Origin of the sequence: Staphylococcus sp. GDY8P94P, assembly GCF_017892255.1 — a bacterium.
Taxonomy (GTDB): Bacteria; Bacillota; Bacilli; order Staphylococcales; family Staphylococcaceae; genus Staphylococcus; species Staphylococcus cohnii.
This window is the reverse complement of sequence record NZ_JAESKU010000014.1, coordinates 57,672-108,358: the sequence shown is the minus strand read 5'-3', so window position 1 is coordinate 108,358 and position 50,687 is coordinate 57,672. Positions and strand designations below refer to the sequence as shown.

Annotated in this window: 51 protein-coding genes (1 of these 51 only partly in view); 11 read left to right on the top strand and 40 right to left on the bottom strand. The window is 31.6% G+C overall.

Annotated elements, in window-relative coordinates:
* Positions 1-673: 673 nt before the first annotated feature.
* The 3 genes from perR to KA926_RS09310 all read right to left on the bottom strand — a co-directional run bounded on the left by perR (position 674) and on the right by KA926_RS09310 (position 2,642).
* Positions 674-1,135, bottom strand: coding sequence for a peroxide-responsive transcriptional repressor PerR (gene perR / locus KA926_RS09320; RefSeq protein WP_019469639.1), 462 nt, complete (start codon positions 1,133-1,135; stop codon positions 674-676).
* A gap of 94 nt (positions 1,136-1,229) precedes the next feature.
* Positions 1,230-2,180, bottom strand: coding sequence for an NAD(P)-dependent oxidoreductase (locus KA926_RS09315; RefSeq protein ID WP_107386635.1), 951 nt, complete (start codon positions 2,178-2,180; stop codon positions 1,230-1,232).
* A gap of 6 nt (positions 2,181-2,186) precedes the next feature.
* Positions 2,187-2,642 carry a peroxiredoxin gene (locus tag KA926_RS09310; RefSeq protein WP_064264313.1) on the bottom strand — a complete coding sequence of 152 codons (456 nt, stop codon included), beginning with the start codon at positions 2,640-2,642 and terminating at the stop codon, positions 2,187-2,189.
* An 81-nt stretch (positions 2,643-2,723) separates the two neighbouring features.
* Here KA926_RS09310 and KA926_RS09305 point away from each other — a divergent pair, with 81 nt between their 5' ends.
* Positions 2,724-4,013, top strand: coding sequence for a glutamate-1-semialdehyde 2,1-aminomutase (locus tag KA926_RS09305; RefSeq protein WP_210144174.1), 1,290 nt, complete (start codon positions 2,724-2,726; stop codon positions 4,011-4,013).
* Positions 4,014-4,088: 75 nt separating this feature from the next.
* Positions 4,089-5,183: an FUSC family protein gene (locus KA926_RS09300; protein ID WP_064264309.1), complete on the top strand. Its 1,095-nt coding sequence runs from the start codon at positions 4,089-4,091 to the stop codon at positions 5,181-5,183.
* 133 nt (positions 5,184-5,316) lie between these two features.
* Here KA926_RS09300 and KA926_RS09295 read toward each other — a convergent pair whose 3' ends face one another.
* The 3 genes from KA926_RS09295 to mutY form a co-directional block, all read right to left on the bottom strand.
* Complete coding sequence (locus tag KA926_RS09295; RefSeq protein ID WP_064264307.1) at positions 5,317-7,053, bottom strand: ABC transporter ATP-binding protein; 1,737 nt, start codon at positions 7,051-7,053, stop codon at positions 5,317-5,319.
* A 196-nt stretch (positions 7,054-7,249) separates the two neighbouring features.
* Entirely contained in the window at positions 7,250-7,792 is a 543-nt protein-coding gene (gene ntdP, locus KA926_RS09290; protein WP_019469633.1) for a nucleoside tri-diphosphate phosphatase, read from the bottom strand.
* A gap of 66 nt (positions 7,793-7,858) precedes the next feature.
* Positions 7,859-8,905 (bottom strand): A/G-specific adenine glycosylase, encoded by a 1,047-nt coding sequence (gene mutY / locus KA926_RS09285; protein ID WP_107384526.1) that lies wholly within the window; start codon positions 8,903-8,905, stop codon positions 7,859-7,861.
* 123 nt (positions 8,906-9,028) lie between these two features.
* Between mutY and KA926_RS09280 the strand changes: the two genes are divergently transcribed.
* A complete protein-coding gene (locus KA926_RS09280; protein WP_107384527.1) occupies positions 9,029-10,006 on the top strand; it encodes a metal-dependent hydrolase in 978 nt (325 codons plus the stop codon).
* Between the two features lie 91 nt (positions 10,007-10,097).
* Here KA926_RS09280 and KA926_RS09275 read toward each other — a convergent pair whose 3' ends face one another.
* From KA926_RS09275 to KA926_RS09245, 7 genes are all read right to left on the bottom strand, one after another.
* Complete coding sequence (locus tag KA926_RS09275; protein WP_064264301.1) at positions 10,098-10,958, bottom strand: hypothetical protein; 861 nt, start codon at positions 10,956-10,958, stop codon at positions 10,098-10,100.
* Positions 10,959-10,967: 9 nt separating this feature from the next.
* A complete protein-coding gene (locus KA926_RS09270) occupies positions 10,968-12,500 on the bottom strand; it encodes an ATP-binding cassette domain-containing protein (RefSeq protein WP_210144172.1) in 1,533 nt (510 codons plus the stop codon).
* A gap of 15 nt (positions 12,501-12,515) precedes the next feature.
* A complete protein-coding gene (locus KA926_RS09265) occupies positions 12,516-12,830 on the bottom strand; it encodes a YfhH family protein (RefSeq protein WP_119535908.1) in 315 nt (104 codons plus the stop codon).
* Positions 12,808-13,626, bottom strand: a complete 819-nt coding sequence (gene recX, locus KA926_RS09260; RefSeq protein WP_210144171.1) for a recombination regulator RecX — start codon at positions 13,624-13,626, stop codon at positions 12,808-12,810. Before recX ends, KA926_RS09265 begins: the two co-directional genes overlap by 23 nt.
* 357 nt (positions 13,627-13,983) lie before the next feature.
* The gene (sgtB, locus tag KA926_RS09255) at positions 13,984-14,796 is read right to left on the bottom strand and encodes a monofunctional peptidoglycan glycosyltransferase SgtB (RefSeq protein WP_064264292.1); all 813 of its coding nucleotides are present in this window, start codon (positions 14,794-14,796) and stop codon (positions 13,984-13,986) included.
* A 309-nt stretch (positions 14,797-15,105) separates the two neighbouring features.
* A complete protein-coding gene (locus tag KA926_RS09250; RefSeq protein WP_107384530.1) occupies positions 15,106-15,624 on the bottom strand; it encodes a type 1 glutamine amidotransferase domain-containing protein in 519 nt (172 codons plus the stop codon).
* Between the two features lie 89 nt (positions 15,625-15,713).
* Complete coding sequence (locus KA926_RS09245) at positions 15,714-15,884, bottom strand: SE1561 family protein (RefSeq protein ID WP_019469624.1); 171 nt, start codon at positions 15,882-15,884, stop codon at positions 15,714-15,716.
* Positions 15,885-16,060: 176 nt separating this feature from the next.
* On the opposite strand from KA926_RS09245, the gene yfkAB reads away from it, so the two are divergent.
* The gene (gene yfkAB, locus KA926_RS09240) at positions 16,061-17,221 is read left to right on the top strand and encodes a radical SAM/CxCxxxxC motif protein YfkAB (protein ID WP_107386308.1); all 1,161 of its coding nucleotides are present in this window, start codon (positions 16,061-16,063) and stop codon (positions 17,219-17,221) included.
* A gap of 121 nt (positions 17,222-17,342) precedes the next feature.
* Here yfkAB and KA926_RS09235 read toward each other — a convergent pair whose 3' ends face one another.
* From KA926_RS09235 to KA926_RS09225, 3 genes are all read right to left on the bottom strand, one after another.
* Positions 17,343-17,864: an acyl-CoA thioesterase gene (locus KA926_RS09235; protein ID WP_064264286.1), complete on the bottom strand. Its 522-nt coding sequence runs from the start codon at positions 17,862-17,864 to the stop codon at positions 17,343-17,345.
* Between the two features lie 157 nt (positions 17,865-18,021).
* The gene (locus KA926_RS09230) at positions 18,022-19,260 is read right to left on the bottom strand and encodes an aminopeptidase (protein WP_119536008.1); all 1,239 of its coding nucleotides are present in this window, start codon (positions 19,258-19,260) and stop codon (positions 18,022-18,024) included.
* A gap of 14 nt (positions 19,261-19,274) precedes the next feature.
* Entirely contained in the window at positions 19,275-19,478 is a 204-nt protein-coding gene (locus tag KA926_RS09225) for a DUF1128 family protein (RefSeq protein WP_064264282.1), read from the bottom strand.
* A gap of 132 nt (positions 19,479-19,610) precedes the next feature.
* Between KA926_RS09225 and KA926_RS09220 the strand changes: the two genes are divergently transcribed.
* From KA926_RS09220 to KA926_RS09210, 3 genes are all read left to right on the top strand, one after another.
* Positions 19,611-20,075, top strand: a complete 465-nt coding sequence (locus tag KA926_RS09220) for a low molecular weight protein-tyrosine-phosphatase (RefSeq protein ID WP_064264281.1) — start codon at positions 19,611-19,613, stop codon at positions 20,073-20,075.
* A 7-nt stretch (positions 20,076-20,082) separates the two neighbouring features.
* Complete coding sequence (locus KA926_RS09215) at positions 20,083-20,367, top strand: YtxH domain-containing protein (protein WP_019469618.1); 285 nt, start codon at positions 20,083-20,085, stop codon at positions 20,365-20,367.
* A 310-nt stretch (positions 20,368-20,677) separates the two neighbouring features.
* On the top strand, positions 20,678-21,757 hold the full coding sequence (locus KA926_RS09210) for a YihY/virulence factor BrkB family protein (RefSeq protein WP_107521367.1): 1,080 nt from the start codon (positions 20,678-20,680) through the stop codon (positions 21,755-21,757).
* Positions 21,758-21,844: 87 nt separating this feature from the next.
* Here KA926_RS09210 and vraR read toward each other — a convergent pair whose 3' ends face one another.
* From vraR to map, 5 genes are all read right to left on the bottom strand, one after another.
* Positions 21,845-22,474 (bottom strand): response regulator transcription factor VraR, encoded by a 630-nt coding sequence (gene vraR, locus KA926_RS09205; protein WP_019469616.1) that lies wholly within the window; start codon positions 22,472-22,474, stop codon positions 21,845-21,847.
* Positions 22,464-23,507 (bottom strand): sensor histidine kinase VraS, encoded by a 1,044-nt coding sequence (vraS, locus tag KA926_RS09200; protein ID WP_119536047.1) that lies wholly within the window; start codon positions 23,505-23,507, stop codon positions 22,464-22,466. The genes vraR and vraS overlap by 11 nt, the downstream gene beginning before the upstream one ends.
* Positions 23,504-24,205, bottom strand: coding sequence for a cell wall-active antibiotics response protein VraT (vraT, locus tag KA926_RS09195; RefSeq protein WP_019469614.1), 702 nt, complete (start codon positions 24,203-24,205; stop codon positions 23,504-23,506). The genes vraS and vraT overlap by 4 nt, the downstream gene beginning before the upstream one ends.
* Before the next feature lie 16 nt (positions 24,206-24,221).
* Positions 24,222-24,608, bottom strand: a complete 387-nt coding sequence (locus KA926_RS09190; protein ID WP_019469613.1) for a hypothetical protein — start codon at positions 24,606-24,608, stop codon at positions 24,222-24,224.
* Between the two features lie 104 nt (positions 24,609-24,712).
* Positions 24,713-25,465 (bottom strand): type I methionyl aminopeptidase, encoded by a 753-nt coding sequence (gene map / locus KA926_RS09185; protein ID WP_064264275.1) that lies wholly within the window; start codon positions 25,463-25,465, stop codon positions 24,713-24,715.
* Between the two features lie 176 nt (positions 25,466-25,641).
* On the opposite strand from map, the gene KA926_RS09180 reads away from it, so the two are divergent.
* Entirely contained in the window at positions 25,642-26,628 is a 987-nt protein-coding gene (locus KA926_RS09180; RefSeq protein ID WP_064264273.1) for an FUSC family protein, read from the top strand.
* Positions 26,629-26,720: 92 nt separating this feature from the next.
* On the opposite strand, the gene gatD is transcribed toward KA926_RS09180, so the two are convergent.
* The gene (gene gatD / locus KA926_RS09175; RefSeq protein ID WP_064264271.1) at positions 26,721-27,443 is read right to left on the bottom strand and encodes a lipid II isoglutaminyl synthase subunit GatD; all 723 of its coding nucleotides are present in this window, start codon (positions 27,441-27,443) and stop codon (positions 26,721-26,723) included.
* The gene (murT, locus tag KA926_RS09170; protein ID WP_210144169.1) at positions 27,440-28,759 is read right to left on the bottom strand and encodes a lipid II isoglutaminyl synthase subunit MurT; all 1,320 of its coding nucleotides are present in this window, start codon (positions 28,757-28,759) and stop codon (positions 27,440-27,442) included. Before murT ends, gatD begins: the two co-directional genes overlap by 4 nt.
* Positions 28,760-28,928: 169 nt before the next feature.
* On the opposite strand from murT, the gene KA926_RS09165 reads away from it, so the two are divergent.
* Both KA926_RS09165 and KA926_RS09160 read left to right on the top strand, forming a co-directional pair.
* Entirely contained in the window at positions 28,929-29,435 is a 507-nt protein-coding gene (locus KA926_RS09165; RefSeq protein WP_119535563.1) for a ferritin, read from the top strand.
* Positions 29,436-29,638: 203 nt separating this feature from the next.
* Complete coding sequence (locus KA926_RS09160) at positions 29,639-30,193, top strand: 3'-5' exonuclease (protein WP_107384522.1); 555 nt, start codon at positions 29,639-29,641, stop codon at positions 30,191-30,193.
* Positions 30,194-30,231: 38 nt separating this feature from the next.
* On the opposite strand, the gene dinB is transcribed toward KA926_RS09160, so the two are convergent.
* From dinB to gatC, 7 genes are all read right to left on the bottom strand, one after another.
* On the bottom strand, positions 30,232-31,302 hold the full coding sequence (gene dinB / locus KA926_RS09155) for a DNA polymerase IV (RefSeq protein ID WP_064264263.1): 1,071 nt from the start codon (positions 31,300-31,302) through the stop codon (positions 30,232-30,234).
* A gap of 198 nt (positions 31,303-31,500) precedes the next feature.
* The gene (locus KA926_RS09150; RefSeq protein WP_119535562.1) at positions 31,501-32,055 is read right to left on the bottom strand and encodes a DUF3267 domain-containing protein; all 555 of its coding nucleotides are present in this window, start codon (positions 32,053-32,055) and stop codon (positions 31,501-31,503) included.
* A 205-nt stretch (positions 32,056-32,260) separates the two neighbouring features.
* Entirely contained in the window at positions 32,261-33,622 is a 1,362-nt protein-coding gene (gene rlmD / locus KA926_RS09145; protein WP_119535561.1) for a 23S rRNA (uracil(1939)-C(5))-methyltransferase RlmD, read from the bottom strand.
* A 138-nt stretch (positions 33,623-33,760) separates the two neighbouring features.
* Complete coding sequence (locus tag KA926_RS09140; RefSeq protein ID WP_064264257.1) at positions 33,761-34,678, bottom strand: diacylglycerol kinase; 918 nt, start codon at positions 34,676-34,678, stop codon at positions 33,761-33,763.
* Positions 34,679-35,124: 446 nt separating this feature from the next.
* Complete coding sequence (gene gatB, locus KA926_RS09135) at positions 35,125-36,552, bottom strand: Asp-tRNA(Asn)/Glu-tRNA(Gln) amidotransferase subunit GatB (RefSeq protein ID WP_064264255.1); 1,428 nt, start codon at positions 36,550-36,552, stop codon at positions 35,125-35,127.
* A gap of 12 nt (positions 36,553-36,564) precedes the next feature.
* The gene (gene gatA, locus KA926_RS09130; RefSeq protein WP_064264252.1) at positions 36,565-38,022 is read right to left on the bottom strand and encodes an Asp-tRNA(Asn)/Glu-tRNA(Gln) amidotransferase subunit GatA; all 1,458 of its coding nucleotides are present in this window, start codon (positions 38,020-38,022) and stop codon (positions 36,565-36,567) included.
* Position 38,023: 1 nt separating this feature from the next.
* Positions 38,024-38,326 (bottom strand): Asp-tRNA(Asn)/Glu-tRNA(Gln) amidotransferase subunit GatC, encoded by a 303-nt coding sequence (gatC, locus tag KA926_RS09125; protein WP_019469599.1) that lies wholly within the window; start codon positions 38,324-38,326, stop codon positions 38,024-38,026.
* A 382-nt stretch (positions 38,327-38,708) separates the two neighbouring features.
* Between gatC and putP the strand changes: the two genes are divergently transcribed.
* A complete protein-coding gene (gene putP, locus KA926_RS09120; RefSeq protein WP_064264250.1) occupies positions 38,709-40,244 on the top strand; it encodes a sodium/proline symporter PutP in 1,536 nt (511 codons plus the stop codon).
* Positions 40,245-40,342: 98 nt separating this feature from the next.
* Here putP and KA926_RS09115 read toward each other — a convergent pair whose 3' ends face one another.
* The 10 genes from KA926_RS09115 to KA926_RS09070 all read right to left on the bottom strand — a co-directional run.
* Complete coding sequence (locus tag KA926_RS09115) at positions 40,343-41,554, bottom strand: CamS family sex pheromone protein (protein WP_064264248.1); 1,212 nt, start codon at positions 41,552-41,554, stop codon at positions 40,343-40,345.
* 12 nt (positions 41,555-41,566) lie between these two features.
* On the bottom strand, positions 41,567-43,570 hold the full coding sequence (gene ligA / locus KA926_RS09110; protein ID WP_210144167.1) for an NAD-dependent DNA ligase LigA: 2,004 nt from the start codon (positions 43,568-43,570) through the stop codon (positions 41,567-41,569).
* Positions 43,571-43,573: 3 nt separating this feature from the next.
* Entirely contained in the window at positions 43,574-45,778 is a 2,205-nt protein-coding gene (gene pcrA / locus KA926_RS09105; protein ID WP_210144165.1) for a DNA helicase PcrA, read from the bottom strand.
* The gene (pcrB, locus tag KA926_RS09100) at positions 45,775-46,467 is read right to left on the bottom strand and encodes a heptaprenylglyceryl phosphate synthase (protein WP_064264242.1); all 693 of its coding nucleotides are present in this window, start codon (positions 46,465-46,467) and stop codon (positions 45,775-45,777) included. The genes pcrA and pcrB overlap by 4 nt, the downstream gene beginning before the upstream one ends.
* A 286-nt stretch (positions 46,468-46,753) precedes the next feature.
* Positions 46,754-47,056, bottom strand: coding sequence for a YerC/YecD family TrpR-related protein (locus KA926_RS09095; RefSeq protein ID WP_019469593.1), 303 nt, complete (start codon positions 47,054-47,056; stop codon positions 46,754-46,756).
* Positions 47,057-47,141: 85 nt separating this feature from the next.
* Complete coding sequence (gene purB / locus KA926_RS09090) at positions 47,142-48,437, bottom strand: adenylosuccinate lyase (RefSeq protein ID WP_064264238.1); 1,296 nt, start codon at positions 48,435-48,437, stop codon at positions 47,142-47,144.
* 345 nt (positions 48,438-48,782) lie between these two features.
* Positions 48,783-48,968 (bottom strand): NETI motif-containing protein, encoded by a 186-nt coding sequence (locus KA926_RS09085; RefSeq protein ID WP_064264236.1) that lies wholly within the window; start codon positions 48,966-48,968, stop codon positions 48,783-48,785.
* The gene (locus KA926_RS09080; RefSeq protein WP_019469590.1) at positions 48,965-49,543 is read right to left on the bottom strand and encodes a DUF2179 domain-containing protein; all 579 of its coding nucleotides are present in this window, start codon (positions 49,541-49,543) and stop codon (positions 48,965-48,967) included. Before KA926_RS09080 ends, KA926_RS09085 begins: the two co-directional genes overlap by 4 nt.
* 69 nt (positions 49,544-49,612) lie before the next feature.
* The gene (nadE, locus tag KA926_RS09075; RefSeq protein WP_119535558.1) at positions 49,613-50,449 is read right to left on the bottom strand and encodes an ammonia-dependent NAD(+) synthetase; all 837 of its coding nucleotides are present in this window, start codon (positions 50,447-50,449) and stop codon (positions 49,613-49,615) included.
* On the bottom strand, positions 50,442-50,687 hold the 3' portion of the coding sequence (locus KA926_RS09070) for a nicotinate phosphoribosyltransferase (RefSeq protein WP_107385058.1). The gene runs 1,224 nt beyond the window's last position; 246 of the gene's 1,470 nt are visible here — the last part of the coding sequence; its start codon lies off the right edge, out of view; the stop codon is at positions 50,442-50,444. The genes nadE and KA926_RS09070 overlap by 8 nt, the downstream gene beginning before the upstream one ends.

Here is a 50,687-nt window from a genome sequence, read left to right as displayed (position 1 = left end):
GCACGCCGCCAGCGTTCATCCTGAGCCAGGATCAAACTCTCCATAAAAAATATGATGTTTGATTAGCTCATAAAATACTAATTTGTGTTATCAATAACACGTTGTTTTGATTCAACATTTAATGTTGAAATCGGAATTAACGTTGACATATTGCAATTCAGTTTTCAATGTTCATTGATGTGTTACAAGAATTAATTGTAACATTAAGTTTTTGTTAAGTCAATAATAAATTTTTGTTTGTTATTATTAAGTTTGTTTCGTTTGTTAACTCAACATTTAATATTGTATAACCATTCAATAATTTTAACAAGTGTCAAATTTACACTTTGTATTATTTTTGGTTGGTTTGTTTTTTTAAGTCATCTTGTTTTGACGACTTTTATATAATATCAAGATTAATCTCACACGTCAATTCAATTCTAATAACTTTTTAGTTAAATTTTACCTTTGTAATAACTAATTATTTATTATATGTATTTATATGTTAAAACGTATAATAATATTTGTATTTTGTGTCTATTCCTTCTATACATTGCAAACAAATATCATCTTATGTGTTTTTACTTTTATTAATCTATATTTATCTCTTAGTAATACAAAGTGCCGCATTTATAAAATGATTATAAATGCGGCACTTTGAATCTTAATAACTTTTATATTTGTTCAATTGTAATTACTGCTGTAATTTTTCTTTATCTTTACATTCTTTACATAGACCATAAATTTCCATACGATGATGCGTTACATCAAAATTCGTTACGTGTTGAGCTAATTGTTCAACTTCATCTAGTTGTGGATAATGAAAATCTACAATCTTTCCACAATTTTCACATATAACATGGTAATGATTATGTGTATTAAAATCGAAGCGACTTGAAGCATCTCCATAAGGCAATTCTTTAACGATGCCAATTCCTTTAAATACACGTAAATTATTATATATCGTTGCAACACTTATATTTGGAAAATCGGGTGAAAGTGCTTGATAAATCTCATCAGCAGTGGGATGTGTTTCAGAGACAATTAAAAACTTCAATATCGCCTGTCTTTGTGGGGTTATTCTTATCCCATTATCTCTTAAAGACGCAATCGAATCTTCTAATTGATGTTCAACTGTTTCCATCTCTGCACTCATGTCCCTCACCATCTTTCTATTTAATAATTATTATTACTTAATATTAATATAACTGTTGCATCATTGAATTGTCAATAAACAAAGACCATTTCAATCAATATCCTGTTTTTGGATCAACTTCATTCTCAATTAAAGCATTCTTATTGAGAAAATGGTTGAGATTGCGTTTAAATATCTCAGTTACTTCTTGTTTATTTTCTATACCATTACCTGTGATATGTGCTGTAATTGTAATGTTATTTATATCATATAATTGATTACTTGGTTTAAGTGGCTCATTTTCAAACACATCTAAATAAGCTTGTCGTATGATGTTTTCTCTCATAACATTTGCTATTACATTTTCCTCAACTATTGTTCCTCTTCCTACATTAATAAATAAAGCAGAGTCTTTCATCTTTTCAAAATGTTCTTTTTGAAGTAAATGTATCGTTTGTTGCGTTTCAGGTAACGTATTTACAACAATATCCGCTTCTTCCAATGCTTGTGATAAATGATTAATAGTATAGGTTTTTGAGAAGCCATCTACTGGGTGACCAGTTGTATTCACACCTTGTACAATCATGTCCATCGCGTTCGCAATAGTTGCTGTTTTTTGAGCTATGCTTCCTGTTCCTAAAAATAAAAGCTTTTCACCGCTCACTCTGTTACCAGTTAACTTTGAGTCATAATTTTTATTTGTTTGATTAATAAATGAAACTTTCATTTTCTTATAGTCATCTAATATAAAAGCCATAATAAATTCAGACATTTGTTTTGCATGAACACCACGGCCATTCGTCAACAATATATTATGATTATTGATATAATCTAAAGGAAGGTTATTCACACCGGTAGCATACCAAGCCAACCATTTTAAATTTGGACATTCCTTCAAGAAGTCTTCATCTAATTTACCATCATATCCAAACAGTATATCTAAATCTTTTTTATCATGGTCATTAATTTCAGAAACACCATGTGTAAATATAAAATTGACGTTTGGAAAAGCTTCAACTAAATCATTTTCCAACTCTCCCATTTTTTTTAAACTGACTGCCTTCATCTTTACTCACCCCAGTATTGCTTTTAATTCGTCCATTTGTGATTTTACTTTCACTTTTTCTATGACATCGATTATAATGCCCTCTTCATCTATAACGAACGTAGTTCTTACGATTCCCATAGTTTCTTTTCCAAAATTTTTCTTTAATTGGTATACACCCACTTCTGTGGATAATTGATAATCTTCATCGACCAATAAGTCAAAATTTAAATTATGCTTATTGCTAAAGTTTTGATGTTTTTTCTTTGTATCTCCGCTAATTCCGTAAACTTTTGTTTTAAGTTCATTAAAATATGATAAATTGTCTCTAAAATCACAGGCTTCTGTTGTGCATGTTGGCGTGTTATCTCTTGGATAAAAATAGAGCACTGCTTTATATCCTTTTAATGTGTCATTAGAAATAATATCACCATTTTGGTTTTCAAGTTTAAATTCTGGAAATTGATCTCCTTTTTTCAACAAATAACTCACCCTATTTCTTTTTACTAATAATTATATGATACGATAATAAACGAAAATATTAAATAAAAGAGGTTGATATTAATGAAATTTACAGAAAGTGAAAGACTTCAAAATTACTCAAATGAATATATATTGGGAGGCGTTAACTCACCCTCTCGTTCGTATAAAGCTGTAGGTGGTGGCGCTCCAGTAATGATGAAATCAGGAGAAGGTGCTTATTTATTTGATGTAGATGGTAATAAATATATCGATTATTTACAAGCTTATGGCCCAATAATTACTGGTCATGCTCATCCTCATATAACTAAAGCTATTCAAGAACAAGCTGCACTTGGCGTATTATATGGAACGCCAACAGAACTTGAAATAAATTTCGCTAAGAAATTACGTAGCGCTATCCCTTCATTAGAAAAGATTCGCTTCGTTAACTCTGGAACAGAAGCCGTAATGACAACAATACGAGTGGCACGTGCGTATACTAAAAGAAATAAGATAATTAAATTTTCTGGCCAATATCACGGTCACTCAGATTTAGTATTAGTTGCAGCTGGGAGTGGTCCTTCTCAATTAGGGTCACCTGACTCAGCCGGCGTTCCTCAAAGTGTAGCTCAAGAAGTCATCACGGTACCTTACAATGATATAGAGTCTTATAAAGAAGCAATTGATTATTGGGGAGATGATATTGCAGCAGTATTAGTCGAACCTATCGTTGGTAATTTTGGTATGGTCAAACCTAAATCTGGATTTTTAGAACAAGTAAATGAAATTACCCATAATAATGGAAGTTTAGTAATTTATGATGAGGTTATTACCGCATTTCGTTTCCATTTTGGCGGTACCCAAGATTTATATCAAGTTTATCCAGATTTAACAGCTTTCGGTAAAATAGTAGGTGGCGGGCTACCTATTGGTGGTTATGGAGGCAAACAAGGCATTATGGAACAAGTTGCTCCTCTAGGCCCTGCATATCAAGCTGGAACGATGGCTGGTAATCCATTATCTATGAAAGCAGGCATCGCATTATTAGAAGTATTGGAACAAGATGGTATCTACGAACATTTAGATAGCCTAGGTCAACAATTAGAAGATGGTTTGAATAAATTAATTCAAAAACATAATATAACTGCTACAGTCAATAGAGTTTATGGTGCATTAACACTTTATTTTACAAATGAAATTGTCACACATTATGATCAAGTTGAAAATTCAGATAGTGATGCTTTTGCACAATTCTTTAAACTCATGTTACATCAAGGCATTAATCTTGCTCCTTCAAAATTTGAAGCTTGGTTTTTAACAACTGAACATACTAAAGATGATATTGATAAAACATTAGAAGCTGTAGATTACGCTTTTAGTCAAATGAAATAAACTTGAATTTTATAGGGAATCGTTGTATAACAAGTATAAACATAATTTTATTAAATATATGAAGGAGCGGTACATTTGAAATTAGGAGCACGCATTCTGAAGACAGGTATAGCTATTATACTTGCTTTGTTTATCGCTTCTCTGTTCCCTGATGAAGCAGGATTAAAGGCAATCGCTGCTGTCAGTGCGGTAATCGCGATGCAACCAAGTGTTTTTCGTTCCATTAAAACAATTTCTGAAAGAGCAATTGGTAACCTGATCGGTGCTATACTCGCAGTAGTTATGGTTACTGTTTTTGGTAATAATCCAGTGATCATGGGGGTTACTGTTATATTATTAATTGCTATTTTATTCCGTTTTAACTTGGAGCATGTAGCTACACTTGCAAGTATAACTGCATTAATTATTATGGGAACACATACTGGTAACTTTTATATTTCTGCATTTTACAGATTTGTCCTTGTTATGGTAGGTGTAATTAGTTCTTCTGCAGTTAATCTTTTATTCTTACCCCCTAAATTCGAGTCTAAAATTTATTATAATTCATTAAACATTTGTTCAGATATCTTTGTATGGTTCAAACTTGTGTTAAATGATACATCTGAATATCATCATATAAAAGAAGATAGAGGACTAATAAGCAAACGAATTACGAAATTAGAGCAAATATTTGAATACTATGAGGAAGAACGACCTTGGACAAAAAAACAAATTTATGCACAAAATAGAAAAAAAATTCTATTTAAACAAGTCGTGCGTAGTACACGGCAAGCATACGATGTTTTAAAACGAATGAATCGTTATCAAAACGATCTTCATAATTTAAATAATGAGTTGTTACTTCAAATAAAATTAGAAATAGATTTGCTCATTGCTTATCACGAACAAATTTTCATCAGTATTTCAAAAAAAGCGCGATATGATATAAGTCATTTTGATAGTCAGATTGAAAACCCACAAAAAAAGGATTTAATGGATGCTTTTCAACGAGAAATCATTAAAGATCCATACCAAACAACATATTCGTTTACAAATATAATGCAGATTATTTCAGCTATTGAAGAATATCGTTATACTATAGAACATTTGGATCGCTTAGTTATCAGTTTCTTCTCATATCACTCTAATGATAGTGAAATCGAAATTGAAGAAGAAGATTTTGATTTATAAAACCATCAATATTTGAACTAAAAAGACCAGAGACAATATAAAATGTCTCTGGTCTTTTTAGATCTTTTATTCAATTTAAAATTATTCTTACACATTAACTGCACTTAAACAATCAAAATTCAGCAAATCGCTTTTATAGATTTTGAATGCTATAAAGATGTTCATAAGCACCTTTTTTCGCTAGTAATTCTTGATGTGTTCCGCTTTCTACTACCTCACCATTTTCTATAACAACAATTTTATCTGCATGAGTAATTGTAGATAATCTATGTGCCACAATTAACGTTGTACGATCTTTACTTAAAATATTTAATGCATCCTGAATTATAGATTCACTTTCTAAATCTAATGCACTTGTTGCTTCATCTAGTATAATTATCGGTGGATTATTTAAGAAAATCCGCGCGATAGATATGCGTTGTTTCTGACCTCCAGAAAGTTTGACGCCTCTTTCACCCACTTCTGTATCATATCCATCTGTTAATTCCATAATGAAATCATGTGCGTTTGCCATTTTTGCAGCTGCAATGACTTCTTCATCTGTTGCATCGGGTCTACCTAATAAAATATTTTCTTTAATTGTATCTGAGAATAGTACGTTATCTTGTTGGACTAATCCGATTTGATGTCTGAGACTACCCGTTAAATAGGATTTTATATTGGTACCATCAATTTTGATTTCGCCATCTGTAACATCATAAAATCTTGGTATAAGATTGATAAGTGTCGATTTACCTCCACCACTCATACCGACAAATGCTACTGTTTCTCCTTGTTCGATATCCAAATTAATATGGTTTAATATCGTAGATTCATCTGCATTATATTGAAAACTCACATTATTTATTTCAATACGTCCTTCTTTAATTTCTAACGGTAAGGCACCTTTTTTATTTTTAATATCATAACCTTCATCCATTAGCTGGAACACACGGTCCATTGAAGCAAAACTTTGAGTTAACGTAGTAAATGAAGAAACCAATCTACGTAATGGACCAAATAATTGCTCAAGATAACCCACGAATGCAGCGAGTGTACCTACTGTAATGGAACCGTTGATAGCTAATACTGCACCAGAACCTATTACAATTAAAGGGCCTAAATCCGTCACTGTATTAATTGCAGAAAACGAATAAGCATTCCATCTTGTATGTGTAAATGCGCGTTGTAAGAAATTACTATTATGCTTATCAAAGTTAACCGCTTCGTTATCTTCTATCGCAAAACTTTTAATGACTGACATGCCCTGTACTCGTTCATGTAAAAAACCTTGAACTTCAGCCAAAGCTTGTGATCTTTTTCGTGTTAAATTTCTTAAACGTCCAAAGAAGAAATAGACAGTCAGAATATAAACTGGGAATACAATAATTGCAGCCAGTGTTAATTTCACATCTAATACAAACATAATTGATAAGGCTATGATAATTGTTATGCAATCAAGCCAAATATTCATAAGTCCTGTTAAAATGAAATCTTTTGTCTGTTCAACATCATTAATTACTCTTGAAATAACTTGCCCAGCTTGGTTATTAGCATAAAATCTTGCACTTAGTGCTTGTAAATGATTATATAGACGTTTACGAATATCATATAATATTTTATTACTTGTCCACTGAGCTAAATATTGTCTTAAAAATTCTATAGGTGGTCTTACGATTACAAAAATAAATAAGGCTATTCCTAACGCAATTCCCAATCTAGTAAATTTTTCTTCTACCGAAATTGCACCATTATTGATAATGTCATCAATAACGTATTTAATTAATAACGGAATCAGCATTGGAATACCAAATTTTAATATACCTACAAGAATTGTGGCAATGATCCGCCATTTATATGGTTTTACGAATTGTATATATCTGCGAATCATACAAACTATACCTCCTTGCTTATTTCAGCAAATGAAACAGCCTTCGCTGAAATTCAACGAGGCTGTTAATACAATTATCTACAATCAGATGATTTAGTTAAGCATTTGCTATGAATTTTTATTCTATACAATTAACTTGTATCATATATACCTACATAACTATATCGAATATAACTATCAAATACATTAAATATGCTTAATAATCTCTAATTTTTTTGAATCTTTCACGCCAAACTTTAATAAAGTCTGGTGCAAATGGACCTTTTTTCTGTTCAATCCATTGTTGAAGAATATCTACATTTCTTCGTAAAATCACATCAATATCAGATGAATAATTCATTTGGCGCATATGTTGCTCATATTCGTCCTCATCTAATAAATGATATTTACCATTGGGATAAACTTTAATATCTAAATCGTAATCTATATATTTTAGAGCTTCCTCATCACATACAAATGGTGAAGATAAATTACAATAATAATAAACACCATCTTCTCTAAACATACAAATAACATTAAACCAATATTCGGAATGGAAGTATACAATTGCAGGTTCTCTTGTAATCCATGTGCGATTATCACTTTCTGTTACCAATGTATGGTCATTACCACCAATGACAACATGATCCGTACCTTTTAAAATAGTTGTTTCAGACCAAACACGGTGTATATTTCCATCGTGTTTATAACTTTGAATTTTTATCGTCTGACCCTCTTTAGGTATGGACTCTTTAACCATGCTCCACACCACCTTTTCTGATTTCACATATTGAATTATAACATAATTAACGATGACAGAACGACCTTAAATATTTGTTAGCAAAAAATTATATATTTTTGACATACTTACTGGGAAGTTATATTCATCTTTATCATTAACACGCATCCACACCATGTTGTCGGTTAATGTAATATCTTGTTGTCTAACGTAACTTTGAGATAAATACACATCAATATCCCAAGTTAAATGTGTGAATTGATGTTTTAATGAATAAACAGGTTTAGTTTGAAATTGAATTTCTGTAGATAACTGTGTATTAATATTTTCATTACTTTCCGCTTCATACATAGGAAATTCCCACATATTATTCAAAAGTTTTTGAGTTCTTTTTTCAATTAATAAATCGCCATTTTCGTTACTCACGATATATACATTTTGTTTGATATGTTTTTTCTTCACTTTCGTAGTTTTTACAGGTAACTGTTCAACTGTTCCTTGTTCAAAAGCTTCACAATGTTCTTGGACAGGACAAAACATACATAACGCGTTTTTAGGTGTACAAATTAATGCACCTAGTTCCATCATAGCTTGATTAAAAGTACCTGAATCTTCTTGTACATAAATTTCCAATTCTTTTTCAAATGCTTTTCTTGTGGTTTGTAATTTGGTATCACGATGATCATTGTTTAATCTTGACCAAACTCTAAACACGTTACCATCTACTGTTGCTAACGGAAGATTGAAAGCAATACTCATGACTGCTGCTTGCGTATATGGACCCACACCTTTAAGTTCTCCAAAGCGCTCAGGGTCATTGGGGACTTCACCATTATAATTCATTGCTACATCTTTTATCGCAGTATGAAAGTTACGTGCACGACTATAATAACCAAGCCCTTCCCAATATTTAAGCACTTCATCTTCATGTGCATTACTTAAATCCGTTATTGTTGGAAACCTATTTACAAATTTATGATAATAATCGATAACTGTCTTCACTTGGGTTTGTTGTAACATTACTTCACTCAACCAAATATAGTATGGATTTTTAGTTTCTCTCCAAGGCATTTGTCTCTGATTTTTCTCAAACCATTTTACGAGATTATTTTTAAATTGCGATTCATTATACATGTTATACATCTCTTTCTCTATGTGATTCTAAAACTTTTTTTCTTCATTTTAGTATGTTAATTTTATTATTTAGTATATTAGATTATAATAGAAATAATATTGAAATGAAATGAGAGGATACTTATGGATACAGGTACGCATATTGTCATGGGTATTGGATTAACCGCTTTGGCAACACAAGATCCTGCAATGACTGGCTCATTTGCAGCAACAGCAACTACTCTAATCATTGGTTCACTGATACCAGATGGTGATACAGTTTTAAAACTTAAAGATAATGCTACTTATATATCAAATCATAGAGGTATAACACATTCAATACCTTTTACGATTTTGTGGCCATTACTTATAACTTTATTTATTTTTACATTTTTCAAAAATATTGATGCTAGCCATATCTGGTTATGGGCTCAGCTTGCAGTTTTTCTTCATGTCTTTGTAGATATATTTAATTCTTATGGAACTCAGGCGCTCAGACCCATCACTAATAAATGGATTCAACTCAGTGTAATCAATACGTTTGATCCAATCATATTCATCCTTTGGTGTGTCGGCATTATACTTTGGATATTGGGCTTACATCCTTACATTTCATTCTTTCCTATTTTTGCTATTCTTGTTGTTTATTATATTATTCGTTTTAGAATGCAAGCCATCATTAAACAACAAGCGCTTAAACAGATAAAGCAAGAACATAATCCTGTTAAAGTTTTTGTTGCGCCTACCATACGATTTATGGAATGGCGCGTAGCTATTCAAACAGAAAATCACGATTATGTTGGACGAAGTTATGGTAGAAACATCGTTTTCAGTGATAAATCAGAACGTCATTCTTTTCCTAGTAATGATTTAATGCAGTTTGTTGAAGATGATAAAAATATTAAAACTTTCCTTAACTTCTCATCTATTTATCGTTGGCAAGCTAGAAAATTAGATGATGATACGACAGAAATTAGATTGATTGATTTACGCTATCTCAAGAATGGACACTATTCATTTGTAGCAATCGCACATTTAGATGAGTTTATGAATATTGATCATTCTTATATTGGTTGGGTGTTTAGTGAAGATAAACTACAAAGAAAATTATTTGCTAAATGATATTTTATTGATAATAACAAAGGCTGGGACACATGATTGTGTCTCAGCCTTTAATATTATATTGAAGATACATAATTAAAATATAATATCACTATTTATGATTTGTGTTTGTATCTTGAGCAGTTACGTTTTCGTTATGATTTGTCTCGTTTTTTAATTTAGTATCAGACGTTTTTTCTACTTGGCCATTTCTAAATCTGAATTTTTGATACGCAGTCATTCGATACATAGCAAATATAACTGCACAAACTGTAGCCATTAAAAATATAAAATATAAATGGTACGGTATATTATTTAAACTTAATGCGCCTAAAACAACTGACTGTGAAATTCCCTCTATGAGATAAAACAACGGATTTAACATTAAAATATGTGAAATTACAGTTGAATTACTGGACGGGATAAACACAATCGGTACGATAAAGAACATGATTACTGATAATATATAAAATATGATATTTACATTATTTTTGGTAATAGTCAGTAAACCAAATACCGTAGAGATAGTTACAACAAAAATAATTGACATAACGACAAAATATATTGTCGATGGGATAGAACTTTCTATGTTAACTGGTGTCATTATGATAATCATCATTAATGCAATAAACATCAATAAATTAGAAATAATAGCTATCATAATAGTTTGGAAAATGGGATTTAAATTAAAAACTTTCGCAGTAAAATACTCTTTTTTAAACAATTGGTAACTTTGATAAATAGCTACCCAAATAAATGAAAAACTTATTAATGCTGCTAACCTAAAATAGCCACGTGCTTGTTTTATTTCTTCTGTACCATTCACATTAAATATAAACATTAACAAACATAATAATAGGATGCTACTAATAAATGGTATAACAAACCATTTCCATTGCCCCTTTAACCGATGATACAAATGTTTACTTAAAAATGGTGCATTCTTATAAAAATTAATTAGATTATCTATCATTTACTACACCTACAATTCAATATATATCCATTTATCATTTTTAAAATCTGCCATGAAATAACCATCACCTGATTTAGTAATCCAGAAGTTATTATCAATATTAAATTTATCTTTTAACTTCGCTTTATCTTTCATCGGAATTGTAAATCCAGAGAGTTTATTTTGATCATTAAATATCATAGCAATCGGTTGTTGAACGATAGGAACAATAAAACGATCATTTTTCCCTTCTTCTGGAACTAGCGAATCAGTCACAGTACCATGTTTTTTATGTAAGTGACTATTAAAAAATTCGTAATAATTACTGTAATTTTTACTCATAAATGGCGCGAGTGTATCACCACTATGTTCTTCAAATAAACCAGCTGGATCAAAATAACGTATATCTTTTTTACCAACTTTATAAGACTGATTATCGACACTAACGCGATAATTTTTAGTATTTTCACCTGTTATTGTAAGCAAAGCATATTTGCTTGGACTTAAATCTTTACCATTCTTAAAATTATCTAATTTAACTGAATCATCTAATACAATTCCGTATGATAGTTTATCTTCATAAGGATTTTTTGGTTGATTCTGAATAAAAGCCTGGTCCTCGTTTTGTCCAATTTCAATTTTTCCAATATCATTAAACATTAGTACCGCTGTTAAAACCATCCCTAAGATACAAATAGTAATAAATGTCCAGAACCTGACTAATACAATCGGGGGTTTGACGTGATTATACCTTTCAATACGTTTGAAATTATATGTTAATTCTGGCGTACGTGCTCTGCTCTTTTTCCAATCCAAATCAAAGTTTTGTTTTTCTTCTTTACTTTCTAAAGATACTCTATCTTTCTCATGATCATTAAAGACAGGAATGACTTGGTTAATAGAACCTTCCATTCTAAGTTGGCCATGCGAAACCCATGCTATATAATTACTTGCTTTACTAACTCTTTCAACATTGTCATCTATCATAACAACAGTTAAATTATTATTTATGTATTCGTCTGATAGTTCAATTGCTTTTTCAAAATATTCATCTGTTAAATTTTGCAGTATTTTATTAAAAATGATAATACTTGCTTTAGATGTTCTGGCAAGTGAAAAAAGTATACGTGCATATGTTTCATCTGATAATTCACATATAGGTGTATCACTTTGTTCTTCGACATGTGCATATTTTAAGATTTGTTCGACTTTATGCGTATTTACTTTGTATGGGAATAGCGTAACTGCATTTGATATGTAATCATTAACTGATATATTTTGTGAATATTTATCGTCTATATCTGCATAAAACAAATCTGTTTTACGCACAATTCTACCCTTATCAGGTTTGATTTCACCACTTAATATCCGACCTACAAGAGATTTTGAAGACTCAGGTTCACCGATAATTCCAAGTGATTCACCTTGATAGATATGTAGGTTAATATTATTTAACTCTATGTTATCTGCACCATAACCAAAAGGTTGATACCACTTTTTTGATTTTTTATTTCTATAGTAATGTGTTACATTAAGTAACTTTAAAATAATTGAACTACCCATGCTATCTTCATCCTTCTACAGTTTTAATAATGCTAAGGGTAAACCTTCTTCTGGCTCTGAACTATTGATTCTGAATCCCCACGCAAATATTCCTTTAAGTCGCTCTACTTTAAAATAACTTCCAGTACCATCATTTAATTTATAAATTTTTCCAAGTTCTACTTTATTTCTATCTACTAAATAACTTTCCGCTATGATTGCTTTACTTGCATATACGTCATACTCATTATAAATGCCATTCATTTCTGCTTTGCGCATTTGTTCTTTATATCCTTGAATTTCATGACGTAATTCTATTTCGCTCATTTCACTCAATTTCTTCTGTTCCATCTTCAATACCACTCTCTTCTAGTTTAGCTTTTATTTTATCATATTGATAACCTTTTCTCATAAGTGTTTCAATTGTTTTATTGACCAATTTTCTACCTGTATATTTTTTTGAAGTTTTAATATACGCTTTTTCTAAATCATCTTGCAATAACATATCTAATGTTTCTTCTGATTGTGAAAAATCTAACTCTTCCATAACGATATTAATCGTTTCAAATGTGTAACCTTTTTGCATTAAAGATTGTTTCAGCTTTTCTTTACGCTTTATTTGTGGTCCCTTTTTTTGTTTCAATATTTTATTTGCTAATTTTATGACCTTATCTAAAGGTTGCTCATCATCATATAAAAGCGCATATTCTTCAATGATATTTTGTTCTATACCAGCTTCACGTAGTTTTTGTTTGAAAATTTCAGGCCCTTTATCTGTAGTTAAAATCATCGTATTTTTTAAACTATTAGCATAATCTTTATGATCTATTAAATTTTGTTTATGGCAATAATCTAATACATTTGCAATAACACTTTCTGAAATATCTTTTTTTGCCAGATGTTGTGATACTTCGTGATCAGTTCTTTTTCTGTATGATAAATATTGAATCGCTATATTAATTGCTTGTCTATATTGCTCATAATTTTGAATTTTTTCCATATCTGATGCTTCAACGATTTGTCCTTTTTTAAGGTTGAAATATACAAAAGTATCAATATCAATACCCATCTCAAATTCATCATCTAAATATAGATTAAAACGGTCTTTATTATTTTTTTGAACTTCTATTTTTGTGATTTTCGGCATTATCTTCACTCCACTTATAAGAATAACTTATATTGATTATGAATGGAATTATAGTGATTTTTATTTGCAAACTACAACTTCACTATGATTATGTACAAATTATAACATGGTTTGTAGCATAATCCTTTCACGAAATAGCATACCTAATCTGCATATATCGATATATTTTATAGTGCTTTACATACTTAAAAATTCTCCTAACCTCAATTGCAGTTAACATATATTATATCTTTTAAAATTTTTAATGATATTAAAAACTCCCTCCAAGTAATCATTTTTCACATGACTTCTTGGAAAGGAGTTTGTCATTGGCGACTCATTTTATACAACTATTGATACTTAGTGATATAACTTTAATCATACACCTAATTCTAATAATGCATTTTTGTATTGCTCATCTGTAATAAATTCTTGTTGTTTCATTTTTTCTAAATCAATTTTTACTCGATTTATAAAATTATCGGACATATCATCGATATTATAAACACTAGGTGCATTAATTTTACTTGCTAAAATCGCACTTTGCAAAACTGAAATTTGTGGTAACTCCTGATTATTTTTATCTGTCGTCACCCCGAAGTAATAATTTGCAGCTGATTCTACTGAGTAATTATCACTACCGTAATAAATGTTATTCATATAAAAGCTGAGTATTTCATCTTTACTATATGATTTTTCAACACGATGAGCTACAAATAATTCCTTAACTTTACGCGTGATTGATTGTTCGTTATCATAAAAATAATTTTTCACTACCTGCTGTGTGATTGTACTTCCACCTTGTACACTTTTATCACTTAATGTTGAAAATAGTGCTCGTGATGTTCCCTTTATATCAAATCCATGATGCTTATAATAACGCTCATCTTCCATAGCTATAAATGCACCTTTAGTATAATCTGGCATGTTTGACACAGATACAAACGATTCTTTATTTTCTATTTTTTTTAATTCATCAACATCTGCACGAGTACTCAAAGCATACATTATAGCAATAAATATACCTAAAACAATTATAATTGGAATAAGTAGTTTAAAGAAAAGCCCTTTTCCTTTTTTACGTTTTTGTGATTTTGTTACTGGTTGAAAATAAGTATTATATTGAGGTTCGTTTACAGTATCGGTTTGAGATTTTTTAGTTGTTTGCTTATAACGATCGCTTCTTTTCATGCGGTAGCTCCTTTATATTGCTCTCATATCATTATAAGTGAGTTTATCAATAGTTGGAATTTTTATCTATAGTAAATCATAAAAATCAGTCCAAGGGTGTATATGTATCTCCTATCAAGGCATTATAATAAGCGATTTAACCAAATCTATTTCCAAATCTCGCTTTAAATTTTAAAATTTCTATAACAAGCAAAAAGAAGTTGCCTCTATTTTATAATGAACCACTTTTGTATCATAAAAGTAAATTCATCAAAAATAGAGACAACCTCTTTTTTTAAAATATCAATGATTCAATTAGCGTTTAATTCCTTAAGCGTTTAATTGATCTACAATTGCTTTATTAAAGTCATCTAAATCATCAGGTGTACGACTAGTTACAATATTATTATCAACGACTACTGATTCATCAACTACTTGTGCACCTGCATTCGCTAAATCTTTACGAACATTTAATACTGCAGTTAATGTTCTACCTGCTAAGTCATCAGTATCTATTAAAATTTGTGGTCCATGGCAAATTGCAAACGTTGGAACATCATTTTTGGTAAAGTATTTAGCAAATGTACCGTATCTGCCTTCAGAATCACCACGTAGATGATCAGGTGAGAAACCACCTGGAATTAATAATCCATCATAATCTTCTGGTTTTGCATCAGCAATACTTACGTCCACAGAAACTTTTTCACCATGTTTCCCAACAACTTCACTATTGGCTTCATCACCAATAACAACAGTTTCGTGTCCAGCTTCTTCAATTGCTTCTTTAGGACTTGTTAATTCTACATCTTCAAATTCATTAGTTACAATAATTGCTACTTTTTTAGCCATGAATTATCACCTTTCCATATTTATGTTATATACTCTGTATAGACGAAACTAGCGTTTTTTAAACATAAAAAATTTTAATACCCCGAAATTTAATCTGATGATTTCGAAACTGATTTAACTTTTTCTTCTAATTGATCTAATAAACCAATCCATTCATCTATGTCTTCTACTTTAACTTCGTTAGGGTTTACATGATCGATATCATTCATAAATTTTTCTAGTCTCTTTTTTATTTGATCTATTGTTTGATTGTCATCCATTGTATTAGTAACTCCTTTTTTTCAGATATTATTATACTAACATGGATTTGACAAATTTTGCCAAAGTCTTAATAATTATAAACTGAAATAATTTAACTAAATTAGAATAATTTCTATATGTTTAACCATTTCATATATTTAAACCTAAACCAAGCTTTAATAAAAGGATGTTTAAAATGACATATCAAAAATCTTTATTGTCTAGTATTAAAAAACCTATTTCTATATTTAATGATCCATGGGAAACCTATAATGATATTCAAGAACATAATGCATTAACTTTGAGTAACATTGAATTCACCACGACAAATCTATGCAATATGCGCTGTAGTCATTGCGCGGTAGGATACACTCTTCAAACTGCAGACCCTTCCCCTTTGCCAATGGACTTAATTTATCGCCGTTTGGATGAAATCCCAAATTTAAAAACGATGTCCATCACTGGTGGTGAACCTATGTTTTCAAAGAAATCCATTAAAAATGTTGTGAAACCACTATTGAAATACGCATATGATCGCGGAATTTATGTTCAAATGAATTCAAACTTAACGTTACCTATCGACAGATATTTAGATATTGCTGAATATATTGATGTAATGCATATTTCACATAATTGGGGAACAATTGATGAATTTACAGAAGTTGGATTTGGAGCAATGGAAAAACAACCACCACTGAAAGCGAAATTACGACTTTATGATCAAATGTTATCAAACGCTCGAACACTTTCTGAACAAGGTATGTTCATTTCTGCTGAAACAATGTTAAACAAAAGTACAAGGCCCTATTTGAATAAAATACATAATGAAATTGTTAATGATATGAAATGTCAAAGACATGAAATTCATCCGATGTATCCTTCTGACTTTGCTAGTCAATTAGAAGTGCTATCATTAACTGAAATAAAAGAAGCAATTCATCATTTATTAGATATTCGACACCCAGATATATGGATGCTTTTTGGAACATTGCCTATTTACCCATGTATAACCAATGAAGATGATCAAGCATTGTTACATAGATTAAGAAATTCCAAAAATATTACGATGCGAAATGACCCAGATGGTAGAAATAGGTTAAACGTGAATGTGTTTTCTGGAAACATTATAGTGACTGATTTTGGTGATGAAAATGGCGCTTTATCAAATATTAAAAATGATAAACTCACGGATGTTTTTAATGCATGGTTAAAGACACCTTTAGCACAATCACTTAACTGCCATTGTCCTAAATTTAATTGCTTAGGACCAAATGTTCTAGTAAAAAATATGTATTACCCTGATACAAATTTCAAACAAAATGAAATAGATATGCATCGCTTGTATCCTATGCATTAATCGTATCTACTGAGCTTAAAGTTTCAATTAACAAGGGAATGTCTATTTTTCGAATATGATGAATATCCATAATCAAAACCAGGATTTCAATCACCATATTCGGAATAGACATTCCCTAACTTTATTCTATATGTTGCACACTGGCTAAAAACTCAATTGTTTCTTTACTTTCTTGTCTTCTTTCTTTACGGCGTTTAACCCTCGCTAATGCTGTTTCGTGAAACCAGTTTTCAGTTTTTGTTTCTGGATACACTTGTGGCACATGTGTTGGCTTGCCATCATTATCCAGGGCAACAAATGTCAAAAAACTTAGTGCTGCTAGGTGCCTTTCATCTTTCAAAACATCCTCAATTGTAATTTGTACGCATACTTCCATTGATGATGTACCTGCATATGACACCATTGCTTCATATGACACTATATCCCCGGTTTTGATTGGCTTTAAAAAATCAACAGAGTCTGTAGATGCTGTAACAACTTGTGTGTTACTATGCTTCATTGCTGTAATAGCTGCTATTTCATCAATGTTAGCCATCAACATTCCGCCGAACATCGTATGATGATGATTAGTATCTTGTGGAAATACTTGTCTTGCTTTAACACTTCTAGATTCAGACATCGATTTCATTTTTGTAGTTCCCATAATATATTCCTTCCCTTTTTTAAACTTAAACAAATATAAATTAGGAGTGGGACAGAAATCTAATTTTATTAAAAAGATTTCGTCGTCCCACCCCGATAATGATGACTATAGTTGAAATAAGTATATCATGATCAAATTTTTCTACATTTTCAAATGATTAGTTAGCCCAATTACCATTTTCAAAAATCAGTTCTTGCTCACCACTTGTAGTGATACCATAAATCGTTAAATCAGAACTACCAATCATAAAGTCGACATGAATCAGTGAATCATTTAATCCATGTGCTAATTTTTCTTCAGTAGTCATTGTTGTGCCACCCTCAATATTAAAACCATAAGCTGAACCTAATGCAATATGACATGAGGCATTTTCATCAAATAAAGTGTTGTAAAAAATTGTGTTACGATTTGAAATTGGTGAATCATCTGGTACTAAAGCAACCTCACCTAAATGTTTGGCACCTTCGTCTGTATTTAATAAATCACGTAGCACTTCTTCACCTTGTTCAGCTTTAAAATCTACTACCTCACCATCTTTAAACGTAAGTGTAAAACCATCAATAATATTACCGTTATGGCTTAATGGCAATTTATTGGTCACATATCCATTCACTTTCAAACGATGCGGTGCTGTGAATACTTCTTCTGTTGGGATATTAGCAACAAATGCTTGACCTTCATCTGTATAACTTGTTGCATCTTCCCAAATATGACCTTCTGGAAGACCAATTTCCAAATCAGTTCCTTCAGAGATATAATGTAATGACTTATAGTTTTTACGTTGTAGTTTATCTGCATGCTTACTTAAATTAGCAATATGCTTTTCCCAATTTGTCACTGGATCGTTTCCGTCTACACGTACAATATCTAGCACTTCATCAATAAATTTTTCATATGCTTCTTCTACAGTTAATTCTGGATATACACGTGCTGCCCAAGCTTTAGACGGAAAGGCAGCTACACACCAAGGGAATTGATTTTTCTGACTTGCTTCCATATAACCTTTATATGCTGTAGCGTATTGTCTTTGGAAAGTGGCTAATTTATCACTATCTATACCATTTAATAGATCTGGATCCTGAGTAATTAGTGCGAGATTAGCTGCACCACGGTTAACATAATCCATACGTTTAGCAACTTCGTAAGCTTTAACTTCATTATTTTCAAAATGATCAACTGTTTCATTTTCAAATTTAAGTCGTGCTAAGCGATCATCACTATACTCTACTTTCACATCTGAAGCACCTCTTTTATATGCTGCTTCAACTATGTAATGCGTTAATTCTAAAGCATCTACGCTTGAACGGATAAATACTGGTTGACCTTCTTGTATGTTCATGCCAATGCCAGCTAATAATTCAGCGTACTGTTTCAATTTATGTTGTAATTGCCCCATATTTAAACTCTCCCTTATTTACGAATTTGTCCAAGTGCATCTGCAATTGCCGAAGCTTCACTTGGCGTAAATGAGGCTTTGGACGTTACATAATCATATACCTCTTTTACTTCTTGTTCATCAGCAGATTTATATTTTTCGGGATCGATTAAACTTTGATTCACTAGATTTAAACGATCACGAATTTCTTCAATCATTTCTTCATTATTTTTAGTCACTACTCTCACCTCTTTTTACTTTATTTTATCAAATTTGCTAACCTTGTAAAACTTTTATCACAATTCCTCTTTAGAAATGATTAATAAACCATTAAAATGGGAAATAGGATTATATAATTTGGAGGTCAATATATGATTACAGTTGCTTTTGTTTGTCTTGGAAATATTTGTCGCTCACCTATGGCAGAAGCTATAATGCGACAAAGGTTAAAAGATAGAAGTATCGATGGTATAGAAGTCACTTCAAGAGGTACAGGTAAATGGAATCTTGGACAATCACCTCATGAAGGGACACAAAAAATATTATCTGAACACAATATTCCATTTAATGGTATGATTAGTGAACTATTTGAATCTAACGACGACTTTGATTATATTATTGCTATGGATCAAAGCAACGTTGATGATATTCAAAATATTAATCCAAATATTAAAGGAAAATTATTTAAATTGTTAGAATTCAGTGATATGACAGAAACTGATGTACCAGATCCTTATTACACAAATAATTTCGAAGGCGTGTATAAAATGGTACAATCATCTTGTGATAATTTAATTGATTTCATTATTAAAGATGCTAATTTAAGAGAGGGGTAACAACATCATGCAAAACAAATTAATTCCAGGTATATTATTAGGTGCTGTAATAGGAGGCGCAGCAACACTTGCTGACAAATCTACACGCCAATCATTAAAACAATCAATTAAAGATATTAAAGAAGGTAATCGTTCACAAAAACCTTCAGCAATTTCTAATATAAAAGATGAAGTCTCATATTGGAAAGATGCAATAGAAGAAATTAGACGCAATAATCCAGAGTTAGAGCGTTCCTTAAAAGATGCAAAAGACACATTTGTTGAACGTAAAAATAATCGCTTGAAAAATTAAATAAATAATATCGTGACTAATGAATATAAAAAACGTTTAGTCACTTCATAATGATAGTTTGAAGTGTAGCGTCATAGATGACTTACGCATAATATAACTTAGTCATCCAAGCGGGGGTGGGAATTGGAAATCTACTTTATAAGTTTTGATTTCTTTCCTACCCTCCTTTATTTTTGATTTGTTATAAGATATTTTATTTTTCAAAAGTTACTTTATTTCAAAAGAATATGGCAACACATATTTACCTTTAATGCATTTTACAGTATATTAAACTGTATACGTAAAATATCAATACATAAGGAGATTTGATATGTCTAAAAATGAAAAAACATCTTCTAATTTTCTGAATGAAACTAAAGAAATGGAAGATCAAAAGAACAAAAAAGATAAGAACGAACAAATTGAACGTGATCGTATATACATAACACCAAATGAATTTAAATCGAAATCGCCAAAAAAAGACAATCAAGAATTTTTTGTATCACGTATCAATAAGCCTGCAAAATATACTAAAGATTCAAATTTTTTCTCTTATTTAGTATATAGAATAGGAAAAGACGATGCATCAGGATTATCAGCACAACTATCCTATTATTTTATGTTATCACTATTTCCTATGTTACTTTTCTTGTTATCTATTGTGCCGTACCTCGGTATTAAACAAAGCTCGATTAGAAGCATGATTAAGGAACATGTGCCACCAGATTACGCACCACAAGTATCATCTATTATTGGCGATATTATGGGCAATGCAAGTGGCGGTATTTTATCTGTAGGGTTAATCTTAGCGTTATGGTCTGCTTCTAATGGTATGACCGCCTTGATGAATTCTTTTAATGTGGCTTATGACGTAGAAGATAGCAGAAATTTTATTGTTTCTAAATTATTAAGTGTAGTGTTTACACTGGCATTAATTATTGTCTTACCACTAGCAATTGTACTGCCTACATTTGGTGAACAAATCGGGTCATTGCTATTTGGACCTTTAGGCTTAGGTGATCAAGTTAAATGGATTTTCAATTTAGTTAGATTTGCACTACCTGTTATTGTAGTACTTATAGCATTTATAGTACTTTATACGTTAGCACCAAATGTTAAAATTAAAATGCTTTCAGTTATACCCGGAGCTATTTTTGCAACTATCGTATTTTTAGGCGGCTCTTATTTATTTGGTATTTATATTTCAAACTTTGCTAATTATTCTAAAACATATGGTAGTATTGCCGGTATTATTATATTAATGTTATGGCTTTATATCACTGGTTTTATCATCATTATTGGTGCTGAAATCAATGCAATTATGCATCAAAGAAAAGTAGTTGCAGGTAAAACACCAGAAGAAATTACAATTGATCAAATTGAAGAAGAAAAAAATAACGGAGTAGATTAAGCGACAGAATCTTTCTTCGAATATAAATTTAAAAAAGCTAAAACCTAGGCACACATTATTGTATCTCTGCTTAGGTTTTAGCTTTTATTATTGTATTAAATTATGTTGAAATGCATAGATTACAGCTTGAGTTCTATCTTGTACTTCTAATTTGCTCAATACGTTACTCACATGTGTTTTAACTGTTTTGATTGTAATATGTGAAGCACTGGCAATTTCTTGGTTTGAGTACCCTTTTGCAATCAATAATAATATTTCCATTTCACGCTCAGTTAACATCTCATACAATTCAGCGCGTTGTTTCATACGATTTCTCATCTTAACCAACACTTCTGCTTCAAATACAGATTCATCACGATATGTTTTGCGTATCGCTTCAGCGATATCACTGGCACTTGTTGTTTTTAAAATATAGCTATCTACGCCAGAATCTAGTGCACGGTACACTTCATTATCTTCAATATAACTAGTTAGCATAACGACTTTAATGTGTGGCAAATCTTTCTTAATTTGTTCTGTAGCTTCTACACCATCCATATCATCCATCAGTAAGTCCATTAAAATTAAATCAGGTTTTAGTTCATGTGCTTTTTCAATTGCATCTTTCCCTGATTGCCCTTCTCCGACTACTTCTATATCTGGTTGAGTAGATAAATAACTAGAAATACCAATTCTGACCATTTCATGATCATCAACAAATAATACTTTAATTGGCATATGAATCCTCCTTATTTAATGGGGCTTTGACTTCAATTCGTGTTCCTGAATCTGGCAGTGATACTATATGAAACGTTGCGCCAATTTCAAGTGCTCGTTCGCGCATATTTTTTAACCCATAGCTTTGTTCTACCTTATCATCTACGTTAAAGCCTTTACCATCATCTTGTATACGTAATAATAAATATTCTTCTCTATTAAACAATTCAATTGTAACTTTTGTCCCTTTTGAATGTCTTAATGTATTTGAAATTGCTTCTTGTGTAATTCTAAATAAATGATCTTCTATACCTTTAGGTACGTCGAATTCTTCAATATCATGTACAACTTTCATAGGCACTTTTTTCTGCAAATCAACCACTAAATCTTTGATACCTTGGCCAAGTGATTTATCTTTCAAGCCAATTGGTCTTAAATGTAATAGCAAGGCACGCATTTCTAGCTGTGAATCTTGAATCATTTTTTCCAATACTGGAATTTGTTGATCTAAAGGCGCTTTCAAATCAGTTTCTTTAATGGCAGAGAGCATCATGCTTGCTGCAAACAATTGCTGGCTTACGGAATCATGTAACTCTCGAGCCAGTCTTTGTCTTTCATCTTCAATTATTTTTTTAACTTTCACATCGTTCATATTATATGATTCATTCGTTAAATTTTGTGTTTTTAAACGCAATCTATGAACTTCTTGATTGAGCGGTACAAGCGTTTGATATAATTCAATTGTTTCATTATATAATTCTATATTTTGGTCATTGATACCTACTGTCTGACCTTCTATAGAACGCTCAATTTGGTCTTGTAACCAATGATTTTGTTGATTGATTTTATAAGCTAATACTGAGCCAACAATGATGCAAAGTAATATAACTAATAAGTTAATAAATAGTAAAACTGGTATTCCAAAGATTTGCGTATAAATCATGCCTTGAAAATATATAATATTCACAAAAACTTTATCTATAAAAAACATAGCGAAAAATGTACTATAAACTAATATCAACATTGACCCTATTGCTCTTATGTAGTGATTCATTTATAAATCACCTCAACATCTCCTATAAATGTTGACAAATAGACATTAACAGCATAATTATCTTCTTTTGTTTCTTCAACAACTTTAATATTATTGTTTTCAACTTTATATGATGTTTCATTAACATATGCATTACCATAAAGTGCTGAAAAATGTAATTTTATATTGTAGTTTAAAGGCACAATAATTTGCACTTTACCTAAAAAATGTCTTATCACTACAGTATTATGTTCTCTAATATTAGCAGCTTTAGACATATCTATATGAATATCACCAATACCATGCTGTATTTGTAAATCTTCCCATTTATAAACATAAATAGGTGTACGTTGTTCACCAAACCACTTTTGCTTAATAAATTCTGGAGATTCTACTGCCTCTTCTGTCGCAATAATTTTCAAAGGTTTGAACCTATAAAATATATATCTCACAATTAACACAATTAAAAATATAAATAATATGATAATTGTGTATTTATTGGATAGTAAAGTAAAAGCTATAAGTAATACCCCTATCCAAAACGCTAATAACCCTCGTATTTTATGAAAATATAAATATCCTACATAAACCAATATGCAGCCTAATAATAATACAAAAATAAAACCTATTTTTTCAAAGAAAATATAGTAGAAATTAGCTATTATCATTAATGCTGTAAACACAATCAACATTTCAGTTGATATATATTTATGAGTCATGTTTCGCCACCTTTCTTCAAGCGACTAAACTAATTTGTTCGATTAAATCACATTCTGTTTCAACATTCACTTTTTCCTTTGCCTGTTGTGATAAATCGGCTACAATACGTGCGTAGTCTGCTTCCATTTCATTCAAATCATTTTTAATTTTTTCTATATCATAATGCTCAATCTCTTGTGCACATTCAATATCAGATTCATCTAAAATGTCGATATATTTATTTTCTAAAGATAATGTTAAATGATCTATTAATCTAGCTACATAAGTTTTTCTTTCAAATAGATAATTTATGTACATTTCTATGCTTCTTAATTTTTTATCAAGATATTGTCTATATTCAATTAAACTTGAATAAAAAGTTTGTTTAGTCATTTTTTCTAGATAAGTCGTAATATAATTCATAGAATCACCTCATGATTGATTAGATTCTATTATAAAAAATTTCCGGAACCATTAGTATAGGCTCCGGAACCATCTTATATTAGGACTTTAGACCGAAACTTATTCTAATCTATTTTAGTAGTTAAAACTGGTCCTTCTTTTGTTACTATAACCGTATGTTCAATTTGTGCAACAAAGCTTTTATCTTGAGTTTCAAATGCCCATTCATTCTTACCTTCTGTGACAAATGTAGCTTTTGAAGAAATAAATGGCTCAACAGCAATTACAGTACCTTCTTTAAGCAAAGTTTTATCTTTTGGATCATAATAATTCATAACATGGCTTGGAGATTCATGTAATGACTGACCAACACCATGACCTGTTAAATTTTTAATTACTGTCAAATCATTTTTACGTGCAGTTGCGTGAACTGCTTTACCAATTTGGCTCAGCTTTGCACCAGGTTTGATTTTTGTCATAGCTGCTTCAAATGCTTCTAAAGCAACATCACAAACTTTTTGTTTCAATGGATTATCCGCTTCACCAACTACAAATGAAATGCCAGTGTCAGCATAATACCCATTTTTCAATGCAGAAACATCAATATTTACTAAGTCACCTTCACGAATTTTTCGTTTTCCAGGAATACCATGTGCCACTTCTTCGTTAACGCTGATACAAGTTTGACCTGGAAAGTTTTCATCATGAATTGGTGCTGAGATAGCACCGTGTTCTTCAAATAAATCTTTTGCGATATCATCAAGTTCTTTAGTAGTGATGCCAGGTGTAGTAGCTTCTTGCATTTTGTCTCTAACTAGTGCGCAGATATATCCAATATCTTTTAGTGCTGTTAATTCTTCTTCTGTTTTTACAATCATTTTATCCCGTTCCTTTTTGTAAATTATATTCTTTCTTATTATAGCAGACTTTTTTTGATATAATAAATTAGAAAATTTTTATCATATATAGTTTAACATTTTAACCAAATAATGACATAACCACTTTTACAATTCTGGTTAAATCATTAAACGTTTATTTTTATAGGAGTTTTAATATGAATGATTCTTGGTATAAAAATATTGTTGGTGCACGAACTCTGAAAACAGGTTTAGCTACCTTTTTAACTGCTCTTTTTTGTTTAGCCTTAAACTTAAATCCAATTTTTGCTATATTAACAGCTATTGTCACAATTGAACCAACCGCTAAGGCATCGTTAATAAAAGGTTATAGAAGACTTCCTGCAACAATTATTGGTGCGTTATTTGCCGTTATATTTACTTTTATTTTCGGCGATCAATCTGCTTTTGCCTACGCATTTAGTGCAACATTCACCATTATTCTTTGTACAAAATTAAATTTACAAGTAGGTACAACTGTAGCAACTTTAACTGCAATGGCTATGATTCCTGGCATACATGATGCTTATTACTTTAATTTCTTCTCCAGATTATTAACGGCTATCATTGGATTAGTTACAGCGGGATTAGTAAACTTTATTGTCTTACCTCCCAAATATTATGATCAATTGGATGATGCTATTAATCAAACTGAAGCAAAAATGTACGCATTATTTCATAAGCGTATGCGTCAACTGGTTATTGGTAAATTTTATAATGGAACGACCAATCAACAATTAACCACATTATTAAATTTAAACCAAAAAGTCGAGACGTTACTTTCTTATCAAAAAGATGAGCTCAGTTATCACAAACACCACAATTCAGAATGGATTCGTTTAAAGTCTTTAACTACGCGTACACATACAAATCGCTTATTTATAACTCACTTATCTAACTTAGTTTTTTTACCAAAAGACACACAAGTTACTTTTACTAAAGATGAGCAACTTGCCATCCTAAATATTGCTGAGAGTATAAATAACATACATAGAACTGGACATTTTGAGCGTCATCCAAAATCAGCGTCGTTACTTAAATCCACCGTCAAAGGTTTAGATGAGTTTGATAAAAATCAATTAAAAAGTCATATTGTCTATGAAATACTATTAATTTATAGAATTTTAAATAATCGGTTTGCTTAAATTGATCTATTAACTATTGTTACATCAACAAAACAGCCTAGGACAAAATGTCCTAGGCTGTGATTTATTTATTCATACTAGTTAAATCTTTACTATTTTTGTTGAGCAACGCGCTCAACAATTACTTTCTTAGCTGCTTCTTCCTCTGAATTGTCTAATTCTTTCGGTTCAAATACAAGACCTTTACGTTCGCATGCTTTTTCTAATAGATAATCTGTAATTTCATGATTTTTAGGTAGTATCGGTCCGTGTAAATAAGTACCTAGTAGATTCTTGTAATGAATGCCTTCTTTAGCATCGTCATCATTATTACCAAATCCATGAGTAACTTCACCTAAAGTACCGTAATTATGATAAGTACGGCCCCCATGGTTTTCAAATCCTACAATTGTACCAAAAGTATTACTTTCAATAACAATATCTCCTGTTAAACGATTTTTTTTAGATTCTGTATAAAAATCTAAAATATTTAAACCGTCTAGTTCTGTGCCATCTGGTGTAATGTATTTACGTCCTAAAAACTGGTAACCACCACATACAGTTAGACCAGGCAAACCATCTTCAATAGCAGCTTTTAACTTACTTTTTATTTTACTCAATTCTAATGTTGCTAATGCTTGTTCTCTGTCACTACCCCCACCAATAAAGAAGATATCACATTCATCAAAAGTAACATTTTCCGTCTGATTAATATCTACAACTTTTAAAGTGATATTACGGCGTTTTGCACGTTGTTTAAGTGCAATGATATTACCTATATCACTGTACAAATTTAATTTATCAGGCATAAAGTGATAGACCGTTAACTCATTCATTTTACGTTATCCTCCTCAAAAGAGTGATTCAATTGTTTTAACATAGGGGCAAGTGAAGTATAGTTAGGTATTGCTACAGTAAAACTATTAGTATATTCCATTGTTTTCGCAGTAGCTTTATAGATATCATTTTCTAAAATAACTGGTACATTTATCTCTGCGAGCTTTAATCTCAATTGTAGCTCTTCTGCTCGTGTACCTGTAACTATTATAGCTTCTATCTGTTGATTCGCTAATTTTTCAAAGTCAGCATCATAAATCCAAGATGTATCACGTCCATCTGCAGCATGATCATTTAAACTGATGACGTAAACTTTGTTCCCCTCTATCCGATCACCAACTGAGAGACTTGCATTCATACCTGCAGGGTTCTTAGCTAGATTGATCATTGCTTCTTTCGTACCCTTTTTAAAATACTGAATTCTGCCATTATCAGAAGTATAAGTTTCAAACCCTTTTCGAATTGACGCATCATTTAATCCAAGTTCTCTGAGCACGGTATAAGCAGCAATTGCATTATATGCATTAAAATCGCCTGCAATTTTCATATTAAATGTTGTAGTACCAACATTTAAATTTATAAAAGGTGTTAAATCAAATTGAGCTACTTCATATTTTGTATTTTCTCGTTTAAAGCCACATTCACAATAATAATGGCCTAATTGATTATAATGAATATAATCATAATGTAATAAGCGACCACAATTAGGACAATATCTACTTTCATTCATAGAACTTTGTTCAAAATCATGCGCGTGCTTTTTCATTCCATAATAATTAACAGTGTCACTCGCTATCTTTAATCTACTGACAAATGGATCATCAGCATTTAACAATAATTTTATCCCTTTATTATCAATTGCTTTTGCAATATTATTTACCATAATATCGATTTCCCCAAATCGATCCATTTGATCACGGAAGAAATTAGTAACCACCATCATCGTAGGCGTAACTTCATTAAGTACTCTTGGTATTGAACCTTCATCAATTTCAATAACTGCGATTTTAGTGTTTTTTTTAATTTGCAAAATAAAGGCTGATGTAATACCAGCAGCCATATTGGCACCTTCATTATTATGTATGATTTCTATTTGATTCTCTTTCAAAGTATGACCTATTAAATTTGATGTAGTCGTCTTCCCATTTGTACCACTTATAAATACAATCTCATCTACATGAGATGCTAATTCTCTTAAAATATTTTTATCCACTTTTCTAGCGACTTGACCTGGTAAGTCTGTTCCCTTTTTCCCAACAGTACGACTTACTTGTCTTGCCAGTCTCGCTAGACGTGTTGCAGTCCATTGTCTCATCTACTTCCTCCTCTACTATTCACTCAAATATTATAACACGATTAAGTTGTATTCCAAACAATTCTCAATGCAAATATCTTTCACATTCTTTAGATTAGAATAATTATTATTTACGAATGAGAATAAGTTTGCTATACTAATGAAAAATGATACATGGAGGCTATTACTTATGTTGAATAAAGAATTATTAGATGCATTAAATGAACAAATGAACCACGAGTATTTTGCTGCACATGCTTATATGGCAATGGCTGCGTATTGTGATAGTAAGTCCTACGAAGGCTTTGCTAATTTCTATATCCAGCAGGCAAAAGAAGAAAGATTTCATGGTAAGAAAATTTATGATTATATCAATGATCGTGGTGAACAAGCAATATTTAATTCAATACCAGCACCTAAATCTGAATTCACAAGTATCTTAGAAACCTTTGAAGATGGCTTAGTCCAAGAACAAGATGTAACACGCAGATTTTACAATTTATCTGACCTAGCTAATAAAGATAAAGATTATGCCACAATTTCATTTTTAAATTGGTTCCTAGATGAACAAGTCGAAGAAGAATCAATGTTTGATACACATATTGATTATTTAAACCGTATCGGTGACGACAGTAACACTTTATATTTATATGAGAAAGAATTAGCTGCACGTTCATTTAATGAAGATGAAGCATAGCGTTAATACGCTAACAAATTTTTAAAATTAATGATGAATATACAGAAGCATGCCAACATGATTGGCATGCTTTTTAAGTATTTTGCTAGTAGGAAAGGACTGTTGATCATCTATTATGCTTAATTGAGTTTTACTCGCTTGACTTCGAAAAGAGAATTATATAAAGTCATAACATATTCTATAAGAGAAAGGGTTCTTGCTTGATGACAGCTAATGCTTATATTGCTTTAGATTTTGAAACTGCAAACGGAAAAAGAACGAGTATATGTTCAGTGGGAATGGTCAAAGTTATCAATCATCAAATCACAGAATCTTTTTATACACTGGTTAATCCAAATGACTATTTTTCAAAACAAAACATTGCCGTACATGGTATTAATCCAAATGATGTAAAAGATGCGCCGACATTTGCATCAGTATATCCATATATGATGCAATTCATTGATGGATTACCAGTAGTTGCTCATAATGCTGCATTTGATATGAATGTTTTGTATGACAGCATTAAGCAAATTGGTCAAGACACACCAACAATCACTTATTTTTGTTCACTACAACTATCAAGAAAGACAATAAATAATCATCGTTATGGGTTGAATCATATGATGCATTATTACAATCTAGATTTTCACGGTCATCACGATGCTTTAAATGATGCTAAAGCATGTGCAATGATTACATTTCGATTATTAAAACACTATGATGATTTGAATAGTATATTAACAATATTTGGTAAGCAGTTAAAAGATAAAGATTAATTTATTCAAAATCAGTAATTATTTCCATGATATTTCGTTTATATATAATCATAAATTGTCATGTTTTCATATGTCGCTTTTTCTAAGTTACCTACTGTAACGCCCACCAATCTAATTGGTGTTTCTGAATCTTTTAGTTCAGTATATAAACTATAAGCAATGTTATAAATATCCGTCTCATTTCTAATCGGATCTCTCAAACTTCTTTGTTTTGACAAAGTTTCAAATTTAAAAGTTTTAATTTTAACAGTGACAGTTTTGCCAGATTTTTGAATTCTGGCTAAGCGTTCAGCTGTTTTATGACTTAACTCCCAAATTTTTTGAAGAATTTGATCATCATCATTAACATCTGTTGCAAAGGTGCGTTCTGTGCCAACTGACTTTCTAATTCTTGTGGCTTTTACTTCATTATTATCTATACCTCTCGCCTTATTGTACAATCCATAACCGCGTTTTCCAAAAAGACGAATTAATTCACGCTCACTTTGGTTATATAAATCTTGGCCATTATAAATTTTATGCTCATGCATTTTTTCTTTAGAAGCTTTACCTACTCCTGGAAAATCACCAATATCTAAGCCCATTAATATTTCATGTACATTTTTATAATCAATAATAGTTAGACCGTTAGGCTTATTCATACCGCTCGCTAATTTTGCTAAAAATTTATTATAAGAGACACCCGCAGAGGACGTTAATTGGGTAGCTTCGTAAATATCTCTACGAATATATTGCGCAATCATAGACGCTGGTAAATCAGGACGGACTAAATGCGTAATGTCTAAATATGCTTCATCCAATGACAATGGTTCAACGATTTCAGTGTAACTTTTAAAAATATTCATAATTGTGTTTGAGGCTTCCTTATAAGCTTCAAATCTAGGAGATACATAAAAACCATTCGGACATAATTTATGTGCTTGTGCGGTGGGCATTGCAGAATGAACACCATATTTTCTTGCTTCATAAGAAGCTGTTGACACCACGCCTCTACCACTCGCTTTTCCACCGACGATAACTGGTTTCCCTTTTAAACTTGGATTATCCCTTATTTCTACTTGAGCAAAGAAATAATCCATATCTATATGAATGATTCTTCTTTCTGTCAATGCACACACCTCCCTTTTTAAACTTATATAATTATATTATTGATATTTATCTTACAATCTAAATGATTTTGTTACATAATATATGCTCATGATAGTAAAACAAACAAAAAAGAGTTAGCTATCCGCTTCTTAAATACGATATCATCTATAATGATAATTATGTATTTAGCAGTATTACTAACTCAGATTAATTAATTATTATGGTTTTGGTTCAGTTTGCAATTCAATTGAAGGGTTTTTTGTATAATATTTAATACCATCCTCAGTATCTTCTATGACTTCCACTTTCTCATTTAACACACCTGAAAGTAAATACAAATCCACAACACAATATCCAATATGAAAACTTGTAATAAATATGATAGATGAGTAAGGCGTAATAAAAAATATGATAAATAAAATGGGTGATATAATAATTAAAGGGGCTAACATAATTAAGCTATATTGCCATTTTTTGAAATAAACTTGTGGCATATGTGACTTTATCAAACCATATTTAACTCTATAAATAGGTTTTCGACCTTTTGATAAGATGCGAAACATTAAGTTATGAATCAATTCATGTAAGAAATAAACAATAGTAAAACCTAAAATACCATACAATAAATTAAATAAGATATTTTGCTCTATAACCGAAGCAAATAAATAAGCAAATTTATATGATAACAATATACTGATCATTACTATTGTTAATTGGAATAGTAAGAATCCTTCTAATAACTTTTTATTAGAAAACAACTCAATTTTAAACATTAGCAACCCTCCAAATGCTTTGTTATTACCTAGAGTATACAATGATTTTAATCACTTAGAAAGAGCTATTGAACAAAGTTAATGACTTGTAATTGAATTTTAACAAATCTTCTTACATTGAAATAAACTGCAACACTGAGCAAACAATAAGTTAATTAACTTTACACAATGTTTATTAAATCATGCTTATCTATTAACCTACGTTTTATATACGATTAAATTGAGCAACCGTTTCAACATGTGTTGTATGAGGAAACATATCTACTGGTGTAATCTTCGTTAGTTTGTAATGTTGTGCTAAATATTGCGCATCACGTTGTTGTGTTGAAGGATTACATGAAATATAGACAATTTTTCTTGGGTTTAATTCTAATAATGTTTTTAAAAATGTTTCGTCACAGCCTTTTCTAGGCGGATCAACCATCACTACATCTGGTTTAATTCCTTGTGATTTCCATTTTAATATAACCTCTTCTGCCTTACCACAGACAAAAGTAGTATTTTCAAATTGGTTTATAGTCGCATTTTGTTTAGCATCTTCAATGGCTTCTGACACAACTTCTACGCCATAAACATGTTTCGCTTTTGGTGCCATATATAAACCTATCGTTCCGATACCACAGTAAGTATCCAAGACAACATCATCCTGCTTTAAGTTTGCGTATTCAATCGCAAGTTGATACAATTTTTCAGTTTGTATCGAATTAATTTGATAAAAAGATTGATCACTTATTTTGAAGGTAACGTCTGATAATTTATCATTGATTGTTGTCTTACCATATAAAGTATTAGATTCCGCTCCTAATATTACATTTGAATGTGTATTATTGACATTATGCTTTATACTTGTAATTTCAGGAAATGCTTTAACTAATTTTTGCACAAGTAAATCACTCTGTTTAAATTTCTTGCCATTGGTCACAAATATCACCATTAACTCTCTTGTATGGTGTCCAGTACGAATGACAACGTGCCTCATAAGCCCTTGTTTTTTATGTTCATTATAAACGCTAATATTCAATTCGTTAAACCAAACTTTAAGTTGATTCATAACTTCTTGATGCAATTGGTCTTGAATTAAACAACTTTCCATATCTATAATATCGTGACTTCTTTGTCTATAAAAACCTGAGATAATCTCTCCGTCTTTATTCTTTCCAACAGGTATTTGTGATTTATTTCGATAATACCAAGGATTTTCCATACCAACTGTGTCATTAATAATCGTATCTTTAAAATCTGCTTTTCGATGAAACAAATTAATTACTTGTTCTTTTTTCATATTCAATTGAGCTTGGTATGTCATATGTTGTAATTGACAGCCTCCGCATTTGTAATAATATACACATGGTGGCTCAACACGTTCTTTACTTTGTTCTTTAATTTCTATTAATTTACCTATTGCAAAATTCTTTTTTACTTTAATCACTTTAAATTTAATCGTTTCATCTATTAAAGTATTAGGAATAAACACAGGATACCGATCTAACTTTACAACGCCGTGTCCTTCATGTGTTAAATCAATTACGTGTCCTTCTAAGATTTCATTTTTTTGTAATATGCTCATATTATCACCCCATATAAAAGAGGTTAGGCTATTTGTATCTTTACCTAACCTCGTTGTCTATTAACGTTTTTGAAGATTCATTTTAACTCATTTATTTAAACTAGTTCACGATTACGATTTATTTTAATATTATATTTGTTATTGCTCAACTAGTTCCTCATTTTTAATGTCACTTGGTGTATAAACTTCAATATGCTGTTTTAAATTCAAGAAATTTCCGGGCAATTTACCACCATATTCACCGTCCACATTTAATTGCATATCTATAAATGAAGAGATATTGATTGATTTTGCTTTTTTATAATGCACTTTAGGATGTTTAATATGCTCACCTCTTGAAGCAAGGGTCATAATATGCCCTAACTCTGCTAAATTCGCTTTTTCCACTATAATCAAGGTGAAATAACCATCATCTAATTTGGCATCAGGCACTAATTTTTCAAATCCTGCCATAGAGTTGGTCAAACCTAATAAAAATAAGAGCGCCTCTCCCTGAAAAACCTCATCATCATATTCGATACGTATGTCAACAGCTTTCATCTGAGGTAACATTTCAAATCCTTTAATATAATATGCAAAAGGACCAACAATTGATTTCAATCTACTTGGTGTTTCATAAGATACCTGTGTTAATTGTCCCCCTGCAGCTAAATTAATAAAATATCTACTATTCATTTTTCCAATATCAACGCGCGTTGAATGGCCTTCTATAATCACATCAATCGCACTCATAATATCATTGGGTAAATGCAATGCACGCCCAAAATCATTTACAGTTCCCATTGGGATGATTCCAATTTTAGGTCTATTTGGATGTTCTGCTATACCATTGATGACTTCATTGAGCGTCCCATCGCCCCCTGCAGCTATTAAAACATCATAGTCTTGAGTTAAACAACGTTTAGCTTCAGTTGTTGCATCACCAATTTTTTCAGTTGCATAGGCACTCGTTTCAAAACCGGCCTTTTCTAATTTTATTAACACATCTGGCAATGTTCGTTTAAACAATTCTTTACCAGATGTTGGGTTATAAATGATTCTAGCTCGTTTTCTCATATTTTATCCCTCAACTTTTTATACTCAGTATATATATTAAATGATTTAGTTAAATGATAAAAGCATTTAGGCTATTTTCAAAAAGAAAATATAATATACTACTTAATATTAAAGAAATTGAAACTTCCATTCCTATTATCAAAACATGGCACTATCCATAATTTAAATTAGCGCTCTTATATTTTAAATTTAAGATTTTGACTGTGAATAATGCTTGCCTGATATATCGTTCGTTCTTATAATATTTCACACATATTATTTCATTGAATTCAGCAATTTATAAAATTACATTAAAAAGTAGTAGTTCAATGTGCGCTTAAAGTTTTATAAAAAAACGTCAATTCCTATTTTGTTATAGAAATTGACGTTTAATACTTTATCCAAGCTGTTTATTTCTCGGTTACTCATTAATTAGATTATAACTGTTCAAAATGCAAATGATTTTGTTATCTTTTATCTAATTCTTGTTTTAATAGTTGATTCACTAATTGTGGGTTAGCTTGACCTTTTGAAGCTTTCATAATTTGACCAACTAAGAAGCCCATTGCTTTACCCTTACCATTTTGATAGTCTTCAACTGATTGTGGATTATTGTCTAATGCTTCATTTACAAATTTAAGAAGTGTCGCTTCGTCAGAGATTTGAACTAAACCTTTATCTTCCATAATTTGTTTTGCATCTCCACCATTTTCAGCTAGTTCTGGGAAAACTTTTTTAGCGATTTTACTGCTCATTGTGCCATCTTCAATTAATTTAATCATACCAGCAAGATTTTGTGGTGTGAGTTTTGTATCTAATAATTCTATTTGATGTTTATTCAAGTACTCGTTAACGCCACCCATTAACCAGTTGGAAGTTAATTTTACATCAGCACCTTCTGCTACGGCACCTTCAAAGAAATCAGACATTTCTTTTGTTAATGTAATCACGTGTGCATCATATGCTGGTAAACCAAATTGATTCACGTATTTTTCTTTTCTTTCATCTGGTAATTCAGGAATTGTTTGACGTACGCGTTCTTTCCATTCATCGTCAACATATAAAGGTACGATATCTGGTTCTGGGAAGTAACGGTAATCGTCTGATCCTTCTTTCACACGCATAAGAATTGTTTTACCCGTAGATTCATCAAATCGTCTTGTTTCTTGTAAGATTTCTCCACCATTCAACAATTCTTCTTCTTGACGTTTTTCTTCATATTCTAACCCTTTACGTACATAAGTAAATGAGTTTAGATTTTTCAGTTCTGCTTTTGTTCCGAACTCTGCTTGACCATATGGACGTAATGAAATATTGGCATCACAACGCAGTGAACCTTCTTCCATTTTACAATCTGAAACACCAGTATATTGAATAATTGAACGTAATTTTTCTAAGTATGCATATGCTTCTTGTGGTGAACGAATATCTGGCTCAGACACAATTTCAATCAATGGTGTACCTTGTCTATTTAAGTCAACTAATGAATAACCATCTTTATGTGTTGATTTACCAGCATCTTCTTCCATGTGTAAGCGTGTGATACCTATGCGTTTTGTTTCACCATCTACTTCAATATCAATATAACCATTTTCACCTATTGGCTGATCAAATTGTGAAATTTGATATGCTTTAGGATTATCTGGATAGAAATAGTTTTTTCGATCAAATTTTGATTCTGTTGCAATATCCATATTTAATGCCATTGACGCTCTCATCGCCCAATCAACGGCACGTCTGTTGACAACTGGTAGTACTCCAGGGTAAGCCAAATCAATTACGTTTGTGTTTGAGTTAGGTTTCGCTCCAAAATGTGCTGGCGATGGAGAAAACATTTTAGATTCTGTTTTTAACTCAACATGGACCTCTAGTCCAATAACTGTTTCAAAATGCATGATTTCCACTCCTTATAAATTTTCGTATTCATTATGCAAATTAAATTTTGATTCATATTGGAAAGCGACACGATATAATGTTTTCTCATCAAAAGGTTTACCAATAAATTGCAAACCAATTGGACGTCCATTCGCTTTACCACAAGGAATAGATATACCTGGCAAGCCAGCTAAGTTAACTGGTGTTGTTAGTAAGTCATTCGCATACATTGTAAGTGGATCATCGATTTCTTCACCTATATTAAATGCAGTTGTTGGTGTTGTTGGCCCAACTACAACATCATAGTTATCAAAAATACGATCAAAATCGTTTTTTATTAATGTTCTAACTTTTTGTGATTTCTTATAGAACGCATCATAGTATCCTGAACTTAGTGCAAATGTGCCAAGGAAAATACGACGCTTAACCTCTTCACCAAATCCTTCACTTCTTGACATTTTATATAATTCTTCTAGTGAATTTGCTTCTGGAGAATGATAACCGTATCTGATACCATCAAAACGTGATAAGTTTGAGGATGCTTCAGATGATGCGATTACATAATAAGAAGGAATGCCATATTTCGTATTCGGTAATGAAACTTCTTCTACTGTAGCACCTAGTTCTTTCAATGTTTCAACAGCTTTTTTTACAGATGCTTTCACTTCATCAGATATACCTTCACCGAGATATTCTTTTGGTAATGCCACTTTAAGGCCTTGAATATCTTTACCAATATCAGATGTAAAATCTGCATCTTCTACAGGTGCACTCGTACTGTCATTTTCATCTAAACCAGTAATTGCTTCTAATACTAAAGCATTGTCCTTAACATTGCGCGTTAACGGCCCAATTTGGTCTAATGAAGACGCAAATGCTACTAAACCAAAACGTGATACACGACCATAAGTTGGTTTTAAACCTACAATACCGCAATAAGCTGCAGGTTGACGAATTGAGCCACCAGTATCTGAACCTAAACTAAAAGGTACTAATCCCGCTGCAACAGCTGCTGCTGAACCACCAGATGAACCACCAGGAACAGCCGTGTGATCAAATGGATTTAACGTTTTCTTGAAATAAGAAGTTTCTGTAGAACCTCCCATTGCAAATTCATCCATGTTTAGTTTTCCAATTAAAATAGCTTGTTCATTGCGTAATTTATTCATTACTGTAGATTCATAAATAGGTACAAATCCTTCTAGCATTTTACTAGCGCAAGTTGTTTCTACACCTTCAGTAATAATATTGTCTTTAATTCCCATTGGAATACCAAATAGTTTGCCTTCCATTTGGTCTTTGGCTTGTAACTCATCTAATTCTTGTGCTTTTTTAATAGCATTGTCTTTATCTAATGCAAGAAATGAATTAATTGTTGGATCAGTTTCTTCAATTGCATCATAGATATCGTTCACTATTTGTGAAGGTTTAATTTCTTTATTTTTTATTAATGTAATTAAATTTTCCACAGATTCATAACGGATGGTCATCTTAAGCGTCCTCCTCATTCATGATAGATGGTACCTTGAACTGTCCATCTTCCGTCTCTTTAGCATTTTTTAATGCAAGCTCTTGAGGAATGCCCTCGATTGCTTTATCTTCTCTTAACACGTTTTGTAAATCTAATACGTGATAAGTTGGCTCAATTGAGCTAGTGTCTGCTGTATCTATATGATTAGCAAAATTTAAAATACTTTCTAATGTATCTTGCATTTCAATTGTTTCTTCTTCAGATATTTGAAGTCTAGCTAAATTAGCAATATGCTCTACCTCTTCACGTGTAACTTTAGCCATTAAATAAAAGCCTCCTTTTTACTCATTCATTATAAAATTGTATCAAAATTTCAAACAAAAATCTAAACTTTTCAACAATAACAATAAATAACCATATTTTAATTAAGTTCCGTTTGGTAAAACATTTGTAATTATGTAACTTAAATATGTTTCAAAAACAATATATACACTTTTTATAGTATTAATAACAATTATTGCATAATAAATCATAAATTTTATAAAGTGCGTAATATCATTCTATGTTTTGTAAGCACTTTCATTTTTGTCATTGAGCTAAATATTTCAAAAAAATAAAAATAAATCTACTCTATTTATAAATTACATTGTATAATAATTCATGTAACACAATTTAATATTCTGGGGATAAGGGAGTTGAAGTATTATGTTTATTCTAGGTACATCTTTAGCTAATCAAGTTCACGTTACTTGGCAAACGTATATTATGATTATCATTTATTTTATCATTTTATTAGTTATTGGCTATTATGGTTACAAACAATCAACAGGTAATTTAAGTGAATTTATGCTGGGAGGTAGAAGTATTGGCCCTTACGTAACTGCCTTATCAGCAGGTGCATCCGATATGAGTGGATGGATGATTATGGGTCTCCCTGGATCTGTGTATAGCACTGGTTTATCAGCAATGTGGATTACAATCGGTTTATCACTCGGCGCTTATATTAACTATTTTGTAGTTGCACCTCGACTCCGCATTTATACTGAAATTGCAGGAGACGCTATCACCTTGCCAGACTTTTTTAAAAATCGACTCAATGACCGTAAAAATTACATAAAAATAATTTCAGGTCTAATTATTGTTGTTTTTTTCACTTTATATACACATTCTGGGTTTGTATCTGGTGGAAAATTATTTGAAAGTGCTTTTGGTTTAAACTATCATTGGGGACTTATCATAGTTGCAGCAATAGTAATTTTTTATACGTTCTTTGGTGGGTATTTAGCTGTATCCATTACGGATTTCTTCCAAGGTGTAATTATGTTAATCGCAATGGTAATGGTTCCTATTGTTGCACTTATAAAACTCAACGGTTTGGATACTTTTAGCGAAGTAGCAGCTATGAAACCTACCAATATGGATTTGTTTAAAGGGACAACGTTTTTAGGTATTATTTCATTATTTGCCTGGGGATTGGGGTATTTTGGTCAACCACATATTATTGTTCGGTTTATGTCCATTAAAACACATAAACTTTTACCAAAAGCAAGACGTTTAGGTATTAGCTGGATGGTTATTGGTCTCTTAGGCGCAGTTGCTGTAGGCCTAACAGGTATCGCATTTATACCTCAATATCACATTAAAATGGAAGATCCAGAGACACTCTTTATCATTATGAGTCAAATTTTATTCCACCCTCTTGTAGGCGGTTTCTTGTTGGCAGCTATCTTGGCAGCTATTATGAGCACAATTTCATCTCAGTTATTAGTGACTTCTAGTTCATTAACTGAAGATTTTTATAAACTTATTCGTGGTGAAGCGAAAGCAAAAACTCACGAAAAAGAGTTTGTAATGATTGGACGACTATCTGTTTTACTAGTTGCAATTATTGCAATTTGGATTGCATGGTCACCAAATGATACAATTTTAAACCTTGTCGGTAATGCTTGGGCAGGATTTGGCGCAGCGTTCAGCCCGTTAGTGATTTTCTCACTATACTGGAAAGGGTTGTCTCACGCTGGCGCGCTGAGTGGTATGATTACAGGAGCTTTAGTCGTTATTGTGTGGATTGCTTGGGTTAAACCGCTAGCATCAGTAAATGAAATATTTGGTATGTATGAAATAATACCTGGTTTTCTAGCAAGTGTGATAGTTACTTATCTAGTAAGTAAAATTACTAAAAAACCTGGTGAATTTGTAGAGCACGATTTAAATAAAGTTAAAGAAATGGTTAAAGAATAATCGAATCGCAACGCTCTCACTATAAATTGATACTAAAAAGCCACTCTTGTAACACATAACGTGATTACATAGAGTGGCTTTTATCGAGAAAACGTATACTAATTATTGTTTTTATAAATATGAACTTGTGGATCTTTGTCATCTTCAGTTTTACTGATTAAAGCTTTTGCTTTGTTACCATCTTTTATGCGAATTTCATATTCGTCAATATCATCAAAGTATTTCTCTGCTTGTTCAGTGATGTATTGTGTGATACCAATTGTTTCTGCTTCACCATAATAATCAATCGGTACATCAACTGTTAATTGTTTTGCTTTTTTATTATCGAATTTAACTGTACCCACTGCTTGAGTAAAGTTGTTAAAATACGTCTGTAAATTATCATTAAATTGCTTAAAATTATTATTTAAATTTTCATCAATTTCGCCTGCTTCATCAGAAGGTAACAATGCTGTAGTTTGATTTATATCTTTCCATTCATTAATACGCGTCTTGCCATCTTCAACTGTCGTACCAGCAATAAATTCACCTGGAACAATTGAATTTTCACCAGTTTGTTTATAAATTGCAAAGTGTATTGGTATGTCTTTCAAATCTTTATTTTCTCTGACTCTCGACAAAATTTCTCCTGCCATTTGCTTACCTTGTTTTTTAATTTCTTTGTCATCTAATTTTTTACTATAGGTTTCGCCATCTTTTTCTTTTTGATAGTAATATGTACTATTCATAGCTAGTCCGATAGTCATACCTTTAATTTCCTTACCTTTAGTATCACCACTAGCATAAAAATCTTGTTCTAAAATATTTGAAAGATACGCAGGTGATTCTTCAGCAATTTTTTCTGGATCTGTTTCTCCATTATGAGATGGATTTAGACCTAAATTCTCATTCGCTTTCTTTTCTTTTCGTTCATCTTCATCCATCTCATCTACTTCAGATTTAGTATATTTTGGATCTAAATAAGCATTAATCGTATCTTTATCTAAGTACTGACCATCTTGATATAAATAATCGTCAGTTGGAAAAACTTGTTTACTCAATTCTAAGAGGCCGTTTTCGAAATCTTCCCCATTATAACTATTTGCCATGTTATCTTGTAATAAACCACGTGCTTGGCTTTCTTTAAATGGTAAAATCGTTCTATAATTATTACCTTGAACATGTTTATCAGTAGCGATTTCTTTTACTGAACCGGATTTTTCTTGCTGTTTATTGTCATCAGGTTGTTCTTTACTTTTTTCATTATCATCATTTCCACATGCTGATAATAGAAAAATTGCTGAGATGAATAGTATAATCGTTCTTTTCATGCATTATCTCCTCTATCCCTCTATTTCTTTTTGTTTCTGGACAAAGTCATCCTCCGTCCAAACTTCTGTGCCAAATTTTTCGGCTTTTGTAAGTTTTGAACCAGCGTCTTCTCCAGCAATTACTAGATCTGTCTTTTTAGTAACACTATTTGTAACTTTAGCACCTTGCAATTCTAACCATTTTGAAGCTTCATTTCTTGTCATTTGATATAACTTACCAGTTAATACAATGGTCTTATTAATAAATTCTGGATGATCTTCTAACTCAGTTGTTTTGACACCTTTGTAAGTCATATTAACATGTTTTTCCTTTAATTTATTAATAAGCGCACGGATATCTTCATTTTCTAAATAAGTGACTAATGATTGTGCTAATTTTTGACCAACATCATAAATTTCAATTAATGATTCTTCAGTAACATCAAATAAATGATCCATCGTTCCATATTTTTCAGCAATGACTTGGCTCGCTTTGACCCCCAGGTGTCTGATTCCTAAACCAAATAGTAAATGTTCCAATGAGTTTGTTTTAGAATGTTCAATCGCATTTAATAGATTGTTGACTTTCTTCTCACCCATTCTCTCTAATGGTAGCAAATCGTCTTTAGTTAAGTAAAATATATCAGCAACATCTTTTATTTTTTCATTTTCATAAAGTTGTTGAATAATTTTAGTACCTAAACCATCTATATTCATTGCTTGTCGTGATACAAAATGAATCATACCTTCAACGAGTTGTGCTTGGCATTTTGGATTGATGCATCTTAATGCTACTTCCCCTTCTATTCTAACTAGTTCATGATCACAACTAGGACAATGTGTTGGCATGTGATAAACTTCAGCATTTTCCGGTCGACGATCTAAAACGCTTTTTATAACTTCTGGTATGATATCGCCAGCCTTTTTAATTACTACACTATCGCCAATTCGGATATCCTTTTCATGAATTAAATCTTCATTATGTAAAGAAGCTCTAGAAACTGTCGTTCCCGCTACTTTTACTGGTTCAAGTATGGCCGTAGGTGTAACGACACCTGTTCTACCAATACTAAGTTCAATATCTAATAAACCTGTCATGACTTCTTCAGCAGGGAACTTATATGCAATTGCCCAACGCGGAGATTTTTGTGTATAGCCAAGCTCATCTTGTTGATCTAAATCATTCACTTTAATAACAATGCCATCAATATCATATGGCAACTGTTCCCGCGCTTCCGTCCATTTTTCAATATAGTCGAATACTTCTTCTATAGTTTGAGCACGTTCTCGTTCTTTATTTGTTTTAAAACCTAATTTATCTAATTCATCTAAAGCTTCACTTTGTGTATGAGCATTAAATTGTGTAAAGTCATTCACACTATATAGGAAAACACTTAGTTTTCTCTTTGCTGCAAGTTTGGAATCTAATTGGCGCAGTGAACCAGCAGCTGCATTTCTTGGATTAGCAAATGGTTGTTCGTCATTTTGTGCTTTGGCTTCGTTTAAATCAAAGAATGATTTTCTAGGCATATATGCTTCACCGCGAACTTCAAATGTTCTTGCTTCATTAATCTTTAATGGTATCGCATGTATCGTTCTTAAGTTTTCGGTAATATCTTCGCCTGTAGTACCATCACCACGTGTCAAACCTTGTACGAACCTACCATTTTCGTACTTGAGAGACACAGCCAAACCATCTATTTTCAACTCGCACATATATTCAACTTGATCAATTTGCTCACGTATACGTTGATCAAATTTTCTTAAATCTTCTTCATTAAAAGCATTTCCTAAACTCAGCATCGGTGTATCATGATTTACCTTTTCAAACGTTGATTGAGCTGAGCCACCTACCCTTACTGTAGGTGAATCAACTGTTTGATACTCTGGATAGTTTGCCTCAATATCTATCAATTCGTGCAAAAGTTTATCATATTCACTATCTGGTACTGAAGGATTATCTTGTACATAATATTCATAGCTATATTGATTTAGCAATTGATGTAATGCATCGACACGCGATTGTAAGTCAGCCACGCTTTATTCCCCTTTCTTTTCAATAGGTGCAAATTGAGCAAGCAAACGTTTAGGTCCTTCAGATTTAAAGATAATATCTAGTTCAACTGAACCATTTTTTTCATTAACATTGCTCACCATGCCTTCACCCCATGATTTATGAATAACTTTGTCACCAACATGCCAATTCGTTGATTGTTGTGCTTTTTTAGAAGAAGTAACACGTTTACTATAACCTCTTTTTTCAGGTTGTTTGGTTGCAGATTTAAATCGATTTCCTTGTGCCGTAGCTCGTGCTTTATTTTCGTTTTCTAATAAATCTTCAGGTATTTCTTTCAAGAACCTTGAAGCCATATTGGACTGTGGTCTTCCAAAAAGCATTCTTGAAGTTGCATGCGTTAAATATAACGTTTCTTCAGCACGTGTAATCGCAACATAACAAATTCTTCTTTCTTCTTGCATTTCATGATCATCATCACTTTTTATTGCTCTTATATGTGGGAATAATGATTCTTCCATCCCCATTATAAATACAATAGGAAACTCTAGTCCTTTTGCTGAGTGCATTGTCATCAACGTTATACCATCATCTATTTGCGCTTCATCTATATCTGCAACTAAAGATAAGTCTGTTAAAAAGTTGATTAATGACTGTTCTTCTAATGGGGTATTCTCTTCGTAATCTTTAGGCACTGACATAAATTCATCTATATTTTCTAATCTACTTCTTGATTCTAATGTTTGTTCTCGTTCCAACATCTCACGATAACCTGATTTAACTAATACCTCTTCAACAATTTCAGTAATCTCTAAAAATTCCTGTTGTTTAATTAAGTTCTGTATCATGTCATAAAAAGTAATACATGCTTGCGTAACTTTTTTAGATAAGCCTATAAAATCCACTTCTGCTAGCGCGTCAAACATACTTATATCGTTTTGAGCAGCATAGGCCTGAATTTTATCTACTGTCGAAGGTCCAACACCGCGTTTTGGCACATTTATTACACGGCGTAAACTTATATCATCATTACTATTGGCTATTATTCTCAAATAACTAAGTAGGTCTTTAATTTCTTTTCGGTCATAGAATTTTTGACCACCGACCATTGTGTAAGGCATATTAGATTTCATAAATGTCTCTTCTAACACACGAGATTGTGCATTAGTACGATACAAGATAGCCATATCTTTGAATTTTTTTCCGTTGCGTTGTCGTTTCATAATTTCTTTGACTACATATTCAGCTTCATCTCGCTCGGTAGTAGCTTCGTAGTAGTGAATTTTATCTCCGGATGTATTACCTGTCCATAATCCTTTAGGTTTACGCTCTGAATTATTTTTGATTACTTCATTAGCTGCATTTAATATATTTTTAGTTGAACGATAATTTTGTTCTAAAAATATCGTTTTAGCTTCAGGATAATCTTCTTCAAAGGAAAGTATGTTCTGAATATCAGCGCCACGCCAACCATAAATAGATTGATCAGAATCTCCAACTACGCATAAGTTTTTAAATTTAGACGCTAAAAGATTAACTAATGTATATTGTGCTTTGTTTGTGTCTTGGTACTCGTCGACGTGTATGTATTGGAATTTATTTTGATAAAATTCTAATACATCTGGCACACGTTCAAATAATCGAATTGTAACCATGATTAAATCATCAAAATCCAATGCTTCGTTTCTTGATAACTGTCTTTGATATCCTTTATATACTGTAGCAATCATTTGCTCATGATAAGTATCAGCTTCTTTTTGAGCATCTTCTGGCGTTTTCAATTCGTTTTTTAAATTACTTATAGCACCTATAAACATTCTCGGTTCGAACTTTTTACTATCTATATTTTCATTCTTCAATACATCTTTGATAACTGATTTTTGATCGGTTGGGTCAATAATAGTAAAATTACGTTCAATACCAATTCTATCTGCATCTCTTCTCAGTATTCTTACACACATTGAGTGGAACGTTGACATCCATATAACTTGAGCTGGTTCACCGACTAAAGCTTCCACACGTGCTTTCATTTCTTTTGCTGCCTTGTTTGTAAAAGTAATCGCTAGAATGTTGTATGGAGATACGTCTTTTTCATCAAGCAAGTAAGCTATACGATGAGTTAAAACACGTGTTTTGCCTGAACCTGCACCCGCCATAATAAGTAATGGCCCTTCTGTAGTGCGTACTGCTAAGCTTTGTTCATCATTCATCTTATTTACTAATGCATTCATTTATGTGACTCCTTTATCTTAACTGTTTTTAATGCGCTTTTAATATCTTTATAAACGATATCACCAACGATAATCGTATCAGCAATCGAAGCCATTTCTTCAGCTTCTTCTTGATTACTAATGCCACCACCATAAAATAGTTGTGTATCACTTAACATATTTGCAGCTGTCTTAACCTTTTCAACATCTCCATATGTACCACTATATTCAAGGTACATGACTGGTAATTTATACATTTCATTAACCATTTGAGCATATGCTTCAATATCTTCATCTGTTAAATTTGTTTCAGCTTGTGTAACTTGTGCTACTTTGCTTTCAGGATTCATGACAACATATCCTTCAAAAACAACCTCTTCAAAATCAATGACGTGTCCAAAAGATTTCAATGCTTCTAAAAGTATGCCGTTATGATATTTTACATTTGTACTATTCAATACAGTCGGTACGAAATAAAAGTCAAATCCAGGCATAACACTTTCTATATTGGAAATTTCAAAAACTAGAGGTAAAGGATATCTCCTCACCCTACTCATCAATTGAATAACATTATCTTCAGTAACATCATCTGTTCCACCGATCATAATTGCATCGGTTTGAGACATACATATTGCATCTAAATCTTCATCAGAAATAGACTTGGCAGGATCTAATTTGAAAATATGTTTCCACTTTTTAATGTCATACATGATATGTTACTCCTTTTTTTAGCATACTTTTGATTATATCATTTTTAACCACTGAGTTCTAAAACGATATAGGATTTTATAATGTATTTTAACATGACAAATAAATCATAAGTTAATCATGTTTCTCGCTAAATATATTCAAAAAAATTTAAAGCCTTATTTCTATTTTATCAATACACTTTAAATTAACAACAAAAAAACTGTCAGCAAAGAAGGTTTCTTTGCTAACAGCTTTTCAAATGAAATCATTAAAATTACACTTCGCTATAGTATATAGAATTGTTAATTAATCGGTCGTTTCAATATTCATGCGGTCTAGAATCATTGTGTAAGCATCATTTCCCCATTGTAAAGATCTTTTAACACGAGAAATTGTTGCAGTTGAAGCACCGGACTCTTGTTCAATCGTCGCATAAGTATAACCTTGCTTAATCATTTTTGCGACTTGCAATCGTTGAGATAACGATTGGATTTCATTAACTGTACATAAATCGTCAAAGAATTGGTAACATTCTTCTCTGTTTTCTAATGTAAGAATTGCATCAAATAATTCATCTAATGCTTTTCCTCTTAATTTTTCTATTTGCATTAAAAACAACCCCTGTACTTTCATTTTAATCTTAATTCAACGTGCTAATACATTAAAGTGTAACGATTTCATCAGTAAATTTCAATTATTCTAATCCTGCACGGCTAAAAATCGTATCAACTTGGTTTAAATGATGTTTTGGATTAAAGCATTCGTCTAATTCTTCAGTGCTTAATAAATCTGTAATAGTTGTATCTTGTTCAATTAACGTTCTAAACGGTGTTTTTGTTTCCCAAGATGTCATCGCTTTTGGCTGTACTTTATCGTATGCCGCTTCGCGTGCTAAACCTTTATTTATCAGCGCTAGTAATACGCGTTGTGAATAAATAAGACCAAATGTTTTATCGATATTTGCTAACATATTATCTTCAAATACAGTAAGTCTTTCTACAATATTTGTAAATCTGTTTAATCCGTAATCTAAAGCTATCGTTACATCTGGTAGCATGATTCTTTCTGCAGATGAATGCGAAATATCTCTCTCATGCCATAAAGCTACATTTTCATATGCTGTCGTAATATATCCTCTGATAACTCGCGCAATACCAGTGATATTTTCTGAACCAATTGGATTACGTTTATGTGGCATTGCTGACGAACCTTTTTGACCTTTAGCAAAAGCTTCTTCTACTTCTCTTGTTTCAGTTTTTTGTAAATTACGTATTTCCACTGCAAATTTTTCCATAGAAGTGCTAATCAACGCTAAAGTAGCTATATAATATGCATGACGATCACGTTGTAATGTCTGAGTAGAAACAGCTGCTGCATCCAAACCTAAATTTTCACAAACATGCGCTTCAATTTCGGGTGGGATGTTCGCAAAGGTACCTACTGCACCACTCATTTTACCGACTTCTATTTCTTTTCTCACACGTTTAAAACGCTCTAAATTACGTTTCATTTCTGTATACCATAATGCCATCTTAACACCAAATGTTGTAGGTTCCGCATGTACACCGTGTGTGCGCCCCATCATTAAAGTATACTTATAATTTTTAGCTTTTTGGGCTAAAACATCAATAAATCTTTCTAAATCTTTTTCAATAATATCGTTTGCTTGTTTAATAACATAACTTAATGCAGTGTCAACTACATCAGTTGATGTTAAGCCGTAGTGAACCCATTTACGCTCTTCACCTAATGTCTCTGATACTTGTCTTGTAAATGCAACGACATCGTGTCGTGTTTCTTCTTCAATTTCTTTTGCTCGGTTAACATCAACCTTTGCATTCTGGCGAATTTTCAATACATCTTCAGCAGGTATATCACCTAATTTACTCCAAGCTTCACATGCCAGTATTTCTACTTCTAACCAAGCTTCATAGCGATTTTGATCCGTCCAAATATTAGACATTTCTTCTCTAGAATAACGTTCTATCATTGAAATAAGCTCCTATCTTGCGTAAGTTTTAGTCCACAAACTCCAAAAACATGTACATTCATTCAAAAAATACGGTTAAAGTTCGTGTTTAATCTTGTCATTATTAGTTTAACAGAATTGACCATAAATGTATAAGTCTTTTCTATCTTCTTACAGAAATTTTAACACGTTTTATCAAAAGGCGTGCAGAAAAACCTTATTCTACTCAAAAAATTTATCAATCTATATCAAAATGGAACAACATGATTAAAAAATCGTTGACCTGAGATTTTTTATCTCTGTCAACGATTACACTTATATATCTAGCACTAATTCATATCTGATTTCTTAGCTATTTTGGAACAATTATTCTATTAATTTACCAACAAATTGAATTTCTTGTCTATATACTTCGTATTCACCATCTTTATTTTCTTTATAAATCGGCTTTTCAAAGCGTTTAATAGGCATATATCCAGCATCTCGCATACGTTGCAAACAATCTTGTACCGTTTCGTTTTCTTCTACTTTAAACTTTTGCTGCTTTTTCATATACTTTCCACTTTATCTGGATCATATTGTTTAAGTTTCTTACTGCGCACACCTTTAACCCAAAAACCACCGTGAATTGTTCTTGGTTCGTATGCAATGATAAACGCTTTTTCATCAATTTGCTTAATTGTTTCTATTAATTTTAATTCAAAGCGTCTTGGTGTTAATATTTGTAAAATTAACCTCGTACCATCTCTACCATAAGCAGTATTATGCGTAACGCCATAACCTAAATCTCTTAATTGCTTTGGTAAATCTAATTCATATTCAGATGAAGTAACATTCACAACTGTATAGCCAAGTGCTAATTTCTCTTCAATTTTCATGCCTACAATAATACCGATTGAAAATCCAAAAGCATATGCAAAGACATTTTGAATTTGGTCTAAACTAGACATCACCATTCCCAAACCAATTACATATACTAAAACCTCTAAGAAACTTACAACTGCTGCAACATAACGATAACCCTTGAGTGTTAATATCGTTCTCATTGTCAAACAAGTTACGTAAGCAACATTAATAATAAAAATAGCTAAAACCATTAACCATGGATTAGATGTGATTACTGACATGTTCATTTTCCTTTCTTTCTCATTAAATCCAAATTATTTTATCAGTAACTTATTATTTTGTCACTAAAATCATTCGAAATCTGTTTGATTCTTTGGCCATGTATATCTTGTGTAAGCTAATTCTCTTTTATGTGCATTTTTAATATAATGATTTTCTATGATAGCTTTTGCTTCTTTTGGCACTTGTTTACCTTCTAAATAATCATCTATTTGAGCATAACTAACACCAAGTGCTTCTTCGTCTGGTAGCTGTGGTTTATCTTCTTCTAAGTCAGCCGTTGGTATTTTTTCATATAAATGTGCTGGTGCATCTAAATACGCTAAGATTTGTCGTCCTTGACGTTTATCCAGACCAAATAACGGGGCAATATCCGCTGCACCATCACCATATTTTGTAAAAAATCCTGTTAAGTTTTCCGCTGAGTGATCGGTTCCCACTACGATACCTTGCTTATTTGATGCAATCGAAAATTGTACTTTCATACGCTCACGTGCTTTTTCATTCCCTTTTTGGAAATCAGTCAGCGTAATTCCAGCTTCTTTTAACGATTGTACACTTTGATCTACAGCAGATTTAATGTTAACCGTAATTGTTTGATCTGGTTGTATAAACTTCAAAGCATCTTCAACTTCATCTGCATCTTTTTGTTCGCCATATGGTAGTTTAACCGCAATAAATTGACAATCAATATCCTTTTCCTTTAATTCATTTACTGCAATTTGACACAGCTTACCAGCTAAAGTCGAATCTTGTCCTCCTGAAATGCCTAAAACCAAGGATTTGATAAATGAATGAGATTGGATGTAATTTTTTATAAATTGAACAATATTACGTGTTTCTAATTTGCTATCAATGTTGGGTTTGACTTTCATTTCTCTAACGATAATATCTTGAATTTCATTCATTTTCTTCTTCCATCTCCTTCACATGTTCTGCCACTTCAAATATACGTTTGTGTTTATTTTCCCAACATTCTGTACTTAAATCAACCGGATACTCTTGTGGATTAAGGTGACGTTTGTTTTCATCCCATAAATATGAAAGACTTTCCGTCAAATAGTTTTGCGCTTCCTTTTCGCTCGGTAAATCATAAACGAGTTCACCAGCTTTAAAAATATCATGATGTAATGGTTTAGCTATAAA

Bases quoted from the DNA above. Each gene is read 5' to 3' on its own strand.
- perR (WP_019469639.1), bottom strand. From the start codon at position 1,135: ATGAGTGCAGAGATGGAAACAGTTGAACATCAATTAGAAGATTCGATT.
- KA926_RS09315 (WP_107386635.1), bottom strand. From the start codon at position 2,180: ATGAAGGCAGTCAGTTTAAAAAAAATGGGAGAGTTGGAAAATGATTTA.
- KA926_RS09305 (WP_210144174.1), top strand. From the start codon at position 2,724: ATGAAATTTACAGAAAGTGAAAGACTTCAAAATTACTCAAATGAATAT.
- KA926_RS09295 (WP_064264307.1), bottom strand. From the start codon at position 7,053: ATGATTCGCAGATATATACAATTCGTAAAACCATATAAATGGCGGATC.
- ntdP (WP_019469633.1), bottom strand. From the start codon at position 7,792: ATGGTTAAAGAGTCCATACCTAAAGAGGGTCAGACGATAAAAATTCAA.
- mutY (WP_107384526.1), bottom strand. From the start codon at position 8,905: ATGTATAATGAATCGCAATTTAAAAATAATCTCGTAAAATGGTTTGAG.
- KA926_RS09280 (WP_107384527.1), top strand. From the start codon at position 9,029: ATGGATACAGGTACGCATATTGTCATGGGTATTGGATTAACCGCTTTG.
- KA926_RS09275 (WP_064264301.1), bottom strand. From the start codon at position 10,958: ATGATAGATAATCTAATTAATTTTTATAAGAATGCACCATTTTTAAGT.
- KA926_RS09270 (WP_210144172.1), bottom strand. From the start codon at position 12,500: ATGGGTAGTTCAATTATTTTAAAGTTACTTAATGTAACACATTACTAT.
- KA926_RS09265 (WP_119535908.1), bottom strand. From the start codon at position 12,830: ATGGAACAGAAGAAATTGAGTGAAATGAGCGAAATAGAATTACGTCAT.
- recX (WP_210144171.1), bottom strand. From the start codon at position 13,626: ATGCCGAAAATCACAAAAATAGAAGTTCAAAAAAATAATAAAGACCGT.
- sgtB (WP_064264292.1), bottom strand. From the start codon at position 14,796: ATGAAAAGAAGCGATCGTTATAAGCAAACAACTAAAAAATCTCAAACC.
- KA926_RS09250 (WP_107384530.1), bottom strand. From the start codon at position 15,624: ATGGCTAAAAAAGTAGCAATTATTGTAACTAATGAATTTGAAGATGTA.
- KA926_RS09245 (WP_019469624.1), bottom strand. From the start codon at position 15,884: ATGGATGACAATCAAACAATAGATCAAATAAAAAAGAGACTAGAAAAA.
- yfkAB (WP_107386308.1), top strand. From the start codon at position 16,061: ATGACATATCAAAAATCTTTATTGTCTAGTATTAAAAAACCTATTTCT.
- KA926_RS09235 (WP_064264286.1), bottom strand. From the start codon at position 17,864: ATGGGAACTACAAAAATGAAATCGATGTCTGAATCTAGAAGTGTTAAA.
- KA926_RS09230 (WP_119536008.1), bottom strand. From the start codon at position 19,260: ATGGGGCAATTACAACATAAATTGAAACAGTACGCTGAATTATTAGCT.
- KA926_RS09220 (WP_064264281.1), top strand. From the start codon at position 19,611: ATGATTACAGTTGCTTTTGTTTGTCTTGGAAATATTTGTCGCTCACCT.
- KA926_RS09215 (WP_019469618.1), top strand. From the start codon at position 20,083: ATGCAAAACAAATTAATTCCAGGTATATTATTAGGTGCTGTAATAGGA.
- KA926_RS09210 (WP_107521367.1), top strand. From the start codon at position 20,678: ATGTCTAAAAATGAAAAAACATCTTCTAATTTTCTGAATGAAACTAAA.
- vraR (WP_019469616.1), bottom strand. From the start codon at position 22,474: ATGCCAATTAAAGTATTATTTGTTGATGATCATGAAATGGTCAGAATT.
- vraS (WP_119536047.1), bottom strand. From the start codon at position 23,507: ATGAATCACTACATAAGAGCAATAGGGTCAATGTTGATATTAGTTTAT.
- vraT (WP_019469614.1), bottom strand. From the start codon at position 24,205: ATGACTCATAAATATATATCAACTGAAATGTTGATTGTGTTTACAGCA.
- KA926_RS09190 (WP_019469613.1), bottom strand. From the start codon at position 24,608: ATGAATTATATTACGACTTATCTAGAAAAAATGACTAAACAAACTTTT.
- map (WP_064264275.1), bottom strand. From the start codon at position 25,465: ATGATTGTAAAAACAGAAGAAGAATTAACAGCACTAAAAGATATTGGA.
- KA926_RS09180 (WP_064264273.1), top strand. From the start codon at position 25,642: ATGAATGATTCTTGGTATAAAAATATTGTTGGTGCACGAACTCTGAAA.
- gatD (WP_064264271.1), bottom strand. From the start codon at position 27,443: ATGAATGAGTTAACGGTCTATCACTTTATGCCTGATAAATTAAATTTG.
- murT (WP_210144169.1), bottom strand. From the start codon at position 28,759: ATGAGACAATGGACTGCAACACGTCTAGCGAGACTGGCAAGACAAGTA.
- KA926_RS09165 (WP_119535563.1), top strand. From the start codon at position 28,929: ATGTTGAATAAAGAATTATTAGATGCATTAAATGAACAAATGAACCAC.
- KA926_RS09160 (WP_107384522.1), top strand. From the start codon at position 29,639: ATGACAGCTAATGCTTATATTGCTTTAGATTTTGAAACTGCAAACGGA.
- KA926_RS09150 (WP_119535562.1), bottom strand. From the start codon at position 32,055: ATGTTTAAAATTGAGTTGTTTTCTAATAAAAAGTTATTAGAAGGATTC.
- rlmD (WP_119535561.1), bottom strand. From the start codon at position 33,622: ATGAGCATATTACAAAAAAATGAAATCTTAGAAGGACACGTAATTGAT.
- KA926_RS09140 (WP_064264257.1), bottom strand. From the start codon at position 34,678: ATGAGAAAACGAGCTAGAATCATTTATAACCCAACATCTGGTAAAGAA.
- gatB (WP_064264255.1), bottom strand. From the start codon at position 36,552: ATGCATTTTGAAACAGTTATTGGACTAGAGGTCCATGTTGAGTTAAAA.
- gatA (WP_064264252.1), bottom strand. From the start codon at position 38,022: ATGACCATCCGTTATGAATCTGTGGAAAATTTAATTACATTAATAAAA.
- gatC (WP_019469599.1), bottom strand. From the start codon at position 38,326: ATGGCTAAAGTTACACGTGAAGAGGTAGAGCATATTGCTAATTTAGCT.
- putP (WP_064264250.1), top strand. From the start codon at position 38,709: ATGTTTATTCTAGGTACATCTTTAGCTAATCAAGTTCACGTTACTTGG.
- KA926_RS09115 (WP_064264248.1), bottom strand. From the start codon at position 41,554: ATGAAAAGAACGATTATACTATTCATCTCAGCAATTTTTCTATTATCA.
- pcrA (WP_210144165.1), bottom strand. From the start codon at position 45,778: ATGAATGCATTAGTAAATAAGATGAATGATGAACAAAGCTTAGCAGTA.
- pcrB (WP_064264242.1), bottom strand. From the start codon at position 46,467: ATGTATGACATTAAAAAGTGGAAACATATTTTCAAATTAGATCCTGCC.
- KA926_RS09095 (WP_019469593.1), bottom strand. From the start codon at position 47,056: ATGCAAATAGAAAAATTAAGAGGAAAAGCATTAGATGAATTATTTGAT.
- purB (WP_064264238.1), bottom strand. From the start codon at position 48,437: ATGATAGAACGTTATTCTAGAGAAGAAATGTCTAATATTTGGACGGAT.
- KA926_RS09085 (WP_064264236.1), bottom strand. From the start codon at position 48,968: ATGAAAAAGCAGCAAAAGTTTAAAGTAGAAGAAAACGAAACGGTACAA.
- KA926_RS09080 (WP_019469590.1), bottom strand. From the start codon at position 49,543: ATGTCAGTAATCACATCTAATCCATGGTTAATGGTTTTAGCTATTTTT.
- nadE (WP_119535558.1), bottom strand. From the start codon at position 50,449: ATGAATGAAATTCAAGATATTATCGTTAGAGAAATGAAAGTCAAACCC.